The sequence below is a fragment of the Variovorax defluvii genome (assembly GCF_039541515.1).
Taxonomy (GTDB): domain Bacteria; phylum Pseudomonadota; class Gammaproteobacteria; order Burkholderiales; family Burkholderiaceae_C; genus Variovorax; species Variovorax defluvii.
In genome coordinates this window covers 1-55,221 of the sequence record NZ_BAABGJ010000013.1, presented here as the reverse complement: position 1 = coordinate 55,221, position 55,221 = coordinate 1, and the positions used below count along the sequence as shown (strand labels likewise).

Genomic DNA, 55,221 nt, shown 5'->3' with positions numbered 1-55,221 from the left:
CAGCGGTCGATCACCGGGCTTTGCGGCGCCTCCGGGCTGTAGGTGATCAGGCGTTGCCCGAGCGCCGTGCGCAGATCGAATTTCTTGCCGACCAGCTCATGGCCCTTGGGCACCGCACACAGCAGGGTCCAGCGGCCGATCTCGCGCACATCCAGCACCGGATGGTCCAGCGGCGCGCTGGAGACGGCGACATCGGCCTCTTCGGCGACCAGCGCCTGCACGATCTCGCGCGTGGGCAGCGCTTCGAAGAACACCTTCGAATGCTGGAAGCGCCTGAGCAGGTTCGCCGTGGCCCGTGGCACCAGCTGCAGGGCCGTGTTCGCGCTCGACAGCACCCGCAGCGTCCCGTGGTCGCCGAAGCGCAGGTGGGTCGCGACATTCCTGACGTGGACCACGCCACGGTAGACCTTGTCCACCTCTGCCTGCAGCGTGTGCGCCTCCGGCGTGGCGACCAGCCTGCCGTTGCGCCGCTCGAACAGGGGGACGCCCAGCTGGATCTCCAGGTGCCGGATCAGGCGACTCACGCCCGGCTGCGAGACATGGAGCAGCCGTGCGGCATGGGTGGTGGACCCCGTCGTCATGACGGCGCGAAACACCTCGATCTGACGCAGATTCATCCCAAGAGCCCCAGAACAACGGATGCCCGGGCAAACCCCAGGCGAGAACCCGATGTTATGGGTAGCCGCCACCTTGGTATTGGACCGCCCGCCTCGGTATTCCTAGCATCGCGGACATCACCAACGCCGAGGCGGCCATTCCCGCCTCGCTCACAACGAAAGAGACCTCCCATGCGTTCGACCCTCCGCCCCCTCTTCAAAGCGCTGCTCGCCGTCGGTGCCGGGCTGGCCATGAGTGCCGGCCAGGCCCAGACCTATCCCTCCAAGCCGGTGACCCTGGTGGTCGGCTTCGCGCCGGGTGGTTCGGCCGACATCCTGGCGCGCCTGGTGGCACAGAAGCTGGGCGACTCCCTGGGTCAACCTGTGGTGGTGGACAACAAGCCGGGCGCCGGTGCGACGATCGCCACCGCGGCGGTCGCATCTGCCAAGCCTGATGGCTACACGCTGCTGATGGTCACCAGTGGCCACGCCGGAAGCGCCGCCCTGTACCCCAAGCTGAGCTACGACACGATCCGGGGTTTCGAGCCGGTTGCCAAGGTCGGTGCTTCGCCCGTGCTGATCGTGGCGCCTGCCAGCGGCCCGTTCAAGCAGCTGAAGGACGTGATCGACACGGCGCGCAAGAACCCCGGCAAACTCAACTACGCCGCCGGCGGTGGCGGCGCCACCACCACCAGCCTGGCCGCCGAGTTCCTGAAGAACGAGGCGAAGATCGACATGGTGATGGTGCCGTACAAGGGCTCCGGGCCGGCGCTGACCGCGCTGTTGGCCGGCGAGGTGGACCTGGGCTTCGACATCCCCTCCAGCGCGTTGCCGCACGTCAGGTCCGGCAAGCTGGTGCCGCTGGCGGTGACGACGCGCTCACGCTCCAACGTGTTGCCGGACGTTCCCACGGTGGCGGAACAGGGCCTGAAGGGCTTCGAAGTCACGGGCTGGTTCGGCGTCCTCGCGCCCGCAGGCACGCCGCAGCCGATCGTCGCCCGGCTCAACAAGGACATCAACGCGCTGCTGACGGCGCCGGACACCCAGGCACGGCTGCAGGACCTGGGCGTGGAAGCGGCGCCCGGCACGCCGGCCGATTTCGGGAAGCTGATCGCCAGCGAGACCCAGCGCTATGGCGATGCCATCCGCAAGCTGGGCATCAGGGCAGAGTGATCCGGGAATGAGCACGAAAGAAAAGGCCACCGACATCGCCATCATCGGCGGTGGCCTGGGCGGCGTATCGGCCGCGCTGGCAGCCGCGCGCCTGGGCGCCAGCGTGGTGCTGGTCGAGGAGCTGGACTGGCTCGGCGGCCAGCTCACCTCCCAGGGTGTGCCGCCCGACGAGCATCCGTGGATCGAGCACCTGGCCGGGTCGCTGAGCTATGCGGCCTTTCGCGAGTCGATCCGGGCCTACTACCGCCGGCACCTGCCGCTCACCGACGAGGCGCGAATGCGCGTGCGGCTCAACCCCGGCCAGGGCAATGTCAGTTCGCTGTCCCACGAGCCGTGGGTGGCCGTCGAAGTCATCGATGAGATGCTGGCCCCTTTTGTCGCCTGCGGCCGCGTCATGGTGCTGCGCCGGCACCGGACGCTGCGCCTGGACCGCGTCGGCGACCACATCCGTGCCGCGCAGTTGCTCGACCTCGAAACCGGGGCGCGGATGACACTGAGCGCCAGGGTGTTCATCGACGCCACTGAAATCGGGGACCTGCTGGACATGGCGGACGTCGAGCATGTGCTGGGTGCGGAAGCCCAGGCTGAGACCGGCGAGTTGCATGCGCTACCGGAGGCCGATCCTCTGGATCAGCAGGCCATCACCTGGTGCCTGGCTGCCGACCATCTTCCCGGTGAAGACCACACCATCGACAAGCCCCGCGACTACGACCGGCTGCGCACGCTGCAGTTGCCCTGCTGGCCCGGTCCCCAACTGAGCTGGACGCTCAGCGACTTCGTGACCCACGAGCCCCGGGAGCGGCCCTTGTTCGTCGGTCCCACGGACACCGAATCGCTCTACGACCTGTGGCATGCGCGGCGCATCGCGTACCGGCAGAACTTCGCGCCGGGAAGCTACCCCAGCGACATCACGCTGGCCAACTGGCCGCAGATGGACTACTGGGAAAAGCCAGTGGTCGGCGTATCGCCCGAGGCGCAGGCACAGGCTCTTGCCGAGGCGCGCAACCTGAGCCTGGCCTTCTTCTACTGGATGCAGACGGAGGCGCCGCGTCACGATGGCGGCCAAGGCTATCCGGGCCTGCGGCTGCGCGGCGATGTGCTGGGCACCTCCGACGGCCTGGCCAAGCAGGCCTACTACCGCGAAGGCCGGCGGATGCGGGCCGAGTTCACGGTGCTGGAGCAGCACATCGGCGTGGCGGCGCGCCCGGGCGCGGGTGCAGCCGAGCGCTTCGAGGACAGCGTAGGGATCGGTGCCTACCGCATCGACCTGCATCCGAGCACGCGCGGACGCAATACGGTGGACATCGATGCCTACCCCTTCCAGATTCCGCTGGGGGCCCTGCTGCCGGTGCGCGTGGAGAACCTGCTGCCGGCCTGCAAGAACCTCGGCACCACGCGGATCACCAACGGCGCCTACCGCGAGCATGCGACCGAGTGGAGCATTGGCGAGGCCTCGGGCACCTTGGCCGCGTTCGCCCTGGCACGCAAGCTGCCGCTGCGTGCCGTGCGCTCGAACGCCGACTCCCTGAAGGACTTTCAACGCACGCTGGAGGGACAAGGTGTGCTGCTGTCCTGGCCCGGCTTCGGGGCGCTGACGCCCACGAAGCGGGTGGGGTACCAGTTCGCGCAGGGCAAGTAGCAGCCAGCGTCGCTCACGACCTGCCCGCCAGCGCCGCCAGCCGCCGCCCGGTTTCCTCCGACGCCAGCGACGCTTCGTAGGCCGCCCGGGGAAGCTCCTCGCTCTCCAGCGTCATGCCGGTGAGGAGATCTTCCGGGCAGTCGGGCTCCGGGCCGAGTGAAGCTGCAATGCGCTCAGGCGGATCAGGCCGGATGTGCCTGGGCCGGCTGCAACAAACCGCCCACCAGCGCGGACTGGCCGCCGTCGACCGGCAGCACCACGCCGGTGACGAAGCGGGCTTCGTCCGAATGGAGGTACAGGCTCGCCCATGCCGTGTCCCAGCCGGTCCCCATGCCGCCGGCCAACGGCACGAGCGCATCGCGCTGCGCGCGCAGCAGCGCGGGGTCGAGCGCGTGCACCCTGGACTTGTGGCCGATCGCCATCGGCGTATCCATGAGACCCGGGCTGACCGTGTTGACGCGCACGCCATGCCGCGCGTTGAGCAGCGCCAGTTCGCGCCCCAGGCCATTGAGCGCGGCCTTCGACAGCGCATACGCCAGCTGCCCCGTCGCGGCGACGGCCGCGACGGAAGAAATGTTCACGATGCTGCCCGCGCCCTGTTCCCGCATGGCCGGCAGGACCGCCTGGCAGGCGTTGACGCAGCCCGCGAGGTTCACCTTCATCACGCGCTCGAGCTCCTCGACCGTCGTCGATGAAGGCTCGGGCTCGCGGCTCAGAATGCCGACGTTGTTGTGCAGAAGATCGATGCGCCCCCAGCGCGTGAGGCATGCGTCGGCAAAGACCTCGCAGTCGCCGGGCCGCGTCCAGTCGCCGGCCAGGGCGTGCGCCTCGTGTCCCTCGGCACGCAGCAGTTCCGCGGTGGCCTGCGCCGCCGCCTCGCTGCGGTCCACCAGCAGCAGGCGAGCGCCCGCGCGCGCGAACAGCAGCGCCGCAGCGCGGCCGTTGCCGACCGTCGCTCCCGCCGATTCGCCGGCCGACTGGCCCGCGCCGACGACGATGCCCGCCTTGCCGGCCAGGCGCCCCCCGATGTGCTGGCCGGCACTCACAGCAACAGGTACTTTTCCACCAGCGCGGCGTCGCCGGCCAGGTCGGCCGCATCGCCGGACCAGACCACTTCCCCCGCGTCCATGACCAGGTACCGGGTGGCGACCTTGCGGGGCACGGCGAGGTTCTGCTCCACGAGCATCATCGCCACGCCCGAATCGCGGATGCGCTGCATGGCCTGGACGAAGACATCGACCATCACCGGGGCCAGGCCTTCCGTCGGCTCGTCGAGCAAGAGGACCTTCGGATTCGACAGCAGGCCGCGGGCAATGGTGAGCATCTGCTGCTCGCCGCCGGAGAGCGAGCCCGCCAGGGTGCCGTAGCGCTCGCCCAGGCGGGGAAACAGCCGGTCGATCACCGCCTCCTTCGTCCACTCGCCGCGCCCGTGCGCATAGGCGCCGAGCAGCAGGTTCTCGCGCACGGAGAGGGTCTTGAACACCTGGCGGTCGGCGGGGATGTAGGCCAGCCCGCGCCGGCTGAGCTCGAAGGATTCGGCATGCGTCGCGTCCTGTCCGCCCAGCAGGCGCCGCCCCGCCGTCATCGGTAGTTGCCCGGCGATGGCGCGCAGCAGGGTCGTCTTGCCGACGCCGTTGCGCCCCACGACGGCGAGCGCACCACCCGCCGCCAGCGCCAGCGACGCGCCCTGCACGATGTCGCCCGCGCCGTAGCCGGCGCGCAATCCCTCGATGCGCAGCACCTCGGCGCCCTCGGCGGCCGCTGCGGTGCCGCCAGGGTCGATGGCGCGGGTCGCGCTCGCTTCGAGTGTGTTCACGCATGTTCTCCCAGATAGGCGCGGCGCACGCCGGCGTCCGCGCGGACCTCTTCGGCCGTGCCGCGGGCGAGCACCTGGCCGCCCGCCAGCACCACGATGTCTTCGGCCAGCCGCATCAGGACGGACATGTTGTGCTCCACCATGACGACGGTGCGGCCACGTGCCAGTTCGCGGATGGCATCTTCGGTGGCGCCGATCGCCGAATGGCCGATGCCCGCGAAAGGCTCGTCGAGCAGCACGATCGGTGCGTCGCCGATGAAGGCGATGCCCAGGTCCAGCAGGCGTTGCCATCCGTGCGCGAGCGCCCCCACCCGCTCGTCGGCCATGTGCCGCATCCCCAGGCGGCCGAGCATCGCATCGGCGCCGGCGCACAGTCGGGCGTCGGCCATCGGATCGCGCCAGGCAGACTGCGTGGCGCTCTTCGCCTGCAGCGCCAGCACGAGCGATTCGCGCACGCCCAGTTCGTTGAACAGGCTGCTCGTCTGGAAGCTGCGCGCCAGGCCCTGGCGCGCGAACGCATGCCGGCTCGCGCGGTGCATCGGCCGCCCGTCGAGCTCGACCTCGCCGCTGGTGGGCTGCAGCGCACCGGACAGCACGTTGATCAGCGTCGTCTTGCCGGCGCCGTTGGGCCCGATCAAGCCGTAGAAGCGCGAGCGCTCGAAGCGCAGGCTCACGTCGGTCAGCGCGGCGAATGCGCCGAAGCGCATGCCGACATGACGGCATGCGAGCGCCGTCATGGCCGATTTCCCCCGGTCGCCGGAGAGGCCAGCGGCCCGTGCGCGCGGGGCTGGCGCCTGCGCGCCAGCCAGGCCGCGACCGCGGGAATCTGGCCGACCACGCCCTTCGGCATGAACAGCGTGACCGCGATGAACACCGCGCCGAGCAGGCCGTTCCAATGGATGGTCTGGTCGCTCAGGAAGTGCCGCAAGGTCTCGACCACCAGCGCACCGGCGACCGGCCCCAGCAGCGTGCCCGAGCCGCCGATCACCGCCACCATGAGGATGTCGCCGGACAGGCTCCACTGGAGCAGCTGCGGGCTGGCGTAGAACATCTTGGTGCCCAGGAGCGCACCGGCCAGCGCCGAGCCCGAGGCCGACAGCGCGAAGGCCACCACGCGCATCCGCCGCACGTGAAAGCCGAGCTGGGCCGCGCGCACCTCGTTGAGCCGGGCCGCGTTGAGCACGCGCCCGTAGGCCGAGCGCCGGAACACCGCCACCGCGAGCAGGACGGCGACGAAGATCACCGACGTCATCGCGTAGTACGCCAGGTCGGGCGCGAGCCCCGTCCAGGCCAGCGCCGGCTGCTTCAGGCCCGACAGCCCGTCCGCTCCGCCGGTCACCGGGCGCAGCCGCGTCGAGAACAGCACATACACCAGCTCGGCCATGCCCAGGGTGAACAGCCCGAAGTAGACCCCCGAGGACCGCATGCCGATCAAGCCCACCAGCAGTCCGTGCACCAGGCCGACCGCCATCGCACAGGCCAGCAGCAGCGCGAAGGGCCAGCCCGTGAGCTGGCCGACGATGGCCACCGTGTACGCGCCCACGCCGAAGAACGCGGCGTGCCCGAAGGACATCATGCCGGCCAGGCCGAAGCACAGGTCGAAGGCCAGCGCGAAGATCGCCCAGATCAGCACCGTGGTCAGGAAAAGCGTGAAGCCGCTGTGCCGAAGCAAGAATGGTGACAGGACCAGCAGGCCCACGAGCAGCAGGCCGGCACGCCCGGCGCGGTCGAGAAGCGCCCCGGCCGTCATGACAGCCTCGCCTGGTGCGCGAACAGGCCCTGCGGGCGCACGAGCAGCGTCGCCACCAGGATGCCGTAGATGCAGACCTGCACCCAGTCGCCGAAGTATTGCTCGCCGAAGGCACGGGTCATGCCGATCAGCAGCGACGCGGCGATGGCGCCGCGAATGCTGCCGAGCCCGCCGATGATGACCACCACGAAGCAGTCGAGGATGATGCGCATGCCCATGGACGGCTCGATCGGCAACAGCGGCGCGGAGATCACGCCCGCGAAAGCCGCCACGCCCGCCCCCACGGCCACCGCTGCGGTGCGCACGCGCTTCACGTTGATGCCCAGGCTGGCGAGCATCGCGTCGTTCTCCTGCGCCGCGCGAAGGATGGTGCCGGCCGCCGTGCGGTCCAGCGCCCAGAACAACGCGGCCGCGGCACAGACGCCGGCCCCGGTGCAGAACAGCCGGTAGTTCGAGAACGAGACGCCGGCGATGTCCGTCACCCCTCCCAGAACGGCGGGCTCGTCGAGCTTGAGGTAGGTCAGGCCCCAGCCGAAGCGCACCGCCTCTTCGATGACCAGCAGCACGCCCACCGTGAGCAGGAACTGGAGAAAGTGCGGCTGGCGGTAGATGCGCCGGAAGACCGCCCACTCGATCGCGGCGCCCAGCGCGGCCACGGCCAGGGGCGCCACCACCAGCGCCAGGAAGAAGCTGCCCGTCGCCTGCACGGTCTGGTAGCCGAGGTAGGCGCCCAGCATGTAGAGCGAACCGTGGGCCAGGTTGACGATGCCCAGCAGTCCGAAGATCAATGTCAGGCCGGCCGCGAGCAGGAACAGCAGGATGCCGATGCTCAGGCCCAGCAGGAGCGTGGCCATGGGTACGCCTCTACTTCACGCCGCCGCAGGGGCCGTAGAGCCGGGCCGCCGGGAACGTCTTGGCAAGTTTCATGAGCGGGTTCGAAGGGTTGGCCGGATTGGCCACCACCTCGGCCCACAGGCCATCGTGGATCGCCTGGTGGTCGCAGGCACGCATTTCCTCCGGGCCCTGCACCGACTCGGGACGCTTGCTCGTCTCGAAGGCTGCGATCCATCGTTCCCGATCCCAGCTCTTCGTGGCGTCGATGGTGTCGAGCAGCCAGGCGAATCCGTTGTAGGCGATGCCGGCGTAGACCGGTGGATCTTCCTTGAACTTGCGGTTGTAGGCGGCCACGAAGCGCCGGTTGCTCGCGTTGTCCACCTCCTTGCTGTAGCGCACGCCGGACTGAAGGCCGATGGCGGACGCGCCGAGCGCGGCGTTGGTCGTCTCGTCGTAGGCGGTGGGACCAAAGAGCTTGGACTTGTTGCGCAGGCCGACGGCCGTGGCCTGGCGCGTGAACGTGACGGAGTCGCCGCCGGTGAAGAAGCTGATCACGCCGTCGGGGGCGGATTTCATGATCTTGTCCACCGCCACCGAGAAATCGTTGGTGCCCAGCGGAAGGAACGATTCGCCGGCCACCGTCACGCCGGCGCGCTTGAGGTCGGCCTGGATGCCGGCCCAGGCGTCGCGTGCCGCACCGACGTCCGGGCCGATCGCATAAAGGGTCTTGAAGCCGGCCGCCTCGATATAGCCCATCGTCATGCGCATTTCCATGTTGTAGGGATTGGCCGTGCGGAACGTGTAGCGGCTGCGGTCGCTGCCGGTGATCCGATCGTCGGCCGAGCCGGTGACGATGTGCGGCACCTTGTTCTGCGCTGCCACGCTCATGAGCGCCAGCGAGACCGGGGAGCTGACGGAGCCGAAGATCACCTGCGCGCCGCCGGCGATGGCCTGCGTGGCCTTCTGCACGCCGACCTGCGGCTTGCTGTCGTCGTCGTTCCAGGTCAGCTCGAGCGGCTTGCCCAGCACCTTGCCGCCGCGCTCCTCCATGGCGATCTCCATGCCTCGGCGAATGCTCTGGCCATGGATGCCGTAGACGCCACTGAAGGGCACCACGACCGCGATCTTGAAGGTGTCCTGCGGCACGCCGTTGGTCGGCTGCGCGAACGCCAGCGCACCTCCCACGGCCCCCAGCACCAGGGCCGAAGCCCAGCGAATGGCTTGTCTCATGACTGTCTTGTCCTCGTGTGTGTGCGGCCCGAATCCCGGACCTGGCGCATGCCCCGCGCAACCGCGCAGAACGGCGCAATGGTGAACGCGCGTTCACGTTCAATCAACTAGGGTTTACATGGGTGACCCTGAATTGACATTGGTAGATCCTGGGTTTCTATTCGTGGGATGATTTGGCGGCAGGCGCAACCGCCTTGCACCACCACGCAACCAGAAGGAAAGCAGCCTATGCGCCACGAGGCGAACACGGCCGAACGATGGGGAAGCGCCCTGCTGCCCAGCCCCGACGAGCAGCGGCTGGCCAAGCGCCAGGCGCTCATGCGACAGGCCGCCATGGCGTTTCGCGAGCGCGGCTTCTACGCGACGTCGATGGAGCACATCGCCACCGCCCTGGGCGTCACCAAGGGCGCGCTCTACCGCTACATCAGCAACAAGCAGGAGATCCTGTTCGAGTGCTTCCTGTCGTCCAGCCGGATCGGCGACGCCGCGCTCGAGGTGGCGGCGAGCACGCAGGGTTCGGGCCTGCGCAAGCTGTCAGCCTTCATCGTCCACTTCGTCACCCACTACCTCGAACACAACACGGCAGGCGGTGCGATGGTGGACATCGACGCGCTGTTTCCCGAGCAGCGCCAGCAGATCATTGCCGGCCGCGACCGCGTCGACCGCGAGCTGCGCCGCTATGTGATGCAGGGCATCGAGGACGGCAGCATCGTCACCCGCGACCACAAGCTGGCCGAGCTGACGCTGATGGGCAGCATCAACTGGATCCCGAGCTGGTACACGCCCGGAGGCCGGTGGACGCCGCGCGACGTGGCGGAAGCGGTGGCGGAGATCTTCGTGCGGGGGTTGCAGGCGTCCTCGGCGCCGGCAGTCACTTCCCCGGCCACGCCATCGGCGGAGGCGGGGAAGAAAGCAAGGACACCGAAGCCCCCGAAGAGAGCGCCGAAGACGGCGCACTAGCTAGCGCCTGGCTCAGGCCGGCATCGCGGTGTCGCGCAGTTGCATGGCCTTCACTTCCATGAACTCCTCCAGCCCCTCGACGCCGAGCTCGCGGCCATTGCCGGACTGCTTGTAGCCCCCGAAGGGCGCGGACGGGTTGTAGCTCCCGCCGTTGATGTCGACCTGCCCGGCGCGCAGGCGGCGGCCGACCGCGCGCGCACGCGCCTCGTCGCCCCAGACGGCGGCCGCCAGGCCATAGATGGTGCCGTTGGCGATCTGCACGGCCTCGTCTTCGCTGTCGTAGGGAATGATGCAAAGCACCGGCCCGAAGATCTCCTCCTGGGCGATGGCCGACGCGGGGTCCACCGCCCCGAAGATGGTGGGCTGCACGAAGAAGCCGCGCTCGGCGGGCCGGCCCGCGCCGCCCGCCACCAGCCGCGCGCCCGATGCCTCGCCGCGGCGGATGTAGTCGGTCACCCGGTCGCGCTGCGTCGCGGTGGTGAGCGGGCCGAGGCGGCTCTTCTCGTCCATCGGATCGCCCGGGGTGAAGGCGCGCGCCACGCCGGCGGCCAGCTCGCAGGCTTCGTCGTGGCGCGATCGCGGCACCAGCATGCGGGTCAGCGCGGTGCAGGTCTGGCCCGCGTTGAGGAAGCACACATTGACGGTGGTCTTGACCGCAGCCGGCAGGTCGGCGTCGTCCAGGATGACGGACGCCGACTTGCCGCCCAGCTCGAGCGCCACGCGCTTGACGGTGCGGGCCGCGATCTCCGAGATGCGGCGCCCCGCCGCCGTGGACCCGGTGAACGACACCATGTCCACCTCGGCATGCGCGACCAGCGGCTCGCCCACCGCCGCGCCCGTGCCGGTGATCAGGTTGAACACCCCGGGCGGAAAGCCCGCGGCCTCGATTTCCTCGGCCAGCACGAAGGCGCTGAGCGGCGCGATCTCGGAAGGCTTGAGCACCACCGTGCAGCCCGCGGCCAGCGCCGGCGCGACCTTGCTCATGGCCTGGTGCAGCGGGTAGTTCCACGGCGTGATGCAGGCGACGACGCCGATGGCCTCGCGCACCACCAGCGAATGGCCGACGCGGCGCTCGAACGCGAAGTCCTGCAGCATCCGCACGGTCAGTTCCAGCGTGGTGAGCGGCAGTCCGAGCTGCAGCCGCTGGCTCATGCGCACCGGCATCCCGGTCTCGGACGTGATGAGCGCGGCGATTTCCGGCCCGCGCGCGGCCAGCCGTCGATGCAGTTCGGCCAGCAGCGCGCCGCGTTCCGCGGCGGGCATGCCGCTCCACAGCGGAAACGCTGCGCGCGCGGCCTGAACGGCGGCATCCGCCTCCTCCGCGCCGCAGGCGGGCACACGGCCGATGCGCGCCTCGGTGTAGGGATTGACGATGTCGATGGCACCGGCGCTGGCCGGCGCCTGCCAGCGGCCGTCGATGAAGATGAGGTGTTTGTCGTGCATGGAAGTGTCCTCGCGGTTGTCGTGGGTGTCGTGAAACTGGAATGGCGTCCTGCCGCGCACACCGGCGCTCACAGCGTGAACAGCTGCCGCAGGCGGGCGGCGTCGGCGCGCGCGTCATCGCCGGAGCAGGCGTGGACGACGCGGCCGAGGTTCATGACGCAGATGTCGTCGGCGATGGACAGCGCGAAGCGGAGGTCCTGCGCGGCGACCAGCATGGTCTGGCCCTCGCGCTTGAGCTGCGCCATCACGGACTCGAGCGTCTGCACCATGACCGGCGCCAGGCCCTCGGTCGGCTCGTCGATGAGCAGCACCGCTGGACCGCCGGCCAGCGTTCGCGCGACCGTGAGCATCTGCTGCTGGCCCCCGCTCAAGAGGCCGGCCGGGCGCTTGCGAAACTCGCGCAGCGCGGGAAAGATTCCGTAGAGGCGCTCACGCGTCCAAGGGCTGCCGGCACGCTCCCCGACTTCGATGTTGTCCTGGACGCTCAGGTCCACGAAGATGCGCCGCTCCTCCGGCACGTACCCCAGGCCCAGCCGCGCGACGTGCCAGGGGGGCAGGCCGTCGATGCGCCGCCCTTCGAAGGCGACCGTGCCGGAATGCGCGGGCAACAGGCCCATCAGCGTCTTGAGCAGCGTCGACTTGCCCGCGCCGTTGCGGCCGAGCAGGCTCAACACGCGTCCGGCGCGCAGCTCCAGGCTCACATCGAAGAGCACGTGCGCGACGCCATAGCGTGCATTCAGGTCATGGCAGCTCAGCATGCGCCTCCCCGCCCAGGTAGACCTCCTGCACGCGCGCATCCGAGCGGACCGCCCGGGGCGCACCCTCGGCCAGCTTGCGGCCCTGATGCAGCACCGTGACGCGCTGCGCGGTGCCGAAGACCATCTCGATATCGTGCTCGGTGAAGAGCACCGTCATGCCCAGCTCGCGGTTGAGCCTGAGGATGGTCTCGGTCACCATGGCGCGCTCCGACGGGCTCATGCCGGCGGTCGGTTCATCGAGCAGCAGCAAGGCCGGCTGCGAGGCCAGCGAGATGGCGAATTCCAGCCTCTTGCGGTCGCCCGCGGCCAGTTCACCCGCGACGCGGGCGCGATCCGGCAGCAGATTCGATGTCTCCAGCAGCCGCTCGGTTTCCTCGCGCAAGGTGGGCGCGGCCGGACGCAGCCAGTGGCCGCAATGGCCGGCATGCGCCATGAGCGCGATCTGCACGTTCTGGTAGACCGTGTAGCCCGGAAAGATGCTGGTGATCTGGAACGATCGGGCCACGCCGCGCCGCACGACCTCATGGGGCGCCAGGCCCACGAGCGAATCGCCGCGAAGGCGGATCTGCCCCTCGGACGGGCGCAGCTGTCCGGCGAGTACGTTGATGAAGGTGCTCTTGCCCGCACCGTTGGGGCCGATCAGCCCATGGATGGCGCCCTGGGTGACATCCAGGTCGACGCCGTCCAGGGCGCAGAAGCCGGCGAAGCGCTTGACGATGCCGCGCGCCGAAAGAAGGGTTTCGTTCATGGCCATTTCACTCGGGAGCCGGGCGTCGACTTCACGCCGCGCCGGACGCGCCACGTGGCCAGGGCACCCAGGATGCCGCCGGGCAGGAACAGCACGATGGCCAGCACCAGCGTGCCGAAAACCATGAGCGGGTACTCGAAATGGCTGGTGATGGCGAAGTTCGTGAACACGAACAGCGCCGCACCCGCCACCGGGCCGAAGAAGACGCCGGTGCCGCCGGCCAGCGCGATCAGCACCGGCTCGGCCGATTGGCTCCAGTGCAGCAGCGACGGAAAGGCCATCTGCTGCAGCGGCGCGCGCAGCGCGCCGGCGACGCCCGCAAAGGCGCCTGCGATGGCGAAGAGCCGCAACTCGAGCGCGCGCACGTTCAGCCCCAGGCAGGCCGCCCGCTGCCGGTTCTCGCGGATCGCCCCGAGCGCCATTCCGAAGGGCGACCGGGCGATGCGCCACATCAGGAAGAGGCACACGGCGACCACGCCGAGGCAGAAGTAGAAATAGGGCGTTGCGGGCAGCATCCAATCCGGCACGCGGACCGGCAGCCCGTCGTCGCCACCGGTGAAGCCGTACCAGCCGAGGACGAGCGTGTAGAGCAACTGCCCGAAAGCCAAGGTGAGCATGGCGAAGTACATGCCCACGGCGCGGACGCAGAACCAGCCGACCAGCCAGGCGCCCAGGCCGGCCACCACGGGCGCCGCCAGCATGCCGCACCAGATCGGCCAGCCCAGCCGCGTGGTCGCAATGGCCACCGCGTAGGCGCCCAGGCCATACCAGGTCGCATGCCCGAAGGACAGCAGCCCGCCCTGGCCGAGCAGCAGGTTGAAGCTCATGGCCAGCAACACCATCACCAGGAAATCGATGGTGAGGAACAGCCGGCTCTCCCCCAGCACCAGCGGGAGGCAGGCCGTTGCCGCCAGCATCGCCAGCGGCCAGGCGAGCGGCCGGGCGGCGTTCATGCCGACCTCCCGAGCAGGCCCTGCGGCCGCACGACCAGCACCACGCAGAGCGCGAGGAACACGAAGGCGATCGCCAGCTTGGGCGCGAACAGGATGCCGATGGACTTGGCGATGCCCGTGAACAGGGCGCCGAGCAGCGCACCGGCCACGCTGCCTACCCCGCCGATGATGACCACCGCGAACGACTCGATGACGATGGCGCTGTCCATGCCGGGGGAGATCGAGCCGATGGGCGCGGCCAGCACGCCGCCGAGGCCCGCGAGCCATGCGCCGAGGGCGAACACGCGCACGTTCAGCCGCGGAACATCCACCCCCAGCGCGCCCAGCATCTCGCCGTCGGCCACCGAGGCCCGCACCACCTTGCCGAAGCGCGTGCGCGCCAGCAGCAGGCCCAGGGCTGCTGCAGCGGCCAGGCCCACGCCGACGGGCAGCAGGTAGTACGCGGGGAATGGCGCGCCGAACACGTCGATGGCGCCGCCCAGGCCTTCCGGGCGAGGCACCGTGTGGTTGTCGCGGCCCCACACCAGCTTCACCGTGTCGGCGAGGATCAGCGTCACCGCATAGGTGAGGATGAGCTGGTACTGGTGCGGCCGGCCTGCAATGCGCCGCAGCAGGTAGCGCTGGATGGCCGCGCCCAGCAACGCCACCGCCAGCGGTGCCAGCAGCAGCGCGAGCCAGAAGCCGAAGGGCTGGCCGGAGAACAGCCGCGTCACGCTGAAGGCCAGGTAGGCCCCCAGCATGTAGAACGAACCGTGCGCGAAGTTGGCCACGCGCAGGGTGCCGAAGATGAGGGTGAGGCCCGAGGCGACGAGAAACAGCACCATGCCGCTTCCCGCTCCGCTCAAGGCCTGCACGGCGATGTCGTCGACCATGGCGCTTGCGGCGGTGCCGGCGTCACTTCGCCTCGCGCAACCGGGCGACCTCGTCCGCGCTCGGCCAGATCGCCTCGGCCGGGATGCGCTGCACCGCCTTCATCTGACGGAAGGGCGTCTCCTTGTCGGCCACGGTCGTGCCGATGAAAGACGGCACGTTGCCGAGGTGGTCGAGCGCGCGCAGGCTGATCGTTCCGCGCAGGCCTTCGTAGCGGACCTGCTCCAGCGCCTTGACGATGGCATCGGATTCGGTCGACCCGGCCGCCTGGATGCCCGCGGCGAGCAGTTGCATACCCTCGTAGCCCATGAACGCCCAGTCCGTGGGCCAATCGTTGAAGCGGGCACGGTAGTCGGCGGTGAACTTGCGCGCCTTGTCGCTCGTCAGCGCGAAGAACGGGGCGCGCATCTGGCCGATGACGCCCTCCGGCAGGTCGGCGCCCAGTGCCTTGATGTCGTCCAGGTAGGTCAGGCTGGCGAAGGTGCTCTTGTCGAACACGCCGTAGGGCTTGGCCTGTTTCACGAATCCGACCAGGTCCGCCCCCCAGAGATAGGAATACACCAGGTCGGGCTTGGCCGACATGAGTCGCGTGATGTAGCTGCTGTAGTCCTGCTCGCCGAGCTTGGGCCAGGCCTGCGCAACGATCTGGGCCTCGGGATGGACCTTGGCCAGGCGGTCACGGAAGAACTTGAGGTTCTGATGCGCGGCCTCGTAGTCGCCGCCGATGAAGGCGATGCGCTTGAAGCGCGGCCCGACCGCTTCGGCCATTGCGCGCGCTTCCATCAGTCCCGACGGCACGATGCTGAAGACATAGGAATGGAACTGCTCCGTCGTGATGCGCGGCGAGTTCGGGATGGTCATCATCACCACCTTGCGGTACTGGCGTGCCATGGCGGACACGGTGATGCCCACCGCGCTGCCGGCCGGGCCGATGAGGACGTCGACCTTCTCGCCCGTGATGAGGTCGCGCGTGTGCGACGTGCCGAGGTCGGGCTTGAGCTGGGAGTCGCGCGTGATCAGTTCGACCTTGCGGTTGAGCACGCCGCCCGACTTGTTCAGCTCGTCGATGGCCATCTGGACGCCGTTGATCTGCGAGCGGGCGAAGGCCGCCGCCACGCCGGTCGAATCGGTGGTGAGGCCGACCTTGATGGGCTGCTGCGCCGATGCGCGCATCGGGCTCGACCCGAGGGCGAGCGCGATCGCGGCGCCGGCGAATACCGCCAGCAAGCGGCAAGGGCGTCGAAGCAGACGTGCGTGTCCGAGATCTGGCTGGGTGCTCATGGTTGTCTCCAATCGTGGGTTGTGATGCGCCCCGCCTGCGAATCGGGCGCGCGGCTGCGATTCAGGCCGTCCCCGTCCCGGCCTGCGCCAAGTGCAGCGCCAGCTCCGCGAGGATCTCCTGCGTGTGCTCGCCCGGTCGAGGCGGGCGCTGCCCCACGGCACCCGGCGTCCGGCTCAGCCGCGGTGCCGGCGCCGGCTGCAGCATGCCGAACCGCTCCGTGAGGACTGCGCGTTGAGACACCTGGGGGTGCGCGGCGACCTCGCCGAGCGCCAGCACCGGCGACACGCAGGCGTCCAGGCCTTCGAAGTGCCGGACCCACTCGTCGCGGCTTCGCAGGGCGACGCGGTCTGCGATGGCCGCACGGAGGAGGGGCCAGCCGGCCTTGGCATCGCGCGGCGGCAGTTGCGCGGCATCGAGTTCCAGGCCGCGCAGGAAGGCGAGCCAGAAGCGGTCCTCGATCGCGCCGACGGCGAGGTAGTTGCCGCAACGTGCGCGGTAGCTGTCGTACCAGGGCGCGCCGCCGTCGATCAGGTTGTCGCCGCGCGCGTCGCTCCAGCGACCGTCGGCGCGCAGGCCCCAGAGAAAAGTCATCAGCGCGCTGGCACCGTCGATCATGGCGGCGTCCACCACCTGGCCCTGGCCGGTGCGCTGCGCATGCACCAGGGCCAAGGCGATACCCAGCGCCAGGCAGGCGCCGCCCCCGCCGAAATCGCCGATCAGGTTGAGCGGCGGGACGGGCGCCTCGCCCGGGCGGCCGATGGCGCCCAGCGCGCCGGTGATCGCCAGGTAGTTGATGTCATGCCCCGCCTGCTGAGCGAGCGGTCCCGACTGGCCCCACCCCGTCATGCGCCCGTACACCAGGCGCGGATTGCGCGCCAGGCATTCGGCCGGCCCGAGGCCGAGGCGCTCCATCACGCCGGGCCGGAATCCCTCGACCAGGACGTCCGCGCGGTCGATCAGCTGGCGCGCCGTGTCACTGTCCTGCTGCGCTTTCAGATCGAGCACGATCGAGCGCTTGCCGCGGTTCAGGATGTCCCGCTCCGGCGCGACCGGGATTCCCAGGCCGCCCGCGTCGGCCCGATCGATGCGAACGACCTCGGCGCCGAAGTCGGCCAGCACCATCGCGCAGTAGGGCGCAGGCCCGATGCCGGCCATCTCGACGACGCGCATGCCATGAAGCGGACCCATGACGACAAATCCTCTCGCGCCGCGCGTCAGTGCATCACCGTGCCGCCGTCGACCGACAGGGTCTGCCCCGTGACGAAGCAGCTGGCGTCCGAAACCAGGTAGAGGATGGTGCCCGCGAGGTCGGCCGGCACGAGGTTGCGCTGAATCGCCTGGCTGCCTTTGATCGCGTCGAGCGCCTTCTCCACTTTGCCCGCGAAGAAGGCCTGCGTCCCCTCCGTCATCACCGCGGCCGGGGCGACCGCATTGACCCGGATCAGGTCCTTGCCCAGTTCCCGTGCCATGCCGCGGGTCATGCCGATCACGGCCGCCTTGGACGTGGTGTAGTGCAGGCGGAAGGGCATGCCGTAGGTGGCCGCCAGCGAGGTGATGTTGACGATGCTGCCGCCGCCGGCCTCGCGCATCGCAGGCACCACCGCCTTGCTGGCGTTCCAGATGCCCTTGACGTTGACGGTCATCGCCGCGTCCCATTCCGACTCGGGAATCTGCTCGAACTTGCTGCTCTTGAGCTGGCCATAGAGCGCCGCGTTGTTGATCAGGCCGTCGATGCGGCCGAAGCGCTCGATGGCCTGCCCCGCCATCGCCTGCGTGGACGCGGCATCGGCGACGTCCACCTTCAGCGCCAGCACCTGGCCTCCGGCCGCCTCGACGCGCTGGACCGTCTCCGTGCAATCGCTCACGTCGCAGGCGACGATCGATGCGCCTTCGGTGGCGAGCGCCACCGCATATTCCTGGCCGATGCCGCGGGCGGCGCCCGTGACGACGATGGTCTTTCCTTGCAGCTTCATATTCGTTTCTCCAGTGGTTCAAAGGACTTCAGCCGTCCAGGCCCTTCATGCCTTCCGGGCTGTAGCGTTCGCCTTGGGCGATGCCCGGCGGCAGCGCGTCGTCGAGGGTGGCGAGGTCTCGGGCGTCCAGCGAGACCGATGCCGCGGCCAGGTTCTCGTCGAGCCAGCGGATGCGCTTGGTCCCTGGGATCGGGATCACGTCGTCGCCCTGGGCCAGCAGCCATGCCAGCGCGAGCTGGGCGGGCGTGCAGCCTTTGCGGCTGGCCATCTGCTCCAGCACCTCGACGATGCGCAGGTTCTGCTGCAGCGCTGCATCGTCGAAGCGCGGGTTGTGGCGCCGGAAGTCCTTGGCGTCGAGCGCGTCGGAAGACTTCAGCTTGCCGGTGAGAAAGCCCCGGCCGAGCGGGCTGTAGGCGCAGAAGGCGGCTCCCACGTCGCGGCATGCCTGGAGGACGCCGTGCTCGGGGTCGCGTGTCCACAGCGAATACTCGCTCTGCACCGCGGCGATCGGATGGACGGCGGCGGCACGGCGCAGCGTCGCGGCCGACACTTCCGAGAGCCCGATGGCCTTCACCTTCCCCGTACGCACGAGGTCCGCCATCGCACCCACGGAGTCTTCCACGGGCGTATCGGCGCTGACACGGTGCATGTAGTACAGGTCGATGCAGTCGATGCCCAGGCGGCGCAGCGACGCTTCGCACGCTTGCCGGACATAGGACGGCGTGTTGTCCACGCGCCGCTCGTAGGCGCCGGGCTTGCGCACCAGGCCGAACTTGGTGGCCACGACGACGTGCTCGCGGCGCCCCTGCAGGAACCGGCCCAGGAGCTCCTCGTTGTGGCCGAAGCCATAGGCGTCCGCCGTGTCGAACAGGGTGACGCCCTGGTCGAGCGCATGCGCCATCACTTCCAGCGACTGCGCGTCGTCGGTGGCGCCATAGAACTCGGACATGCCCATGCAGCCGAGCCCGAGACGGCCCACGCAAAGTCCGCTCGCGCCGACGGGGACGCGCTTCACGGCGCCTCCCCCGGGCGAAGGGCATCGTGGAGGCCGGCGGCCAGTTGCTCGCGCAGCGCGGTCTTGAGGACCTTGCCATAGTTGCTCTTGGGCAGGCCCTCCACGAAGAAGTACGCCTTGGGACGCTTGAACCGCGCGATGTTCGCGAGGCAGAGCGCGTCCAGCTCGTCCGCCTGCACGCGCTGGCCCGCATGCGCAACGACGAAGGCCACCACCTCCTCGCCCCAGTCGTGGTGCGGGCGGCCGACCACGGAACATTCCAGCACGCGCGGATCCATCATCAGGACCTCTTCGATTTCGCGGGGATAGATGTTGCTCCCGCCGCTGATGATCATGTCCTTGCTGCGATCCTTCAGCGTGATGAAGCCGTCTTCGTCGGCGAAGCCCACGTCGCCGGTGTGCAGCCATCCGCCGCGCAGCGCCCTGGCCGTCGCCTCGGGGTCCTTCCAGTAGCCGAGCATGGTGACTTCGCTTCGGAACAGCACCTCGCCGAGCTCGCCGACCGGAACGTCGACGTCGTGCTCGTCCACCACCCGCACCGAGACGCCGGTGCGCGCGATCCCCGTGCTTGCCAGGCGGCGTTCGTACTTCGGATTTCCGTAGTCGACATGCAGCGCCTTGGCCAGCCCCACGCCCGTCATCGGCGACTCGCCCTGCCCGAAGATCTGGTACAGACGAGGGCCGAAGCGCTCGATGGCGCGCTTCAGGTCCTCCACGTACATCGGCGCGCCGCCGTAGTAGATCGTGTCGATGGCCGAGACGCGCGCGGTGGCCGCACGCGGGTGGTTGGTCATCCGCGTGAGCATGGTGGGCGCTGCGAAGAAGGTGGCCTTGTCGTACACCTCCAGCAGATCGAAGATCTCGTCGACGTCGAAGCCACGGCTCGCAGGAATCACCTGGTGCGAGCCCTTCATGAGATGCGGCAGCCCATACAGGCCGCCGCCGTGGGACAGCGGCGCCGCGTGGAAATAGCAGTGCGTCTCGTCCACCGCGGCGATGTCGGCGTAGTACCGCAGCGCCATCGCCAGCAGGTTGCGGTGGGACAGCGTGGCGCCCTTGGGCCGGCCCGTGGTACCGCTGGTGTAGAACAGCCAGGCCGGGTCGTTCTCCAGCGTGGCCGCCATCGGCAGCGGGGGGCCTTCGACCAGGATCTCGTACGCGGGCTCGTCCACGCAGACCACGCGGGCCAGCGCTGGCAGCTCGGCCTGCAGCTGCGCCACGCCCTCCCTCAGGTCTTCCGACACGAAGCATAGGCGCGACGCCGTGTGGCCCAGGATGTAGGCCATCTCGCGCGGGTGCAGCTTGGCGTTCATCGGCACCGCCACCAGCCCTGCATGCCAGCAGGCGAGCAGGATCTCGAAGTACTGGGGTGAGTTGCGCATGGCCAGTGCAACGCGTTCCCCCGGCTCGAGGCCCAGGCTGCCGACGAAGGCGCCCGCCAGCGCGGCGACGCGGCGGCTGAGGCCGGCGTAGTCGCAGAAGAGCGTCCGGTCCACCGAGACCGCCGGACGGTCGCCATGAACGGCCGCGACCGCCGGGAGGAAGGCGGCGACGTTGAGCTGGATCGGCACGGTCATGGCGCCTATCGGCCGAGGATGGTGACCACCGCCAGCGCTTCCTCGCAACGGTAGAAGCCGCCGCCGTTCTCGGCGATCGCCAGCCGGGCGCCGTCGACCTGCCGCTTGCCCGCTTCGCCGCGCAGCTGCGTGACCAGCTCATGGATCTGCGCGAGCCCGGTCGCGCCGATGGGATGGCCCTTCGATTCCAGGCCGCCCGAGGGATTGATCGGAATCCTGCCGCCCAGGCTGGTGATGCCTTTCTCGGCGATCCAGCCGCCCTGCCCATACTCCGCGAAGCCCAGGTTCTCGGATTGCTGCACTTCGGCGAAGGCACTGGCATCGTGCACCTCGGCCACGTCGATGTCCTGCGGCGCCACACCCGCCTTCTCGTAGGCGCGCAGGGCGGCGAGGCGGCCGATCTGCTGCTGGATGTCGCGCGGCGCACGGTTGGTGCCGCCGGCCAGCACGCAGGCCTTGACCTCGATCGCGCGCCTGCGGTCGAAGCCGTAGCGCTTCATGCCTTCTTCGTTGCACAGCACCGCGGCGGCGGCGCCGTCGCTGATCGGGGCGCACATGGGCAGCGTGAGCGGCCACGAGATCATGCGCGCCGCCAGCACGTCGTCCACGGTGGCGTCGGTCTGGTACTGCGACAGCGGATTCATGGTCGAGTGGTGATGGTTCTTGGCCGCCACCGCCGCGAGCTGGCGCTCCGTCGTGCCGTAGGTCTTCATGTGGAACTTGGCGAGGTAGGAATAGACGTCCATGAAGAGGCTGCGCTGCGCAGCCGGCGTCTCGCGCCCGGGCGGCGCGTTCATGCCCTCCCCCAGCTCGGAGAGGATGTCGGCGGTCTGCTGCGCGGTGGTCACGTCCCACGCGCCGTCGAATACCGCGAAGCCGCGTGCCTTGTCCGCGTGGTACATCTTCTCCGCGCCGACCGCGAGCACGCAGTCGGACGCGCCCGCCGCCAGATGGGTGCATGCCAGCTGAAAGGCGGTGCTCGCGCTGGCGCAGGCGTTCTCGACGTTCGTGATCGGCGTCTCTTCGAAGCCCATGTCGCGCAGCGCGACCTGTCCCTTCACCATGTGTTGCCCTTCGATGGCGCCCTGGGTCGCGTTCGCGAAGAACGCGGCGCCGATCATGGCTTGCGTGGCGCCTGCATCCGTGAGGGCCGCTTCCACGGCTTCACGCGTCAACTGCTTGACGGACTGATCGAGAAACTTGCCGAAGCGGGTCATGCCCACCCCGACGACGTAAATTGCACTCATGCGGGCTCCGTGTCTGGTTGGAGGAATGGAACGGCTGCAACGAGGATCATTGAACCGATGGTCATGATCGTAAACGCGTGGTCACTTTAAAGTCCTAGGGTTTACACCGAGGCGCGTCGCGCGTGGCGTGGGGGCATGGGCGAGCGCCCGCGCCCGCCCTGGTGACCGCACGGAAGCCGGAGAGACTTTGTGGTATCTTCATCGCGCTTCCCGCATCACCCCCCCAACGACTCACGACAGGAACCGCTGCGAATGGCAGACCGATGGGCCAGCACCAATTTGCCCAGCCGCTCCGAGCAGCGCGAAGTCAAGCGCGCTGCGCTCATCAGCCAGGCGGCCAAGGCCTTCAAGGCCCGCGGCTTTCAGGCGACGACGATGGACGACATTGCCTCGTCCCTCGGCGTCACCAAGGGCGCGCTCTACCGATACGTCAGCAACAAGCAGGACATCCTGTTCGAGTGCTTCATGTCGTCGAACCGGATCGGGAACGCGGCGATCGCCCGGGCCAACGCTTTCGCCGGCAGCGGGCTGGAGAAGCTGCAGACCTTCATCCTCGACTTCATCGAGAACTACCTGGCCCACAACACCGCGGGCGGTGCGATGGTCGACATCGACGCGCTGTTTCCCGAACAGCGGGAGCAGGTGATCGCGGAGCGTGACCGCATCGACGCCGCGCTGCGCAAGCTCATTGCCGGCGGGATTGCGGACGGCAGCATCGCACCGGGCAATGCCAAGCTCGCGGAGCTCACCGTCATGGGCTCCATCAACTGGATTCCGAGCTGGTACCGACCCGATGGCAGCTGGACACCGCAGCTGATCGCGCAAACCATGTCGTCGATCTTCTCCGACGGACTGCGCGCGCGCCCGGCGTCCAACCCGGCTCCGCGGAAGAAGCCGGCGCGCGGCAGGTAGGCGTGCTCGCGCCGCGCGTGCGGCCGCCTCTGTCTTCTCTCTGTTTCCTCTTTCATTCAGGCCGACTGCGACGCCGCGCAATGCAGCGCGGTGCCGCGGCACGAGGCCGTCTCGGGTTTCCACCAGTTCAAAAGTGACTCAACGGTTACTACAGTGACCTACAAGTTATTTTCAACCGGGGCAGCGCATGGAGACCATGACACGCACGACGCGGCCGTTCGTCGAGATCGACCGCGTGTCGATGAGATTTGGCGGCATCGCGGCCTTGTGCGATGTCTCCTTTGCCGTGCCCGAGCGGGCGATCGTCGGACTGATCGGCCCTAACGGCGCCGGCAAGACGACCCTCTTCAACTGCATCAGCCGGCTCTATCAGCCCCAATCGGGCGACATCCGTGTGCAGGGCAAGTCGATCCTGCACGCGCCGGTGCACGAGATGCCCGCGTTCGGCATCGGGCGCACGTTCCAGAACCTGGCGCTTTATCCGGCACTCAGCGTGGAAGCCAACGTGATGGTCGGCGCGCACCCCCTGGTGAACTGCAGTGCGCTGGCGGAGGCCCTGGGAATGCCGTGGGCGCGGCGCGCGGAAGCCTCGGCGCGGGCGCGCGTGCGCGAGGTGCTGGAAGCGCTTGGACTGGAGCGCCAGGCGTCGCGCCTGGTCGCGCAGCTCACCTACGCCGACCGCAAGCGCGTGGAGATCGCCCGCGCGCTGGTGTGCCGTCCGCGGCTCCTGCTGCTCGACGAACCGGCCGGCGGCCTCCATCACGAGGAGGTGGCTGTTCTCGCTGCGCTGATCCGCTCGCTGCGCGATGCGCACGGCCTGTCGGTGCTGCTGGTCGAGCACCACCTGAACCTCGTCATGACCGTTTCCGACCACGTCGTGGCGCTGGACTTCGGCCACAAGATCGCCGACGGCCCGCCCGCGCAGGTCCGGAACGAACCCGCCGTGCAAAAGGCCTACCTCGGGGAGATGGACGATGCAGCACTTGCTTGACCTGCGCGGACTCCAGGCCGGTTACGGCGCGGCGCACGTCCTGCACGACATCGACCTGTTCGTCGAACCCGGCCGGATCACGGTGCTCCTCGGCGCCAATGGCGCCGGCAAGTCCACCTTGCTGCGCGCGGTCTCCCGCATGGTGTGGACGAAGGGCACCATCCTGCTCGATGGCGAAGACATCGCGCCGCGCACGACCGAGCAGGTGGCGCGGCGTGGGGTGGCGCACGTACCCGACGGCCGCGGCACCTTCTCCACCCTGTCCGTGGCGGAGAACCTGGCCTTGGGCGCGCTCGCGCTGCGCGACCCGGCGGACGCGGCGGCGCAGTTGTCGATGGCCCTGGACTATTTCCCCAAGCTGCGACAGCGCATGCGGCAGCAGGCAGGCACGCTCTCCGGCGGGGAGCAGCAGATGCTGGCGATCGCACGCGCGCTGATGGGGCGCCCCCGGCTGTTGCTGCTGGACGAGCCCTCGGTGGGGCTTGCGCCGATCATCGTGCAGGAGATCTTCGAGATCATGCGCGCCATCAACGCGGCGCAAGGCACCGCCATGCTGCTGGTGGAGCAGAACGCCGCACGCGCCCTGAAGCTCGCGCACCACGCCTTCGTCCTGGAGGCGGGGCGGGTCGTGGTGCAGGGCCGGGCGGCCGAGGTCGCCCGCAATCCGGACATCCGCCGCGCCTACCTGGGCTGAAAGCCGCTTCCCATGAACCCCTTGATCGAACAGACCCTCATCGCCCTCTCCAAGGGGGGCATCTACGCGAACCTGGCGCTGGCGCTGGTCATGACCTACAAGAGCTCGGGACAGGTCAACTTCGCGCAGGGCGAGATGGCGACCGTCGCGACCTTCATCGCCTGGTCGCTCGCGCAGGCCGGTCTGCCGCTCTGGCTTGCGATCGCCCTGGCGGTGGTCTGCGCCGGCGCGATGGGCCTGGTGCTGGAGCGCGTGGTCATCCGCCCGTTTCGCCGGCAGCCGGTCGCCATCATGGTGACGGTGTCCGTCGGGCTCTTCATTGCGCTCAACTCTCTGTCGGGCTGGCTGTGGAGCTATGAGGCACGCCCCTTCGCGTCGCCCTTTCCGGACCGTGCCGTGGAGCTCGGCGGCGTGATGGTGCGCTGGCATGCGCTGGGCGCGATGGCCGTCTCCACCTTCATGCTGTTGGCGATGTTCGCGTTCTTCCGCTGGACGAAGCTGGGCCTGGCGATGCGCGGCGCGGCGGCGAACGATGCATCGGCCCGGCTGCTGGGAATCCACGTCGATCGCATGATCGGGCTCGGATGGGCAACCGCCGCGATGGTGGGTGCGGTGGCCGGCATCATGATGGCGCCCTTCACCTTCCTGGACCCGCACATGATGTCGGGTCCCCTCATCTTCTTCTTCGCCGCCGCGCTCCTGGGCGGCATCTCGAGCCCGCTGGGTGCGGTGGCCGGCGGCTATGCCGTCGGGCTGCTGGAACTCGCTGTCGTGCAGTTCGTCCCGAAGGGCAACGAGCTGCGCACCACGCTCGCCATGGCGCTCATCGTCGCGGTCCTCCTTCTGCGCCCGCAAGGGCTCTTCGGCGCCCGGGTGGTGCATCGCGTATGAACAAGCTGTCCACCCGCTCCGTCTCCCTGATCCCGCGCGCGCCGACGGGCTGGGCCTTGCTGGCCGCGTGCCTGGCCCTGTGCGCCATGCCGTTGCTGCTCAAGGGCTATGAACTGTTTCTGGTCAGCTCCATCCTCATCTCGACGCTCGTGCTGGCAGGCCTGAACCTGCAGGTCGGGCACGCGGGTTTGCTGTCGCTCGGGCATGGCGCCTTCGTGGCCCTGGGCGCTTACGCGGCGGCGATGCTGGTGAAAGGGGGTTCCGTGCCCGTCGTGCTGGTGCCGCTCCTCGCCGGCCTGGTCTGCGCGGGCTTCGCGCGCCTCTTCGGCGTGGCCGCACTGCGGCTGGAGGGGATGCAGTTCGCGTTGGCCCTGTTCGGGCTCGCAGTCGTGGCCCCGCAGTTGCTGCGCTATGACGCCCTGCAACGCTGGACAGGCGGCTCGCAGGGCATCGCCTTCACCCGCCCGGCGCCTCCGCCTGCGCTGGGCTTGTCCGCCGATGCGTGGATGTATGCGCTGGCCGCGGCCCACCTCGCGGTGGTGCTGCCCCTGGTGTGGCGCCTGGCGCGCGGGCGCACCGGACGCGCCTGGCAGGCGCTGCACGACAACCCGGTCGCCGCCAGCGCCATGGGCGTGCAGGTGGCCGCGTACCGGCGCCGCGCCTTCGTGCTCGGGGCGATGCTGGGCGGCATGGGCGGCGCACTCCAGGCCTTGCTGGTGCAGTACGTCGCGCCGGACAGCTTCTCGTTCATGTTGTCCATCACCTTGTTCGTCGGCCTGGTGGTCGGCGGCATCGGCGCCCCCGCCGGCCCCCTTCTCGGCGCCTGCTTCGTGGTCCTGGTGCCGAACTTCGCAGAACAGGTATCGCAGGCCGCCACCAGCGCCATCTACGGCGCGGTGGTGATCACCCTCGTCGTCATCGACAAGCGCGGTCTGGCCGGGCTCCTGCCCCGCCTGCTTCGCCCGGCGCGAACGGTGATCGCCCTGCGCCGGCCCGCCCGTGGACGCGGCGGTTCCCATTCCTTGCCCATTCCTTCCACTCCAGGAGACGCCTCATGAGATTTGGCACCCCCCTGCTTCGCGCAGGACTGACGATGGCGGGGCTCACGCTCTGCGCGCCCGCACTGATGGCAGCCGGCCAGTACGACGGCGGGGCCAGCGACACGGAGATCGTCATCGGCAACATCGTCCCGTACTCGGGACCTCTCTCGGGGGCCGGTGCGATCGGCACCTGCCACCAGGCCTACTTCGAACGGGTCAACAAAGCGGGCGGAATCAATGGACGCAAGGTGCGGGTGGTGTCCCTGGACGACGGATTCAATCCGGCGCGCACGCTGGAACAAGCCCGGCGTCTCGTCGAACGCGAGAACGCCTTGCTGATCTATGGCACCTTCGGCACTGCAACCAACACCGCCATCCACCACTACCTCAACCAGAAGCAGGTGCCGCAGCTCTTCATCGTGAGCGGCGCGAGCAAGTGGAACGATCCGAAGCAGTTCCCCTGGACCATCGGCTTCCTGCCCAGCTACGCAGTGGAGGCCACCGGCTACGCGCGGCACGTGCTGGACCATGTGAAAGACGCGAAGGTGGCCGTCCTCTACGAGAACGACGACTACGGCAAGGAATATCGCAATGCCTTCCGCGCGGCGCTGGGCCCGCAGGCGGATCGGCTGATCGTGGCCGAGCAGTCCTACGAGGTGACGGACCCGACGATCGACGCCCAGGTGTCGCGCCTGAAGGCCTCGGGCGCCAACGTGCTGCTCAACGTGACGGCAGCCAAGTTCGCCGCCCAGGCCGTCAAGCTGGTCAACGATTCGGGCTGGAAGCCGACCCACTTCCTCGTCAATCCCGCCAGCAACCTCCAGACGGTCATCCGGCCGGCCGGCATGGAGGCGTCGCAGGGCATCATCTCCGCGCAGTTCATGAAAGATCCCACCAGCCCTGCTTTCCAGAACGATCCGGACGTCAAGGCATGGCGCGAATGGAAGGCCGCGTACAACCCACGGGCGGCCGAAGGCGATTGGTGGAATTGGCACTGCTACGCCACTTCCTACACACTGGAGCAGGTGCTCAAGCGTGCCGGCGACGATCTGCGGCGCGCCAATGTGATGAAGGTGGCGACCGGGCTGAAGGACCTCAAGGTGCCCATGCTGCTCGACGGCATTACCGTGAACACGTCTTCCGGCGACTACGCCGCCATCAAGCAGATGCAGTTGATGCGGCTGGCCGGCGAGGGTTTCGAGCTCTACAACCCGAACAAGTGAGGAGATGGCCATGCTTTTCATCGACTACTTCGACAAGGGTGCCGCGGCCTTTCCGGACCGGCACTTCGTGCACGACGGCGAAAACGGGTGGACCTACCGCGACATGAAGGCGCTCACCCATCGCATCGCCAACGGACTGGTCGCGAGCGGCCTCGGGCCCGACGCGGCCGTGGCCACCTATGCACCGAACCATCCCATGGGCCTCGCCTGCCAGTACGGCATCCTGCGCGCCGGGATGGTCTGGCTACCGGTCAACGCGCGCAACAGCGTGCACGAGAACATCGAGGTGCTGCGGCTGCTCGAAGCCAGGTTTCTCTTTTTCCACAGTTCGATCGCGGCGGACGTGCCGGGCATTCTGGAAGCCGTGCCTTCCATCCGGGGCTGCGTCTGCATCGATGCCCCGGCGGCCGGCGCCGCGAGCCTGAACGACTGGGTCGAAGACCACGGCACGGACCGGCCCTACTTCGCCAAGACGCCGCAGGACGTCGCCTCCATGCCGACGACCAGCGGCACGACCGGCCGCCCCAAAGGCGTGATGCTGACCCACGAGAACTGGGAGGCGATGGTCGCGGCCTACCAGATCGTCATGCGCCTGGAGGAGCCGCCGGTGCACATCGTGGCAGCGCCGCTCACGCACGCGGCGGGCTACCTCTCGGCCACCATGCTTTCCGTGGGCGGCACCAACGTGATCCTGCCAAGGCCCGATCCGCTGCTGATCATGGAAGCCATCGATCGGCACAGAGGCACGGCGCTCTTCCTGCCTCCGACGGTCATCTACAGCATGCTGGCGCATCCGCGGCTGAGGGACTTCGACTATTCGTCCCTCCGGTTCTTTCTCTACGGGGGCGCCCCGATGTCCGTGCAGAAGCTGCGGGAGGCCATCGACGTTTTCGGCCCCGTGATGGCACAGACCTATGGGCAGACGGAGGCGCCGATGACGGCCACGCTCTTCACGCCGCGGGACCACGTCCAGGCACTGGCCGATCCCGCGCTGGCCAAGCGCCTGTGGAGCGCCGGCCGCGAGGGGCCGCTCGTGCGCACCGAGATCATGGACGACGACGGCAACCTCCTGCCCGCGGGCGAGCGTGGCGAGGTCGTCTGCCGCGGGAGCGTGGTGATGAAGGGCTACTACCGCAACGAGCAGGCCACCGCCGACGTCAGCACCGCCGGCTGGCACCGGACGGGCGACATCGGCGTGAAGGACGAGGACGGCTTCGTCTACATCGTCGATCGCAAGAAGGACATGATCATTACGGGCGGTTTCAACGTCTATCCGACCGAAGTGGAGCAAGTGCTGTGGACCCACGCCGCCGTGCAGGACTGCGCGGTGGTCGGCGCCCCCGACGAGAAGTGGGGGGAGGCCGTCACGGCGGTGATCGAGGTCAAGCCGGGGATGCAGGCCGACGAGGCGGAGCTCATCGCGCTGTGCAAGGAGCGGCTGGGCAGCGTCAAGGCGCCCAAGCGGATCGAGGTCTGGCCGGCGCTGCCGCGCAGCGCCGTCGGCAAGGTGCTCAAGCGCGAGATCCGCCGCAAGTTCTGGGAAGGCAGGGAACGTGTCATCTGAAGCCATCGGACGAGCAGGAGCGGCCGTGTCGCGTTGGGAACCGGCCGGCGCTCCCAGCGCGGCGCTGGCGGGCGAGCGGCGAGGCGCCGCGGCCTGGCTGCGCCTGAACCGCCCCGAAACCCTCAATTGCCTCAGCCCGCAGATGCTCGCCGAATTCGATATCGCGCTGTGGGCGATCGAGCAGGACCGCACGCTGCGCTGCGTCGTGCTGACGGCGGCCGGCCGGGCGTTTTCGGTGGGGGGTGACCTGAAGGCGCTGCAGGAATTCGCCGGCGCACCCGATCCCGCCGCGGCCGCCAGCGCCTACAGCGACTCCATCTCGCGGCTGCTGGCGCGGCTGGAGGCGCTCCCGATCCCGGTGATCGCGGCGATCGACGGAATGGCGCTGGCCGGCGGGCTGGAGATCGCGCTGTGCTGCGACCTGGTCGTGGCCTCGGAACGCGCCGTGTTCGGCGATGCGCACGCCAACTATGGCTTGCTGCCGGGCGCGGGCGGCTCGGTGCGGCTGCCCCGCAAGATCGGCCCGAACCGAGCCAAGTACCTGATGTACACCGGCGCCACGGTGCCCGCGTCGTTGATGAGGGACTGGGGACTCGTGCACAGCGTCGTGGCTCCCGAGCGCCTGGAGCACGAAGTCCAGGCACTGACGGACAGTCTGTCCGGCAAGAGTCCCCTGGGCCTGGCGCGCATGAAGCACCTGGTCGACAACGGCCTCGATCTTCCCTTGGACCAGGCACTGCGAGCCGAACAGGCCGTCGTCCTCGCGCACAACAGCTCGCATGACAGGAACGAGGGGCTGGCCGCATTCGCCGCGCGGCGCGAACCGGTGTTCAACGGCTCATGAGCGGCCCGCAGGCAGAGTGGGTCGAGATCGTCGAATCCGTCGAGGTCGCGGCCAGCCCGCGCGCGGTCTGGCACGTGGTGGGCGACTTCGGCGGCCTGGGGCAATGGATGCCCGGCGTCACCGGACTGCAGACCTCGGGCCGCGGTCCCGGCGCGACGCGCAGGATTCACATGGGCAGCGCCTGCATGCTGGAAACGCTGGTCGAGCTGGACGAGCGGCACATGCAGCTCGGCTACCGGCTGGACCAGGGACCGTTACCGGCACGTTCCTACACATCGACCCTCCGGGTGTCGCCGGCCGAGGCGGGAGCGCGGGTCGACTGGACGGCCCGGTGCACGCCGGACGACACGACGAACGCAGCACGACTGGAGCGGACATTGCGACAGGCCTATCGCGCAGGCCTGAACGGCCTCGCGAGTGTGTTCGCATCCGCCGCGATCGCTTCGGCAGGTTCGCGGCGCGGCGGGGCCTGACCGGCGGCCGGGCGGCAGCGGCTCGCAAGCAACCTCCGTGACCACAGTTCGCGATTCCACCCGCCTCCGAAGTCACGCGGCGCGGTCTTACATGGCCATCACACAGGCGTTTCCAGAATACTTTTGAAACAACTCTGGAGAGACCCGATGAAAACCATTGCACTCTGTGCCATTGCCGTCTGCGCAACCGTGTCGCTTGCCGCGTGCGACGTCAAGAAAACGGCCGACGGGAACATCACCGTGCCGAAGTACGAAAAGACCCAGGCAGGCGACGTGACGCTTCCCAAGTACGACGTGACGCCGCCCGATGTCAAGGTGTCCAAAGAAGAGAAGACCGTGACCGTCCCGACGGTGAAGACAGAGGAAAAGGTGATCGAAGTGCCGAAGGTCTCGGTGACCCCCGCCAAGGAGAAGTAGTCTCGTACGCAGGTCCCGGATCGCACCGGAGGATCCCCCATGACGCCTTCGCGGCAACGGCCCGCGTCAACTCGACGGGAGAGACGACGCGGTGCGCGATCGCTTCACGCGCCGCGGTCCAGAAGCACAGTGGCTCGGCCACCCAGCCACCTTTGTCGGGCGCCGGCAGGTTCAGCCGGCATGCGGTGAAGGGGTGCGCCGCGGTCGGCCGTCCGCCGTGCGTCGTGCAGCGATGGGCGCCGCGCGCCGGACCTTCGCACCCGAACCCTTGAGACTGCCTCCGGACGCCGGCGAATGCGGATAGCATCGCGGCAGGTTTGCCGAAGGGAGCGCAGAAGTCCACGCAGTGCCGGGCGCATGACAACGACCGCCGCCCAAGAGCCCCCCGTCACGGCCTGCCAGACAAAGGCGATACAACCCGTCCATGAGCCCAGTCCACCCCGCCGATTCATCTTCGAACGAAGCCCACCTGTCGGACCTTCATCGCTTCCAGCTGCTGGTCTCGGCGATCCACGACTACGCCATCTACATGCTGGACCCGGAGGGCCGCGTCGTCAGCTGGAATGCAGGGGCGCAGAGGTTCAAGGGCTACACCGAAGCCGAGATCCGCGGCCAGCACTTCTCCCGCTTCTACACGCCGGAGGACCAGGCCGCCGGCATACCGCAGCTGGCCCTGCAATCCGCCGCGGCCAACGGAAGGTTCGAAGCCCACGGCTGGCGCGTGCGCAAGGACGGCACCCGCTTCTGGGCCAACGTGGTCATCGACCCCATCCACGCCGAAGATGGCCGGCTGATCGGCTTCGCCAAGATCACGCGGGACATCAGCGAGCAGAAGGCCGCGGCCGATGCGCTTCGCCGCAGCGAGCAGGAGTTCCGCCTGCTCGTGCAGGGCGTGACCGACTATGCGATCTACATGCTCGACCCGGCAGGGCGCGTCACCAACTGGAACGCCGGGGCGCAGCGCATCACGGGCTACGCGAAGGACGAGATCCTCGGCGAACACTTCTCGCGCTTCTACACGCCCGAAGACCGCGCGAGCGGCCTGCCGGACATCGCCTTGAAGGCCGCCACCACGCAAGGCCGCTACGAGCACGAGGGCTGGCGCTTGCGCAAGGACGGTTCGAAGTTCCTTGCGCAGGCCTTGATCGAGCCCCTGCGCGACGCCGAAGGCCAGTTCGTCGGCTACGCCAAGATCACCCGCGACATCACGGAAAAGCAGGAAGCCGCCGCCGCGCTCAAGCGCACCGAGCAGGCGCTGGTGCAGGCGCAGAAGATGGAGGCCATCGGCAAACTGACCGGCGGCGTGGCGCACGACTTCAACAACCTGCTGCAGGTGATCGCCGGCAATCTGCAGCTGCTCGCCCGCGACATCGCCGGCAACGAGCGCGCCGAGCGTCGGCTCCAAGGGGCCCTGTCCGGTGTCAAGCGCGGGGCCAAGCTCGCGAGCCAGCTTCTGGCCTTCGGCCGCCGCCAGCCGCTGGAGCCGAAGGTCGTCAACCTCGGGCGCCTTCTCGGCGCGACCTCCGATCTGTTCAGGCGCACGCTGGGCGACGCGGTCGAGGTCGAGACGGTCATCGCCGGCGGGCTATGGAACACCTTCGTCGACGTGGCCCAGGTCGAGAACGCCTTGCTCAACCTGCTGATCAACGCCCGCGATGCGATGAACGGCATCGGCAAGTTGACCCTCGAGGTCGGCAATGCGTCCCTGGACGAGGCCTACGCCCGGGCGCATGCCGACGTCGTGGCAGGGCAGTACGTCCTGATCGCCGTCTCGGACACCGGCAGCGGCATGACGCCGGATGTCATGGCGCAGGCCTTCGACCCCTTCTTCTCGACCAAGCCGGAGGGCAAGGGCACGGGGCTGGGCCTGTCGATGGTCTATGGCTTCGTCAAGCAATCCAACGGGCACGTCAAGATCTACAGCGAGCCGGGCCTCGGCACGACCGTGAAGCTGTACCTGCCTCGCTCGCACGAAGCCGAAGACCTGCCCGCAGCCACGGAAACGCGGCATGCGAGCGGCGGCCAGGAGACGATTCTGGTCGCGGAAGACGACGAAGAAGTCTGCGCCACCGTGGTGGACACGCTCAGCGAGCTGGGCTACCGGGTGCTCAAGGCGCACGATGGCGAGAGCGCGCTCGCGATCATCCAGAGCGGCATCCCGATCGACCTGCTGTTCACCGACGTGGTGATGCCCGGCACCCTGCGCAGCCCGGACCTGGCGCGCAAGGCCCGCGAGCGGATTCCGGGCATCGCCGTGCTGTTCACCTCGGGCTACACGCAGAACGCCATCGTCCATGGCGGCCGGCTGGACCCGGGCGTCGATCTGCTCACCAAGCCCTATTCGCGCGAGGATCTGGCGTGGAAGGTGCGCCAGGTGCTGGCGAATCAGGCCAGCCGGGTCTCTACGGCGGCAAACGCTCGTACATCGCCCACTTGACCGTGAGAATATCCGCGGCAATCTTCGCCGCGTTGGCCCCGGCATAGTTCTCCGCCGGATCGAACTCGAAACCCTCGCGATACCGCACCAGCTCCGCATAGTCCTTGTCGAACACGACGGGCCCCATCAGCTCGGAAGGATCGACGCCCGCCGGAACGGCCAGGAACTTGTCGGCGTTGGTGGCGCTTTGGTAGAGGTCGACGGTCATGTGGGTCATCGGCATTCCTCGACGCGGGATGGAGTTCCTGCGATACCCCAATCTCCGGCGGGTTCGAGTGCAGCGCAATCGGCGCTCGCCTACAGGCGCAGTCAGCGCGCCGTGCCTGCTCGTCGACGGATTGTTGGGAATCCAGCAACAGCCTTTTCTCCCCCGCGGTCTTTTTCTGTCGGGCGCCGCTGCCTACAGTTCGTCCATCGACTCACTGTTCCACGAAGCCGCCGCCAGGCCGATTCGCTTCCGAACCGGAAAGGACGCTCTCATGTCTCGCTCCCTCCTCTGGAAACTCCTCGCGCCGGCCTTCGTGCTCGGCCTGTCCATGGTCGCGCCCGCCGCCTCTTCCGCGCCGCGCGCGCCGGAACCGAAGGCGGAACTCGGCTTCATTCCGCTGGACGCCGACATCACGCTACGAAGAATGGTCGTGCGCAGCGCGAAGCCGAAAGGCACCGTGATCCTGCTGCATGGCTTTCCGGAGACGCTGTATGCGTACAAGGGGATCTCGCTCGAACTCGCCAAGGACTACGATGTTCACGCCTTCGACTGGCCGGGCTACGGGCAGTCCTCCAGGCCGGCGCCGGACCGCTTCTCCTATGCGCCGAACGCGTACGCGCGCGTGCTGCAGCAGTACATCGACAAGGCCGGCATCGACACTTCCCGCCTGACCATCTATGCCACCGACATCGGTGCGCTGCCGGCCATGCTGCTCGCGCTGGACCAGCCGGGCATCGCCAGGTCCCTCATCGTCGGCGACTTCGCGCCCTTCGACCGGCCGCCGTACATGCACGAGAACCTGCAGGCCCTGAAGTCGAAGGCCTCCGCCGCCGCGGTGAACGCGGCGATGAACAAGAACCGCGACGAGATCCTGGAGAACGCGTACCGGCGGGGCTTCGCCAAGGAGGAGCAGTTCGACCTCTCGCCGGAGCTCAAGCGCGACATGCGCGAGGGCTGGGACCACGGCGGAATGAGTTCGGCCGATGCCTTCCATCACTACTACGCGCACTTCACGCAGGACCAGGTCTACTTCGAAGCCCACCTGGCGCGATGGAGGACACCGGTGAAAGTCGTCTGGGGCGAGAAGGACTTCTACATCAAGACCGACATGGGCGCCGAGCTCGCCGACAAGCTCGGCGTGAAGATGATCACCCTGCCGGGGCTGGGCCACTACCCGCACCTGCAGGACCCGCAGAAGACCGTCGCCGAGATCCGTGCCAGTCTGGCGGGCGGTTGAAGAGGCTCTTCGCGTCCCGCACGATGGTGTCTCACGCTCCCAGATGGCGCGGGTGTGAACACTACACGGCGATCTCGACCCACACCGGCGCATGATCGCTGGCCCCCGGCCGTCCGCGCACCTCGCGGTCCACGCCGGCCGCGGTGAGCATCGGGGCGAGTTCGCGGTTGAGCAGCAGGTGATCGATGCGCAGCCCCGCATTGCGCGGCCAGCGGTTGCGCCAGTAGTCCCAGTAGGTGTAGATCGCCTCGTTCGGATGCAGCGCGCGGATGGCATCGGTCCAGCCCTGGTCGAGCAGGCGCGCGAAGGCGGCGCGGCTCTCGGGCTGCAGCAGCGCGTCCTTGCGCCACGAGGCCGGGTTGTAGATGTCGGCATCGGTGGGCACGACGTTGAAGTCGCCCGCCAGCACCGCGGGCAGGCCGAAGTCGACGAGCCGCTGCGCATGGGCGCACAGCCGGTCGAACCATTCGAGCTTGTAGTCGAACTTGGGGCCCGGCCAGGGATTGCCATTGGGCAGGTACAGGCAGCCGATGACGATGCCGTCGACCACGGCCTCGAGGTAGCGGCTCTGGTCGTCCTGCAGGTTGCCTTCCAGCCCCCGGCCGGTCTCGATCGGCATCGCGCCGCGCGCCAGGATCGCGACGCCGTTCCACGAGCGCTGCCCGTGGAACACGGCGCCATAGCCCGCATCGCGCAGCGCCGCCGCCGGGAAGTTGTTGTCGGGCGACTTGAGCTCCTGCAGGCAGGCCACGTCGGGCTTCGACGCCTCGAGCCATTCGAGCAGCCGCGGCAGGCGGCCGTTGATACCGTTGACGTTGAAGCTCGCGATCTTCATGGCTTCCTGGATGGGACGAGGAATGAGAGATGAAGGATGTCGCCATCATGGCGGCTGTTCCTGCACAGGGCGCGCAGGCCTGATGATTCATTCGGGCGATGAAAAACGCAAAGGCGCCGTCCGCACCCGTGTGGCCGATGCTGGCGAAGATCGCGGAGCGCGTGCCGGAAGGGCCGGACTTTCTGTACGAGCCGAAGTGGGACGGCTTCCGTGCCATCGTCTTTCGCACCGGCGGCCACGTGCTGATCCAGAGCCGCGAGGGCAAGCCGCTCGACCGCTACTTTCCGGACCTGCACGAAGTGCTGGCCCACGGCCTGCCCGAAGGCTGCGTGCTCGACGGCGAGATCGTGATCGCCACGCCGGGTGGACTGGACTTCGACGCGCTGCAGCAGCGCGTGCATCCGGCCGCATCGCGGGTGGCGCGCCTGGCTTCGGAGACGCCCGCGTCCTTCGTGGCCTTCGACCTGCTGGCGCTGAACGGCCGCGACGTGATGGCGCGCCCGCAGGCCGAGCGCCGCCTGCTGCTCGAGGCCCTGCTGACGGACACGGCGCCGCCGATCCATCTCACGCCCATGACCCCGGAGCGCGGCCTGGCGCTGCAATGGCTCGAACATTTCGAAGGGGCGGGGCTGGATGGTGTCATCGCCAAGTGGGCGGACGCGCCCTATCTGCCCGGCAAGCGCGCGATGCTGAAGGTGAAGCACCAGCGCACCGCGGACTGCGTGGTGGCAGGCTTGCGCTGGCACAAGAGCGGCCAAGGGGTGGTCGGCTCCCTGCTTCTGGGCCTCTACGACGACCGAGGGGCGCTGCAGCACGTGGGCGTGACCTCCTCCTTCGACATGTCGACGCGACGTCGCCTGGCGGACGAACTCGCGCCGCTGCGCCAGGGTGGGATGCAGGGGCACCCGTGGGCCGGCTGGGCCGGCGCGCCGGCCGCAGGGGCATCGCCGCAACGGATGCCCGGCGCGCGTAGCCGATGGAGCGGCGGCAAGGATCTGTCCTGGGAAGCGCTGCGCATCGAGCGCGTCTGCGAGGTGCGCTACGACCATCTGCAGGGCGACCGCTTCCGCCATGCGGCGGTATTCCTGCGATGGCGCCACGACAAGTCGCCGGCCGCCTGCCGCTACGACCAGCTCGAAGTCACGCCGCCTTACGAACTGGCGCGCGTGTTTTCGGGCTGATGCGTCGCACATAGTCGGGCAGGAAGCAGCGCCGGCTGCCGTCGGCGAATTCGATGGTGACGGACATCGGATCGGCGCTGACCACCTGACCCTCGCCGTAGCGCTTGACCTTGACGGTCTGCTGCGGGCTGAAGGCCGGCTCCGGCATGCGCGGCGGTGCGGGCTTGCGCAAGGGAATGTCCTGCTCGACCACGATCGGGCGCGCCATGGCCGCTTCGTGCTGCGCGATGCGGCGGCAGTTGTCGCAGTGGCCGCAGCGTTGCGACGGGGCGTCCTCTTCGAGGTACGCCAGCAGCACCTGCCAGCGGCACTGGCCGCTCTGCGCATAGAAGACCATGCGCTCGAGGGTCGCGCGGTCCTGTTCGCGCTTCTCGCGGTAGGTGGCCAGCAGGCCGTCCAGCGCCTCCTTGCCGAGTTCGCCGCGCAGCAGGCGGATGCGGCGTTCGCGGTCCACGGCGACGATGCGCCGGCTGCGCAGCAGCGCGAGGGCCACCTGCAGCTTGTTGGCGTGGATGTCCGCCTTTTCACGCAGGGCCGGCAAGGTCCAGCCCGGGGCTTCCGGTGCCTTGTCGCGCAAGGTGCGATAGAGCGCCTCCAGGTCCTCGGTGTCGGGGTAGCGGCCGGCGAGGAAGAACTGTTGCACCGCCTTGTCGCGCTGCAGGTAGAGCAGGGTGCAGGCCGCGACCTCGCCGTCGCGCCCGGCGCGTCCGGATTCCTGGTAGTAGGCGTCCAGGCTGCTGGGCATCTGGTAGTGCAGCACGAAGCGGATGTCGGGCTTGTCGATACCCAGGCCGAAGGCGTTGGTGGCCACCATCACGCGCAGGTCGCCGCGCATGTAGGCATCTTGCGCCTCCCGCCGATCGGCGGCAGGCAGCCGGCCGTGGTACAGCCCTGCCGGTTCGCCCCGCTCGCGCAGCGCGTGGTGAAGGGCCTCGGCCGCCTTGATGGTGGCCGCATACACGATCCCGCTGCCCCGCAGCCCGGCGACCAGTTCGAGCGCGCGGCGCTGCCGGTCCTCTTCGCGCCCGAACTGTTCCACGGCGTAGCGCAGGTTCGGGCGGTAGGTGCCCGTGTCGACCCATCCGTCGCTCGGAATGCGCAGTTGTGCCAGGATGTCCGAGGCCACGTCGCGCGGCGCGGTGGCGGTGAGCGCCAGCACGGTCGGCACGGCCAGCTTCTTTGCGGCCTGCGCAATCTCCAGGAAGGCCGGGCGGAAATCGTGCCCCCATTGCGAGATGCAATGGGCCTCGTCGACCACCAGCAGCGAGGTCGGGTGCGCACCCAGCAGCGCGATGAATCCGGCGTCGGCCAGGCGCTCGGGCGTGACCAGCACGATGCGCGCGGAGCCGTCGGCGATCGCCTGCTCGGCCGCGTCGCGCTCGTCGGCCGGGACCTGGCTGTTCAGCTGCACGGCATTCACGCCCAGTTCGCGCAGCTTGCCGCACTGGTCCTTCATCAACGCGATCAGGGGCGACACGACCAGCGTGCGCCCTTGCAGCAGCAGGGCCGGCAATTGGTAGCAGAGCGACTTGCCGGCACCGGTGGGCATGACGGCGAGCGTGGACCGCCCGGCGAGCACGCGGTCGATCACTTCCTGCTGGCCGGGCCGCAGCCGGTCCAGGCCGAAGCGCTGGCGCAGCGTCTGCTGCACGGTGCGGGACGAAGGCGGCCTCCGGCGTCCTGCTTGCTGCGCAGCGGTCATGCCAGCGGCAACCAGCCGGAGGGGCTCTCTTCGTTCTCCTGCGCCTTGCGCCGCGGGCCCTGTTCGGGCGTGCGGCAGAGCCGGCGCAGCTCGGCCACGCCCTGCAGCAAGGCGTGCTCGTAGCTGTCGGTCCCGCGGGGTGACGAGGAGAGGAAGCGGTACTCGTCGTTCGCGGCGCGCGCTTCGAGCAGCACCCAGCAGAACATTCCAGGGTCCGGTTCGTCCACGGTGACTGCGATCGATCGAAGAAAGCTGCTCATCGAGGCCTTTGCTGCCGGCCCAGGCCGGAGAACATCCGGCCCAGCAGGCCGGCGGATGGCGCGGCCGCGCTGCGGCCCTTGGCGCTGTCGCCGGCCGCCATGCCGATCGCGAGCGCGGCCTCGCGCGAGGCCAGCTGGCCCAGGTTCTCGAACACGTAGCGCGGCGGCTCGGTGCGAAAGCCCAGGTGGCGCTCGGCGACCTGGATGGCGCGCATGGCCTGCAGCGAGTCGCCGCCGAGATCGAAGAAGTTGTCGCTGGCGCGGATGTCCCCGGGCTGGATCCGGAGCACGTCGGCCCAGATCTGCGCCAGGCGATGCTGGGCTGGCGTCAGGGCGGCATGGGCGGTGGCCGCGGCAGGGCGGCCGGCCCGCGCATCGGCCTGCTCCGGCGCGGCCGCCGCAGCCGCCTCGCTGCGCGCCCAGCGCCTCAGGTACGCCGCATCCGGCGAGTCGCCGTCCGCGGCCGGGCCCACCAGGGCTTCCAGCGTGTCCCGCGGATTCGCGGCGACGCGCTGCAGCAACTCGACGTAGCGGCCGCGCAGGGCCGCGGCGGTCTCGCGCCGGTAGATGTCGGCGTTGTAGGTGAGCGCACCTTCGAGGCCGTCGTGCCGCTCGGTCAGCCACAGGCCGAGGTCCTCGGTGGCGCCGCGCTGCGACACGCGCAGCTCGCGGTGCCGCAGCGGCCCGATCGCCAGCGGCCGCTCGCGCGCATCCTGGAAGGAGAAGGAGGCCTGGTACAGGCCGATGCCCTTGGTGCTCCCGGAAAACGCCAGCTCGCCCGCGAGGCGCTCGAAGGGAAACTGCGCGCGGTCGATCGCGCTGACGAGCTGCTCCTTCACGTACTGAAGGAAGGCGGGCAGGGTCTGCCCGCGATCGATCTCCAGCGGCAGCGGCAACAGGTTGCTGAAGGAGCCCATCACGCCGTCGAGCTCCGGGAAGGCACGCCCGCGCACCGGCGTCGCGACGACGAGTGCGCGCGCATCGCCCAGGCTGTCCAGCATGAGCACGTAGATGCCCAGCGTCAGCATGTTGAGGGTGAGGGCCTGGCCGCGCGCGACGGCGTGCAGCTGCTCGGTCAACGCGCGGTCGATGGTCAGCCACTGCGTGCCGCCCTGGCCCGTCATGCCGGCGCGGCGCGGCATGTCGGTGCGCAGGGCCTTGGGCGGCGGAGTGTCGGCGAAGCGCTGCTTCCAGAACCGGGCCTGCTCCTCGCAGGGCGGCGATTGCATCCACGCCTGGTACCACTCGGCGTGGTCGCCGTGCGTGGCCGGCAGTTCGGGCAGCGTGTGGGCGACGCCGTCGATGCGGGCCTGGTAGATGGTCGACAGCTCCTTCAGCAGGAGGTCGAGCGAGGCTCCGTCCCAGATGAGGCGGTGCGGCACGAAGACGAACACGTGATCCTCTTCGTCCATGCGGATCAGCGTGGCGTTGAACAGCGGCGCGCGGTGGATGTCGACCGGTGCGTCCGCCAGCTCCTGAAGCCTGTCGATCAGCTCCGGCTCGCGCTGGTCGGCCGGCAGGTCGCGCAGGTCGACCTGCGCCAGCGTGACCGGCACCTCGGCGGCGATCGAGGCGACGAAGGCGCCGCTCGCCGCATCCTTGTCGAAGGCGGTGCGCAGCGCGGGCTGGCGGCGCACCACCTCGCGCAGTGCCTCCTGGAAGGCGCCCGCATCGATCGGCCCCGAAAGCCGGTGCGCGGAGGGCGTGTTGTAGACCGGCCGGCCCGGATGCATTTCCTCGAGGAAGAGGATGCGCTCCTGCATCGGCGTGAGCGGGGCGCTGCTGCGTCCCGTGCGCCGGGGCAGGGGGGCGGGCGCGTCAGCGGTTTCGCCCGCCTGCAGCTCGGCCAGCGCCACCGCCAGCCGCTCCGCCGTCGGTGCCGCGAAGAGCGTGCGCAGGGGCACGGTCACGCCGAACATGCGGCCCAGCGCGATGGCCAGCCGCGAGGCCAGCAGCGAATGGCCGCCGAGCGCGAAGAAGTCGTCGCGCACGCCGATGCCCGGCAGGCTCAGAACCTGCTCCATGGCCTGCAGCACGGCGCGTTCGCGCGGGTCGCGCGCCGCGAGGAGGGGAATGGGTTGCGCGGTCCTGGCCGCACCGGGTGCGGGCAGCGCCTTGCGGTGGATCTTGCCGTTCGGCAGCCGCGGCAGTTCGTCCAGCACCACCAGGTGCTGCGGTTGCATGTAGGGCGGCAGGCGCGAGGCCAGGGCCTGCTGCACCGCGGAGGTGTCGATCCGCGCGCCGGGCGAGGCGACCAGGTAGGCCACGAGGCGCATGTCGCCGGGCTGGTCCTCGCGCGCCACCACCACGCTGGCGGCCACGCCCGGCACCTGGTTGCAATGGGCCTCGACCTCCTCCGGCTCGATGCGGTGGCCCCGCACCTTGACCTGCAGGTCGAGCCGGCCCTGATGCTCCAGCAGTCCGTCGTTGCACCAGCGGCCGCGGTCGCCGCTGCGGTAGAGGCGCTCGCCCGGGGCGCCGAAGGGGTCGGGGACGAAGGCGCGCTCGGTCAGCTCCGGACGCTCGAAGTAGCCCAGCGCCACGCCCGCGCCGCCGATGCAGATCTCGCCGGGCACGCCGACGGGGCAGCGCCGGCCGTGGCGGTCGAGGATCCACACGCTGGTGTTGGCGATGGGGCGGCCGATGGCGACGCCCCGGCGCGTGAGCGCGGCCGCGTCGACGCGCCACAGGGTCGAGTAGACCGTGGTCTCGGTCGGGCCGTACATGTTCCACACCTCGCCGCAGCGCGACGCCAGCGCCAGGGCCAGTTCGCGCGGCAGGGTCTCGCCGCCGCTGATGGCCTTGAGCCGGGGGTGGCCGGGCCATTGCGCATCCAGCAGCAGCCGCCAGGCACTGGGCGTGGCCTGCAGCACGGTGATCTGCTCGCTCTCGATCAGCCGGCGATAGGCCTGGCCGTCGCGCGCCGTTTCGCGCGGGACCAGCACGATCTCGGCGCCGGCTTCCAGCGGCAGGATCAGCTCCATCACCGCGATGTCGAAGCCCAGTGTGCTCGCCGCCGCGACCCGGTCGCCGGGGCCGATGCGAAGCGCGTGGCGCATGCTCTGCAGCAGGTTGGCCACCGCACCATGCGGGATGCCGACACCCTTGGGCCGGCCGGTGGAGCCGGAGGTGTAGATGAGGAAAGCCATGTCGCCGGGCTGCGCGTCCCGGCCGCCCGCGGGCAGCGGCTCGGCGGGCTGCAGGTGCCAGGCCTCGTCCCTGTCCAGGCGCAGCACCTGCCTGTCGTGGTCGCTGCACCAGTGCACGGGCGCATGCGCGACCCCGGTCGCGGTGATCAGCAGCCCGAGCCGCGCATCGGCGGCCTGGTCGTCGAGGCGCGCCTTGGGAAAGTCCGGGTCCAGCGGCACATAGGCTGCGCCGCACTTGAGCACGGCCAGCACCGCGACCAGCATGTCGGCGTCGCGCGGCAGGCACAGGCCCACGCGCTGGCCGCGTCCCATGCCGCGGGCACGCAGGGCATGGGCCAGGCGGTTGGCGCGCTGGTCGAGCTCGCGGTAGGTCCAGTGCTGCGCGCCGTGCCTCAGCGCCATGCGGTCGGGCTGCGCCGCCGCCATGGCCTCGAAGCCTGCGTGGGCCAGGCCGCTGCGCGCCAATGGCGTGGGTCGTGGCTGCAGGGCGCGCAGGCGGGCTTCTTCCGCCTCGGTCAGCAGATCGATCTGGCCCAGCGCCGCGCCGGGTTCGTGCACGGCCGCCTTCAGCAGGCATTCGTACAGGCCCATCCAGCGCCGGATGCTTTCCTCGTCGAAGAGACCGACGTTGTATTGCATCTCCCACCGCATGCCGCCACCGGCCACGGGCGTCATGTTGAGGAAGAGCTCGAAGTTCTCGCAGGTGCGCGGAAGACTGCGCACCGAAGCCTGCAGGCCGGGGAAGCTGTCCGCGCCCTGTTCGGTGTCGCCATCGACGTTGAAGAGCACGCTCATCAGCGGCAGCCGGCCCGGATCGCGCGGCGCCAGCATCTTGCGCAGCAGCGTGCCGTAGCCGAGGCTCTGGTGCTCGAAGGCGTCGAGCAGCAGGCCGCGGCTTTGTTCGATCAGTGCCTGCATGGGCGTCTCGGCGTTCAGCGCCACGCGCAGCGGCAGCAGGTTCACGCAATGCCCCACGAGCCGCGGCATGTCGGCGGCGAGCTGGCCGGCGGCGGCGATGCCGATCACGATGTCTTCCTGCTCGGTGAGCCGGTGCAGCAGGCCGGCGAAGGCGGCGAACAGGCCCGCGTACAGGCTGCTGTTCGAGCCCGCGGCCCGCTGGCGCAGGCGCTCGATCAGCTCGGCATCGAGCAGGCCGTCGGCCCGTTTCGAGCGGAAGCTTCGCAAGGGCGGACGCGGCCGATCCAGCGGCAGTTCGAGCGGCGGCGCGGGGCTGGCGAAGCGCGCCAGCCAATAGTCCGCGTGGGCCTGCATGCCCGGGCCGGCCATTTCCTCGGCCTCCCACTGCGCGTAGTCCGCATAGCGCGGCGCCGGCGCAAGTGGCCGCGGCTGGCCGAGACCGCGCTCGCGCGCGTAGAGCTGCCCCAGCTCGGAGACGATCACACCCCAGGACCAGCCGTCGCAGACGGCATGGTGGGCGCTGAGGATGAGCGTGTGATCCTCCGGCCCCGAAACAACGAGCGTGGCGCGGAAGAGCGGCCCCTTCTCGAGCACGAAGCGCTCGTTCACGGCGGCGTCGAAGGCCAGCGCCAGCCGCTTGTCGCGTGCCGTGGCATCGAAGCCGGACAGGTCGACGTACCGCAGGGCGAAGGGACCGGGCGCCGCGACGAAGAGCTGCGTGCCGTCCGGCGAGAAGCTGGCACGCAGCGATTCATGCCGCGCCACCACGCGCTCGACGGCCCGCGCCAGAGCGCCGGTGTCGAGCGGGCCCTTCAGGTGCAGCGCATTGGCTTCGTTGTAGGCGAGCGTGGCGTCCTCGCCGAGCCGATCGCCCAGCCACAGCTCGCGTTGGCCTTCGGTGGTGGCGACGACCGCCGCCAGGTCGCCGGACGCGAAAGGATCGAAATGATCCGGATTCTCTGGAAATTCAGCATGCCTGAGTGCATCTCTCACGGGTACCCTCGCCGTGCGTGTGTTGTCGACTTGGTCTGTCGCGCGGACACGATCGTCCAGGGTACAGCCTTGCTTCCCACGCCCCGCCCGTGTGTCGGACAGCGCCGCACCGGGGTGTGGGGCGAGGGGCGGAGCGGCGGGCTCGTCCTGCGCAGGCCGTCCCCGCCATCGCGGCATGTGGTGCGCGGCAGGATCGACAGGATCGACGGGATCGCCGGGGCGCCCGGCGCAGCTCAGCGAAGGGGAAAGCGCCTGAGCATCATCCGCCCCAGGCTGGTGATCTCGGTCACCATCGCGGGCAATTGCTCGTAGCCGTCCATCGTGCGGCTGGGCGGGGGGATGGTCGCCTTCACCAGACCGGCGGCCACCAGGACGCGGACGCCGTCGACATGGCCGCCGCCGGCGATCATGGCGGGCAGCGGGCGGGCGGCGATTTCACGGAGCACAAGCATGGACACGCAGCGACTGTAATGCGGCCCCGGCGACTTTCTCCGGACGGCCGAACGCGGTATGCGTGACTTCCTTGGGCTTTGGTCCACATTGTTGATGTGCTTCCTCAACTGCCGCGCAGGCGGAAGGCCGTCACCGGCCGCGCGAAGCCCTTGAGCACCAGGTCGCCGGCCGGCTCGCCCTGCGCGATGTCCTCGATCAGGCCCCACACGCGCTGGGACACCAGGATCTCCCCGCCGGCCGCTTCGCCGCAGAGCCGGGCCGCGAGGTTGGTGACGGTGCCGATCGCGGCGTAGTCGATGCGGCCCGGAAAGCCGATGCCGCCGAGCGTGGCGAAGCCCTGCGCGATGCCGATGCCCAGTTGCAGTGCATGGCCGCGCCGCCGCCAGTGCTCCGCCAGCTGCGCCACGTCGCGCTGCATCGCCAGGGCCATGCGCGTGGCGCGCGGCGCCGGGTCGGGCACAGGCGTGGGGTCGTTGAAGAACACCATGATGCCGTCGCCGCTGAAGCGTTCGAGCGTGCCCTCGAACTCCAGGATGCGCCGGCCCATCGCAGCGTGGTAGTCGGCCAGCACGGCCATCACTTCTTCCGGGTCGGCGGTCTCGGTGAAGGCGGTGAAGCCGCGCAGGTCGAGGAAGACGACGGTGATCTCGCAGCGGTGGCTCTTGAGCGGATCGACGGCGCCGCCGTTGACGATCGCCTCGGCGAGCTGCGGCGAGAAGAAGCGCCGCAGCCGGTTCATGCGCTCCAGCTCGCGCACGCCTTCGTCCACGCGCTGCGCGAGCGTCCAGTTCCACTCGGCCAGCTCGCTGCGCTGGCGCTGCACCTCGTCGTAGAGCTGCTTGATGCGCAGCAGCGACTTCACCCGCGCCAGCAGTTCGGCCTGTGCCACCGGTTTGCTCAGGAAGTCGTCGGCGCCGGCCTCCAGGCCCTTGGCGCGCTCCTTGGCGGGGTCCAGCGCTGTGACCAGCACCACCGGCAGCATCGCGTGCGTGGGATCGGCGCGGATCGCGGCGCAGACCTCGTAGCCGCTCATGCCCGGCATCATCACGTCGAGCAGGACCAGGTCGGGCGCTTCCTCGCTCAGCTTGCGCAATGCCTCTTCGCCGGACGATGCGGCCACGGTGCGGTAGCCGCGCGCGGACAGGAGGTCGGCGAGCAGCTTGATGTTGAGCGGCGTGTCGTCGACGATGAGGATGGTGGCGGGGGCGGTCATGGAATGTTCGGCGGTGTGGCGGGACTGCCGGGCGTGCCGGTGCGGCCGCGTCCTTCGCCGAGGAAGCGGCGCACGGTCTCGCGGAAGGGCTTGAGCTGGATCGGCTTGGAGATGAGCGCGTCGAAGCCCGAGTCCGTGACCTTCTGCCGCTCGTCGGGCATGACGGAGGCCGACACGGCCAGCACCGGCATCGCGTCCAGCGCCGGGTGGGCGCGGATCTCGCGCAGCACCGCGATGCCGTCGATGTCCGGCAGCTGGATGTCCAGCAGCACCAGGTCGGGCTGCGCCTCGATCGCCAGGCGCAGGCCTTCGGCGCCGGTCACGGCTTCGAGCGTGGCATGGCCGTCGTGGCGCAGGATGTCGCGCACCAGCTTCATGTTCTTCTCGTGGTCCTCGACGATCAGGATGGTGGCCATGCCGGTGCTCCTCGGGTCATCTCATGCGATCGCCCGCTCGGCCTGCAACCTGCCCGGCGTGCCGGCATTTCCGATGCTCCGCGGTCCTTGTGCCGAGCATACAGGGCCGGTCTGCGCCAGGGTACCCGTCAGCGCCGCGGCGTCGCGCCGCTTCATTCGATCACCTCGTCGGCGCTCACCAACACACTGCGGGGAATCGAGATGCCCAGCGCCTTCGCTGCTTTCAAATTGACCACCAGTTCCAGCTTGGTGCCCTGCTCGAAAGGGATTTCGCCCGGCGGCGTTCCCTTGAGGATCTTGTCGACGAACACCGCGGCGCGGCGGTACATCGCCGGAAAGTCGCCCTGGTAGGACAGCAGGCCGCCCGCGTCGAGGAAGATGCCGCCGCCCCAGACCGAGGGCAACCGGTGCTGCGTGCACAGCTCGCCGAGCTTCGCGCGATGGACCCATGTCATCGAGTCGGCCAGGACGACGACGGCCTCTGCCCGCTCGCGCGCCAGCGCCGCGAAGGCGGGCTCGAAGTCGTCCGGGCCCCGGATGGGATGGAATTGGACGTTGATGCCGAGACCCTGTTTCCAGCGTGCCACGGACGGCACCATGCTCTCGCGTTTCACGGAGTCCGGGTTGTAGAGCAGCGCCATGCGTTGTGCCGTCGGCACGACTTCCTTGAGCAGTTGCAGGCGCTTCTGTAGGAGGCCGGTGAAAGCGGCCGCGATGCCGGTGATGTTGCCGCCGGGTCGCGCATGGCTCTGGGCCAGCCCCATCCCCACCGGATCGTCGACGGCGACTGCGACGATCGGCAGGGTCTTCACCGCGTCCCTCGCGGCCATCGCGGGGGCCGCTTCCGAGGTCATTAGAACGTCGGGCCCGAGCTTCAGCAGCTCGTCGAGCAGGCCCGGCAGCCGCTCGTAGCGGGCATCGGCCCAGCGGACGTCGATGACCAGGTTGCGCTCCTCGACGTAGCCCAGGTCGCGCAGGCCCTGGCGCAGCGGCTCGATGATGGTGCGAAGGCTGATCGGGTCGCCGGTCCCCGGGCCCAGGAAGCCCAGGCGGGACATCGGCGCGGCGGCCCTCGGCTGTGCGCCCGGTCCCATGGCCAGGGCGGCGAGGGCCGTCGCCATGGCGGCGCGGCGCGACAGGCGGGCCCTGCCCGATGTCATTCAATCACCTCGTCGGCGCTCACCAACACACTGCGGGGGATCGAGATGCCCAGCGCCTTCGCTGCCTTCAAATTGACCACCAGTTCCAGCTTGGTGCCCTGCTCGAAAGGGATTTCGCCCGGCGGCGTTCCCTTGAGGATCTTGTCGACGAACACCGCGGCGCGGTAGAAGAGCGCGGGCCAGTCGCCCTGGTACGACAACAGGCCCCCGGCATCGAGGTAACCTGCGCCGCCCCAGACCGAGGGCAGGCCGTGCCGCATGCACAGCGCGCCGAGCCCGGCGCGCTCGATCCAGATCATGGGGTCGGCCACGATGGCGACCGCGTCCGCGCCCGAACGGGACATGGATGCGAAGGCCGGCTCGAAATCGTCCGGGCCGCGCACTTCCTCCAGCTGCAGGGCGACGGCAAGGGCGGGCTCCCACTGAGCCACGCCCCGTTCGAATTCCGCGCGTGCCACGGTGTTCGGGTTGAACACGATGGCGAAGCGGCGCGCCCCGGGCAGGACGTCCTTGAGCAGCTGAAGCCGCTTCTGCATGAGGCCGGTGAAGGCGGCCGAGATGCCGGTGATGTTGCCGCCAGGGCGCGTCAGGTTCGAGGCCAGGCCTGATCGCACCGGATCGTCGATTCCCACGGCAACGATCGGCAAGGTCTTCACCGTCTCCTTCGCGAGCAGCGCGGGCCGCGGGCTGGTGGTCAGCAGCAGGTGCGGATCGGCGCGCAGCAGCTCGTCCAGCAAGGCCGGCAGGCGATCGAACTTGCCCTCCGCCCAGCGCGATTCGATCGACAGATTGCGCCCCTCGACATGGCCCAGCTCGCGCAATCCCTTGCGCAGGGGCTCCAGCTGGGTGCGCAGGTTGATCGGGTCGGGGCTCGAGGCGCTGAGGATGCCCAGCCGCGCCGGTCCCGCCACCGCCCCGCGAGGCTGCGCCCCGAGCCCTTCGGCCAGCACCGCGAAGGCCGTCGCCATGGCGGCGCGCCGCGACAGCGCGATCCCCGCTCCATTCGATGTCATGCCGTCATCCCTTCGGATGTGGAGCCCGGCCGCCATGTTCCTCCTCTTGCGCTTGGCGATCAATCCCGTTCTTGTATCGGCCCGTCCAGCGTCCGCCGGGGCAGGGTGAAGGTGAAGGTCGAGCCCTCGCCAGGGGCGCTCTCCACCCACAGCGTGCCCCCATGCAGTTCGACGAAGCGCTTGGCCAGCGGCAGGCCGAGCCCGGTTCCTTCGGCCTTGCGCAGGTAGTCGCCGGCGGCCTGCCGGAATTCCTCGAAGACCAGCGCCTGCTGGTCGGGCGGGATGCCCACGCCGGTGTCGATCACGGCGATCTCGACGGCTTCGTCGCCCAGGGCATGCGCGCGCAAGGTGATGCGCCCGCCGGCCGGCGTGAACTTGACCGCGTTCGACAGCAGGTTGACCACCACCTGCTTGAGCTTGCGCGCATCGGCCACCCATTCGCCGAGCCGCAGGTCGATGTCCTGCGCCAGCGTCAGCCCGTGCCGCAGGGCGCGCTCGCGCACCAGCGTGGTCGAGTTGTCCAGCAGCATCGGCAGGTCGAAGCTCGACAGGTCCAGCTCCATCCGGCCGGCCTCGATCTTCGACAGGTCGAGGATGTCGTTGATCAGGCTCAGCAGGTGGTGGCCCGAGGCGTGGATGTCCTTCAGGTACTCGAGCTGCTTGTCGTTGACCTTGCCGAACATCTGCTCGGCCAGCACTTCGCTGAAGCCGATGATCGCGTTCAGCGGCGTGCGCAGCTCGTGCGACATGTTGGCCAGGAACTCCGACTTGTGCTGGTTGGCCAGGGCGAGCTGCCGGCTCTTTTCCTCGATCTCGGCGAACAGGCGCGCGTTCTGGATCGCGATCACGGCCTGGTCTGCGAAGGTCTTGAGCAGCGCCAGTTCCTTGTCGGTGAAGGCGTTCGGCGGGTCGCGCAGCACCAGCACCGCGCCCACGCCGCGCTGGTCCCACAGCATCGGCGCGATGGCGATCGAGAAGTTGCCCGCGGCCTCGGCCACGTGCCGCAGCGGCACCGGCGCATCGGCGGCACCCAGCGCGTCGGCGTAGTGCACGACGCGGCGCTCGCAAATGGCCTGCCCGGTCGCGCTGCCCGCCAGCGGGCGCGGAAAGGCCCCCACCATGGCCTTCAGCAGCGATTCGCGGGCGCCGCGGAAGCCTCCGTTGTGCAGCGTCCCGCCCTCGTCCAGCAGGGCGATGCCCATGCCGGTGGCCGCAAAGAAGCGCTGGCAGCCGTCGAGGATCGCGTCGAAGGCCGGCTTCTCGTCGGCCACCGAGCTGCTGATGACGCGCAGCACCTCGGCGGTGGCGGTTTGCTGCGCCAGCGCTTCCTTGGTCTCGTTCATCAGGCGCAGGTTCTCGATCGCGATCGCCGCCTGCCCGGCGAAAGTCTCCAGCAGGTCGATCTGGCGCTGCGGCGTCGGGCCGGGCTCGCCCCAGGCCACCACAATCACGCCGATCGGCGCGCCGTCCTTGAGCAGCGGCGCGCCCAGCATGCGGCGCCAGCCGCCCGCCCGGGCCGTGTCCGGGTCGTAGCCGGGGTCGGCCGACGCGTCGTCGATCGTGACCACCGCGCGCGCGGCGATGACGCGGCCGCTGAGCATGCGCGAGTCCGGCGGGCCGGGGTAGTAGCGGCCTGCGTCCTCGATCGCCAGCGGCGACCAGTTGCGCTGCGCCACCCGGTGCAGCAGGCGGCCGTCGTAGCGCAGCACCGAGGCGGTCTTGCTGCCCAGCAGCCGCATCGCGCTGTCCAGGATGGCCTCGAACACCGGCTGGACGTCGTTCGGCGATTCGCTGATCACGCGCAGCACCCCGCTGATGGCCGTCTGGAAGGCCAGCGCCTCGCTCAGCTCGGCGGTGCGCAGCTCGACCTTGCGTTCGAGCTGGGCGTAGGACTCGCGCAGTTGCGCCGCCATGGCGTTGAACTGGTCGGCCAGCCCCTCCAGCTCGTCGCCGGTATGGACCTCGATGCGCCGGTCCAGCTCGCCGGCGCCGATGCGCGCCGCGCCTGCCTGCAGCGCTCGCAGCGGGCGCACCAGTGCGCGTGCCAGGAAGAAGGTGGCCGCCATCGAGACCAGCAGCGCCAGCACCAGCACCAGCCCCATGCGCTGGAGCATCGCGTACAGCGGGGCGAAGGCTTCCGCGCGCGGCGATTCGACGAACACCGTCCAGCCCAGCGTGGGGATCGGCGTGTGCGTGGCCAGCACCCGCTGCCCGGACAGGTCGCGCGCGGCTTGCTGGGCGGCGTCGGAATTGGGGCGCAGCCGCGCCGCCACCTGCGGCAGGGCGCCCATGTCCGTTTTCTTCAGCACCAGGCTGATGTCGGGATGGGCGATCAGCGTGCCGTTGGCATCGACCACGTAGGCCAGTCCCTTGGCGCCGACCTGGATGCGCGAGACCACTTCCCACACGAACTTCAGGTTGACGTCGGCCGTGGTGACGCCGCCGCCCTGGCCGGCCGGGCGCGCCAGTGTCATGTAGGGCTCGGTGTCCAGGCGGAAGTAGACCGGCCCGAACCACATCCTGCCCCCGGTCGCGCTGCGGAAGCCCGGGTCGGCCGAGCGATCGATGCCGCTGCCGACCTCGTTCATCGCCAGGCGGGAAACCCGCAGCTGCTCGCGCCCCGCGCCGTCGATCCAGGCCACGTCGGTGATCGGCGGAACCTGGCGCAGCAGCTTCAGGTACTCGATGTAGCGTGCCTCGCGCGGCTCGGTGCCCGGCGCTTCGGGGCGCGGCAGCGCGGTCCAGCCTAGCTGGTGCTCGATGTTGAGCACGTACTGCTCGATCCGCGTCGCCGCGGCCTGGGCCTTCTCGGCCTGCAGTGCGATCACGTGCTCCTGGTTCTCGCGGTACGAGAAGTAGATGACCACCGCGCCGCTGGCGACGAGCATCCCGCCGACCAGCGCGATGATCAGCAGCGCGTACTTGGGGAAGAGGTGCCAGCGGCGTGCCATGCGATGGCGGCATTGTGGGCTGTGGGCGTGCGGCCGCACAGGGGGGGCGCCTCGGGGAATCGCGCGTTGTGCGGCCAGGCGGGCGGTGTTACGGTCGGCTTCTTCGCGGGTGGGCCGCAACAACGCCAGCCAGGAGGTGATCCATGGGAGATCCTCGAGATCCACTGCAGCCGGGTGAGCGTGCGCCGGACTTCGCACTGCCCGCGGTCAACCGCGAGGGGTCGGTCGGCCTGGCCGATCTGTCCGGCCGCCCCTTCCTGATCGGCCTCTTCCGCGGCCTGCACTGCCCCTTCTGCCGGCGCCAGGTCATGCGGCTTGCCGAGATGCAGCCCGCGCTGCACGCCAAGGGCGTGGAGACCGTGGCGGTGATCAACACGCCGCTGGCCCGCGCGCGCCTGTACTTCGGCTACCGGCCGCTGCCACTCGTCCTGCTGGCCGACCCGGAATGCCGCACGCACCATGCCTTCGGCGTGCCGCGCGCCGCCTTCCTGCCCGAGGGCAGCGCGGAGCCGCCCGCGTGGCCGGGGCGCACGAGCGCGGCGCAGTTCGAGGCGGCGCGCATCAATCCCGAGGGCTTGCTGCCGCAGCCCATGCAGCCCATGGCGGCCAACCCGGTGCTCAATGCGAGGGACGGCTTCGCGCTGGAGGAGGACGACGAGGCCATCTTTGCCGCCCACGGGACGCAACTGGTGGGCCACTACCTGGTCGACGCGGCCGGCGTCATTGCATGGACGCACATCGAGGCGCGCGAGGGGCCGCACAGGCTCTGCTACTTTCCCGATGCCGTGGAGATCAGCGCGGCGGCCGATGGCCTGCGGGGCTGATGATCGCCACGAACAGGCCGGCGGCATCGGGCTGCGGCTGCAGCAGTGCTGAATCGGGACCGCGCGGCATAGCGCCACAATGGTGCTTCACCCGTCTTCAATGCAATCACCCCGAGTCATGCAACTGCTCTGGCGCCTGCTGGCGATCGTGTTCCTCGCACTCGCGCTGCTCGGCGTCGTGCTGCCCTTGCTGCCGACGGTTCCTTTCGTGTTGTTGGCAGCGTGGTGCGCCAGCCGCGGCTGGCCTGCGCTCGATGCCTGGCTGCTCGGGCATCCGGTCTACGGCCCGTCGATCCGCGACTGGCGGCGAGGCGGGGTGGTGTCGCGCCGTGCCAAGTGGATGGCCAGCTTCAGCATGGCCATCGGGGCGGTGGTGATGCAGTTCGCCTCGCTGCCGCCGGCCGCCCGCATCGCGGGCCCGCTGGTCATGCTGGCCACGGCGATCTGGCTGTGGTGCAGGCCGGAGCAATAGGCGAGCGAACAGGCGGAACTCGCGGCACCGGCGGCTTCACCGCCGGGGGTCAGCTGCACGGCCCCTCGGCCTTCGCCAGCGCGCGCTTCCAGCTTCTAGCTTCTGGCCAACGCTTCGAAGGCCTGCAGCAACCGGGCACCGGCCTCGGCCAGCGGCCCGTCGTTGTGCACCTCGATGGCATCCGGCGGCGCGCGGAAGCTCGACGCGCGCCGCAGCCGCGCCTCCACCATCTCGGGCGTTTCGCGGCCGCGCGCCAGCAGGCGCTGGCGCAGCACCTCGATGCTGGCCGTCACGTGCACCACGGTGACCCGCGGGAAGCGCGCGAGCGCCTGCGGAAGGTAGGCGCGCGAGCCATTGACCAGCACCCACGCGCCGCGATGCAGCGGCTCGACCTCGTCGTGCCGCACGCCATAGCGCAGCCCGTTGGCCTGCCAGTCCAGCGCGAAGGCCTGGGCCTCCTGCAGCAGCGCGAAGGCCTGCTCGCTGACGCTGTGGTGCTGTTCGTCGCCATGCCGCGCAGGCCGCGTGATGGTGCGCCGCGCCAGGTGCAGGGGCAGGTGCGGCGGCAGGTGCTCGCGCAGCCAGGCGATGAGGCTGTCCTTGCCGGCGCCCGAGGGACCCATGACGTAGACGAGTCGCCCGGTCATGTGCCCAACTCCATCTGATCCACGAGCCGGAAGTCCGCGCCGGGGCGCGGCTCGGCGAACAGCGAGACCCTGTCGAAGCGACAGGGCGGCAGGGGATCGAATCGGTGGTGTGCCGCGGCCTGCAGGGCCTCGATCTCGGCCGGCTCGGCGTGCTTCACCGAGCCGCTGAGCGTGAGGTGGAAGCGGAAGCGCTGCAGTACGAAGGGATAGCCCCAGCGCAGCATCAGCGCATCCTCCTCGGGCGAGAGGCCGGCGGCGCGGCGGCGCGCGAGCTCGTCGGGCGTGAGCGGCGCGGCCAGCGGATGCAGGCGCATCACGCTCGCACCGGCCAGGGTGTCGATGGCGTGGACATCGCCGTCGGGCACCAGCGCGAGAAAGTCGTCGAGCTGCGCGACCTTCAGCCTCGGCATGGTGAAGGGCTGGAAGGCGCGGCACAGCGCGTGCAGTTCCTCGCGCAGCCGCGCCTCGTCGACGCCCGGCGCGAGGGTGAAGGGCGCCTTCAGCGTCGCGTGCCAGCCGTAGCGGCGCGGCGCCTTCGTCAGCGCATGGAGCCGCGTGGCGGAAAGGCCTGGCACCGGCACCTGCGGCAAAGGCTCGCCGCGTGCGGCGCAGCGGCCCAGCCAGCGGCTGCCGGCCAGCCACCAGGGGCTGTTCTCGCGTGGCGCGAAATAGATCGCGTAGCGGTGCATCGGCGCGTCATTCATCGTGGGTCACCGTGAGTGTCACCCGGTCGCCTGCGAACCAGGTGCGTGCGAACTCGATGGGCACCCCGTCGGGGTCCACGTTCACGCTCTCGACGAAGAGCGCCGGCCGCGTGGCCGGCTGGCGCAGTTGCGCCGCCACCTCGGGCGCGGGCATCTGGGCCGTGATGCGGCTCTCCTCGCGGGTGCAGTCGGCCACGCCGTGGGCTGCGAAGGCGGCGGTGATGGAGCCGGTCTCGCGCACCACGGCCTCCAGCTGCGCGAAACGCGGCAGCGGGAAGAAGCGCTCGCCGACGAGCAAGGGCTGCTGCTGCGCCTCGCGCAGCACCTGCAGGCGAAGCAGCGCACTGCGTGCCGGCCGCTGCAGCGCGCGCGCCTGCGCCGCCGTCGCGCGCACCGTGCCCGAACTCAGCACGCGCAGCGCACCGCGCATGCCGGCCAGCGCCATGCTCTGGTGGTGCCGCGTGCGCTTGGCCGGCATCAGGTCGATCGCGAACTCTTCCACGTAGGTGCCGCTGCCCTGCGCCACCCGCAGCAGGCCCTGGCTGCTGAGGCTGGCGAGCGAGCGGCGGATGGTGTGGCGGTTCACGCCGAACTGCTCGGCCAGCGTGTGCTCGGAGGGCAGCCGCTCGCCGGGCGGATACACACCGCGCGCGATCGCGTCGGCCAGCTCGGCGGCGATGCGGGTCCAGAAGGAGTCGCGCGGTGGGCGCGTGGCGGCGCCGAGGGCCGGAGACGATGTCGTGTTTGTCATGAAAGGGACATGGGTCGTGCCCAAGCTGGCACTCGTTGATCGATTTGTCTATACAACTTTTCCAGGTTAGCTCGCCCATGCTTCATGGCTTTGACAAGCACCCCGCGGACCGGTTGCTGGACCGGGCGCAGTGGATGGCCTTGCCGGCGCGTGCGCCGCTTCCGATGCTGGAGTCTGCACTGGGCAAGGATGCCGAGCGTACGCCGCATTGGCTGCGCGCACCCGAGACTGGTTTGACGATGGTCCAGGGCCGCGCCGGCGGCACCGGCGAGCGCTTCAACCTCGGCGTGGTCACCGTCACGCGCTGCGCGCTGCGCCTGGGCGGCGCGCCGCGCGGGGAGGCGGCCATCGGTGTGGCCTACGTGCTGGGTCGGTCGAGCCTCCCGCGCTCGACCGATTCGCGCAGGGCACCGACGCCGCGCCGGAGCGGTCGGCCACCTGCGTGGTGGACATGCCCTCGCTCGCCGACGGCGAGGACGAGGAAGGCTGGACCCTGCGCGGCCCCGGCATCCGCACGCAGACGCGCTACGTGATGTCGCCCTCGCCCATCCCGGAGTTCGACAATCCCAAGATGCCTTGGATGTCTTGCTCTCTGCTCCTCTGGGAGGGGATTGGGGTTTTGGGCCTTTGTTTTGGCCTTGCTTGTTGGGGGGCGCAGGAGCCTTGAATTTGGCTCTTGGGCCCTTGTTTTGGCCTTGCTTGTTGTGTGGCGCAGGAGCCGGGAATTCGCCCCGGCGGGCGAGTTACTTTCTTTGTCTCGCCAAAGAAAGTAACCAAAGAAAGG

At 69.5% G+C, this 55,221-nt stretch carries 52 protein-coding genes (1 of these 52 only partly in view); 20 read left to right on the top strand and 32 right to left on the bottom strand.

Annotated features, from left to right (window positions below; all coding sequences use genetic code 11):
* Positions 1-617, bottom strand: the 5' portion of a protein-coding gene (locus ABEA07_RS08690) for a LysR family transcriptional regulator (RefSeq protein ID WP_345537221.1). The gene continues 277 nt to the left of window position 1, outside the view; the window shows 617 of its 894 coding nt (coding positions 1-617); the start codon lies at positions 615-617; the stop codon falls past the left edge of the window.
* Between the two features lie 171 nt (positions 618-788).
* On the opposite strand from ABEA07_RS08690, the gene ABEA07_RS08685 reads away from it, so the two are divergent.
* Together ABEA07_RS08685 and ABEA07_RS08680 are read left to right on the top strand one after the other, a co-directional pair.
* Entirely contained in the window at positions 789-1,769 is a 981-nt protein-coding gene (locus tag ABEA07_RS08685) for a Bug family tripartite tricarboxylate transporter substrate binding protein (protein WP_345537219.1), read from the top strand.
* A gap of 7 nt (positions 1,770-1,776) precedes the next feature.
* Entirely contained in the window at positions 1,777-3,408 is a 1,632-nt protein-coding gene (locus tag ABEA07_RS08680) for an FAD-dependent oxidoreductase (protein ID WP_345537218.1), read from the top strand.
* A 182-nt stretch (positions 3,409-3,590) separates the two neighbouring features.
* On the opposite strand, the gene ABEA07_RS08675 is transcribed toward ABEA07_RS08680, so the two are convergent.
* Genes ABEA07_RS08675 through ABEA07_RS08650 form a run of 6 tightly spaced genes read right to left on the bottom strand, consistent with a single transcriptional unit; the run spans position 3,591 to position 9,038 of the window.
* On the bottom strand, positions 3,591-4,454 hold the full coding sequence (locus ABEA07_RS08675) for an SDR family NAD(P)-dependent oxidoreductase (RefSeq protein ID WP_345537217.1): 864 nt from the start codon (positions 4,452-4,454) through the stop codon (positions 3,591-3,593).
* Positions 4,451-5,224: a branched-chain amino acid ABC transporter ATP-binding protein gene (locus tag ABEA07_RS08670; protein ID WP_345537216.1), complete on the bottom strand. Its 774-nt coding sequence runs from the start codon at positions 5,222-5,224 to the stop codon at positions 4,451-4,453. The genes ABEA07_RS08675 and ABEA07_RS08670 overlap by 4 nt, the downstream gene beginning before the upstream one ends.
* Complete coding sequence (locus tag ABEA07_RS08665) at positions 5,221-5,961, bottom strand: ABC transporter ATP-binding protein (RefSeq protein WP_345537215.1); 741 nt, start codon at positions 5,959-5,961, stop codon at positions 5,221-5,223. The genes ABEA07_RS08670 and ABEA07_RS08665 overlap by 4 nt, the downstream gene beginning before the upstream one ends.
* Positions 5,958-6,974, bottom strand: coding sequence for a branched-chain amino acid ABC transporter permease (locus ABEA07_RS08660; RefSeq protein WP_345537214.1), 1,017 nt, complete (start codon positions 6,972-6,974; stop codon positions 5,958-5,960). The genes ABEA07_RS08665 and ABEA07_RS08660 overlap by 4 nt, the downstream gene beginning before the upstream one ends.
* On the bottom strand, positions 6,971-7,828 hold the full coding sequence (locus ABEA07_RS08655; RefSeq protein ID WP_345537213.1) for a branched-chain amino acid ABC transporter permease: 858 nt from the start codon (positions 7,826-7,828) through the stop codon (positions 6,971-6,973). Before ABEA07_RS08655 ends, ABEA07_RS08660 begins: the two co-directional genes overlap by 4 nt.
* Before the next feature lie 10 nt (positions 7,829-7,838).
* Complete coding sequence (locus tag ABEA07_RS08650; protein ID WP_345537211.1) at positions 7,839-9,038, bottom strand: ABC transporter substrate-binding protein; 1,200 nt, start codon at positions 9,036-9,038, stop codon at positions 7,839-7,841.
* A gap of 228 nt (positions 9,039-9,266) precedes the next feature.
* On the opposite strand from ABEA07_RS08650, the gene ABEA07_RS08645 reads away from it, so the two are divergent.
* Positions 9,267-9,998, top strand: a complete 732-nt coding sequence (locus ABEA07_RS08645) for a TetR-type transcription factor C-terminal domain-containing protein (protein WP_345537210.1) — start codon at positions 9,267-9,269, stop codon at positions 9,996-9,998.
* Between the two features lie 12 nt (positions 9,999-10,010).
* On the opposite strand, the gene ABEA07_RS08640 is transcribed toward ABEA07_RS08645, so the two are convergent.
* The 11 genes from ABEA07_RS08640 to ABEA07_RS08590 all read right to left on the bottom strand — a co-directional run bounded on the left by ABEA07_RS08640 (position 10,011) and on the right by ABEA07_RS08590 (position 21,864).
* Positions 10,011-11,441 carry an aldehyde dehydrogenase family protein gene (locus ABEA07_RS08640; RefSeq protein ID WP_345537209.1) on the bottom strand — a complete coding sequence of 477 codons (1,431 nt, stop codon included), beginning with the start codon at positions 11,439-11,441 and terminating at the stop codon, positions 10,011-10,013.
* Positions 11,442-11,509: 68 nt separating this feature from the next.
* Positions 11,510-12,199, bottom strand: coding sequence for an ABC transporter ATP-binding protein (locus ABEA07_RS08635; RefSeq protein WP_345537207.1), 690 nt, complete (start codon positions 12,197-12,199; stop codon positions 11,510-11,512).
* Entirely contained in the window at positions 12,183-12,947 is a 765-nt protein-coding gene (locus tag ABEA07_RS08630) for an ABC transporter ATP-binding protein (protein ID WP_345537206.1), read from the bottom strand. The genes ABEA07_RS08635 and ABEA07_RS08630 overlap by 17 nt, the downstream gene beginning before the upstream one ends.
* Positions 12,944-13,900 (bottom strand): branched-chain amino acid ABC transporter permease, encoded by a 957-nt coding sequence (locus ABEA07_RS08625; RefSeq protein ID WP_345537205.1) that lies wholly within the window; start codon positions 13,898-13,900, stop codon positions 12,944-12,946. Before ABEA07_RS08625 ends, ABEA07_RS08630 begins: the two co-directional genes overlap by 4 nt.
* On the bottom strand, positions 13,897-14,772 hold the full coding sequence (locus ABEA07_RS08620; RefSeq protein WP_345537203.1) for a branched-chain amino acid ABC transporter permease: 876 nt from the start codon (positions 14,770-14,772) through the stop codon (positions 13,897-13,899). Before ABEA07_RS08620 ends, ABEA07_RS08625 begins: the two co-directional genes overlap by 4 nt.
* A gap of 22 nt (positions 14,773-14,794) precedes the next feature.
* The gene (locus ABEA07_RS08615; protein ID WP_345537202.1) at positions 14,795-16,051 is read right to left on the bottom strand and encodes an ABC transporter substrate-binding protein; all 1,257 of its coding nucleotides are present in this window, start codon (positions 16,049-16,051) and stop codon (positions 14,795-14,797) included.
* A 61-nt stretch (positions 16,052-16,112) separates the two neighbouring features.
* A complete protein-coding gene (locus ABEA07_RS08610; RefSeq protein WP_345537200.1) occupies positions 16,113-17,240 on the bottom strand; it encodes a CaiB/BaiF CoA transferase family protein in 1,128 nt (375 codons plus the stop codon).
* 26 nt (positions 17,241-17,266) lie between these two features.
* On the bottom strand, positions 17,267-18,025 hold the full coding sequence (locus tag ABEA07_RS08605; protein WP_345537199.1) for an SDR family NAD(P)-dependent oxidoreductase: 759 nt from the start codon (positions 18,023-18,025) through the stop codon (positions 17,267-17,269).
* 28 nt (positions 18,026-18,053) lie between these two features.
* Positions 18,054-19,040 carry an aldo/keto reductase gene (locus ABEA07_RS08600; RefSeq protein ID WP_345537198.1) on the bottom strand — a complete coding sequence of 329 codons (987 nt, stop codon included), beginning with the start codon at positions 19,038-19,040 and terminating at the stop codon, positions 18,054-18,056.
* Positions 19,037-20,617 carry an AMP-binding protein gene (locus tag ABEA07_RS08595; protein WP_345537197.1) on the bottom strand — a complete coding sequence of 527 codons (1,581 nt, stop codon included), beginning with the start codon at positions 20,615-20,617 and terminating at the stop codon, positions 19,037-19,039. Before ABEA07_RS08595 ends, ABEA07_RS08600 begins: the two co-directional genes overlap by 4 nt.
* A gap of 5 nt (positions 20,618-20,622) precedes the next feature.
* Complete coding sequence (locus tag ABEA07_RS08590; RefSeq protein WP_345537195.1) at positions 20,623-21,864, bottom strand: thiolase family protein; 1,242 nt, start codon at positions 21,862-21,864, stop codon at positions 20,623-20,625.
* Between the two features lie 252 nt (positions 21,865-22,116).
* On the opposite strand from ABEA07_RS08590, the gene ABEA07_RS08585 reads away from it, so the two are divergent.
* From ABEA07_RS08585 to ABEA07_RS08535, 11 genes are all read left to right on the top strand, one after another.
* Positions 22,117-22,776 (top strand): TetR/AcrR family transcriptional regulator, encoded by a 660-nt coding sequence (locus tag ABEA07_RS08585; RefSeq protein ID WP_345537194.1) that lies wholly within the window; start codon positions 22,117-22,119, stop codon positions 22,774-22,776.
* 196 nt (positions 22,777-22,972) lie between these two features.
* A complete protein-coding gene (locus ABEA07_RS08580; protein ID WP_345537193.1) occupies positions 22,973-23,767 on the top strand; it encodes an ABC transporter ATP-binding protein in 795 nt (264 codons plus the stop codon).
* Complete coding sequence (locus ABEA07_RS08575) at positions 23,751-24,461, top strand: ABC transporter ATP-binding protein (protein ID WP_345537191.1); 711 nt, start codon at positions 23,751-23,753, stop codon at positions 24,459-24,461. Before ABEA07_RS08580 ends, ABEA07_RS08575 begins: the two co-directional genes overlap by 17 nt.
* Positions 24,462-24,473: 12 nt before the next feature.
* Entirely contained in the window at positions 24,474-25,352 is an 879-nt protein-coding gene (locus tag ABEA07_RS08570) for a branched-chain amino acid ABC transporter permease (protein ID WP_345537189.1), read from the top strand.
* Positions 25,349-26,410, top strand: coding sequence for a branched-chain amino acid ABC transporter permease (locus tag ABEA07_RS08565; protein ID WP_345537188.1), 1,062 nt, complete (start codon positions 25,349-25,351; stop codon positions 26,408-26,410). Before ABEA07_RS08570 ends, ABEA07_RS08565 begins: the two co-directional genes overlap by 4 nt.
* On the top strand, positions 26,407-27,615 hold the full coding sequence (locus tag ABEA07_RS08560; protein WP_345537186.1) for an ABC transporter substrate-binding protein: 1,209 nt from the start codon (positions 26,407-26,409) through the stop codon (positions 27,613-27,615). The genes ABEA07_RS08565 and ABEA07_RS08560 overlap by 4 nt, the downstream gene beginning before the upstream one ends.
* Before the next feature lie 10 nt (positions 27,616-27,625).
* Positions 27,626-29,179: a class I adenylate-forming enzyme family protein gene (locus ABEA07_RS08555; protein ID WP_345537185.1), complete on the top strand. Its 1,554-nt coding sequence runs from the start codon at positions 27,626-27,628 to the stop codon at positions 29,177-29,179.
* 25 nt (positions 29,180-29,204) lie between these two features.
* A complete protein-coding gene (locus ABEA07_RS08550) occupies positions 29,205-30,023 on the top strand; it encodes an enoyl-CoA hydratase/isomerase family protein (RefSeq protein WP_345537183.1) in 819 nt (272 codons plus the stop codon).
* Positions 30,020-30,496, top strand: coding sequence for an SRPBCC family protein (locus tag ABEA07_RS08545; protein ID WP_345537182.1), 477 nt, complete (start codon positions 30,020-30,022; stop codon positions 30,494-30,496). The genes ABEA07_RS08550 and ABEA07_RS08545 overlap by 4 nt, the downstream gene beginning before the upstream one ends.
* Before the next feature lie 147 nt (positions 30,497-30,643).
* The gene (locus ABEA07_RS08540; RefSeq protein ID WP_345537181.1) at positions 30,644-30,913 is read left to right on the top strand and encodes a hypothetical protein; all 270 of its coding nucleotides are present in this window, start codon (positions 30,644-30,646) and stop codon (positions 30,911-30,913) included.
* A gap of 424 nt (positions 30,914-31,337) precedes the next feature.
* Positions 31,338-33,350 carry a hybrid sensor histidine kinase/response regulator gene (locus ABEA07_RS08535; protein ID WP_345537180.1) on the top strand — a complete coding sequence of 671 codons (2,013 nt, stop codon included), beginning with the start codon at positions 31,338-31,340 and terminating at the stop codon, positions 33,348-33,350.
* Here ABEA07_RS08535 and ABEA07_RS08530 read toward each other — a convergent pair.
* Complete coding sequence (locus tag ABEA07_RS08530; protein ID WP_345537178.1) at positions 33,316-33,567, bottom strand: hypothetical protein; 252 nt, start codon at positions 33,565-33,567, stop codon at positions 33,316-33,318. The genes ABEA07_RS08535 and ABEA07_RS08530 overlap by 35 nt on opposite strands.
* A 262-nt stretch (positions 33,568-33,829) precedes the next feature.
* Here ABEA07_RS08530 and ABEA07_RS08525 point away from each other — a divergent pair, with 262 nt between their 5' ends.
* Positions 33,830-34,795 carry an alpha/beta fold hydrolase gene (locus ABEA07_RS08525; protein WP_345537176.1) on the top strand — a complete coding sequence of 322 codons (966 nt, stop codon included), beginning with the start codon at positions 33,830-33,832 and terminating at the stop codon, positions 34,793-34,795.
* 61 nt (positions 34,796-34,856) lie between these two features.
* Here ABEA07_RS08525 and ABEA07_RS08520 read toward each other — a convergent pair whose 3' ends face one another.
* Positions 34,857-35,630 carry an exodeoxyribonuclease III gene (locus ABEA07_RS08520; RefSeq protein ID WP_345537175.1) on the bottom strand — a complete coding sequence of 258 codons (774 nt, stop codon included), beginning with the start codon at positions 35,628-35,630 and terminating at the stop codon, positions 34,857-34,859.
* 98 nt (positions 35,631-35,728) lie between these two features.
* On the opposite strand from ABEA07_RS08520, the gene ABEA07_RS08515 reads away from it, so the two are divergent.
* Positions 35,729-36,811, top strand: coding sequence for an ATP-dependent DNA ligase (locus ABEA07_RS08515; protein WP_345537173.1), 1,083 nt, complete (start codon positions 35,729-35,731; stop codon positions 36,809-36,811).
* Here ABEA07_RS08515 and ABEA07_RS08510 read toward each other — a convergent pair.
* The 9 genes from ABEA07_RS08510 to ABEA07_RS08470 all read right to left on the bottom strand — a co-directional run bounded on the left by ABEA07_RS08510 (position 36,771) and on the right by ABEA07_RS08470 (position 51,039).
* Positions 36,771-38,513 carry a RecQ family ATP-dependent DNA helicase gene (locus tag ABEA07_RS08510; RefSeq protein ID WP_345537171.1) on the bottom strand — a complete coding sequence of 581 codons (1,743 nt, stop codon included), beginning with the start codon at positions 38,511-38,513 and terminating at the stop codon, positions 36,771-36,773. The two genes, ABEA07_RS08515 and ABEA07_RS08510, sit on opposite strands and share 41 nt — an antisense overlap.
* The gene (locus ABEA07_RS08505) at positions 38,510-38,773 is read right to left on the bottom strand and encodes a hypothetical protein (RefSeq protein ID WP_345537169.1); all 264 of its coding nucleotides are present in this window, start codon (positions 38,771-38,773) and stop codon (positions 38,510-38,512) included. The genes ABEA07_RS08510 and ABEA07_RS08505 overlap by 4 nt, the downstream gene beginning before the upstream one ends.
* Positions 38,770-43,833: an amino acid adenylation domain-containing protein gene (locus ABEA07_RS08500; protein WP_345537168.1), complete on the bottom strand. Its 5,064-nt coding sequence runs from the start codon at positions 43,831-43,833 to the stop codon at positions 38,770-38,772. The genes ABEA07_RS08505 and ABEA07_RS08500 overlap by 4 nt, the downstream gene beginning before the upstream one ends.
* A 233-nt stretch (positions 43,834-44,066) precedes the next feature.
* Positions 44,067-44,285 (bottom strand): hypothetical protein, encoded by a 219-nt coding sequence (locus tag ABEA07_RS08495; RefSeq protein ID WP_345537166.1) that lies wholly within the window; start codon positions 44,283-44,285, stop codon positions 44,067-44,069.
* 104 nt (positions 44,286-44,389) lie between these two features.
* Positions 44,390-45,499 carry an adenylate/guanylate cyclase domain-containing protein gene (locus tag ABEA07_RS08490; RefSeq protein WP_345537165.1) on the bottom strand — a complete coding sequence of 370 codons (1,110 nt, stop codon included), beginning with the start codon at positions 45,497-45,499 and terminating at the stop codon, positions 44,390-44,392.
* Positions 45,496-45,915: a response regulator gene (locus ABEA07_RS08485; protein WP_345537164.1), complete on the bottom strand. Its 420-nt coding sequence runs from the start codon at positions 45,913-45,915 to the stop codon at positions 45,496-45,498. The genes ABEA07_RS08490 and ABEA07_RS08485 overlap by 4 nt, the downstream gene beginning before the upstream one ends.
* Before the next feature lie 152 nt (positions 45,916-46,067).
* A complete protein-coding gene (locus tag ABEA07_RS08480; protein WP_345537163.1) occupies positions 46,068-47,075 on the bottom strand; it encodes an ABC transporter substrate-binding protein in 1,008 nt (335 codons plus the stop codon).
* Positions 47,072-48,088: an ABC transporter substrate-binding protein gene (locus ABEA07_RS08475; RefSeq protein ID WP_345537162.1), complete on the bottom strand. Its 1,017-nt coding sequence runs from the start codon at positions 48,086-48,088 to the stop codon at positions 47,072-47,074. The genes ABEA07_RS08480 and ABEA07_RS08475 overlap by 4 nt, the downstream gene beginning before the upstream one ends.
* A 59-nt stretch (positions 48,089-48,147) precedes the next feature.
* Positions 48,148-51,039 (bottom strand): GAF domain-containing protein, encoded by a 2,892-nt coding sequence (locus tag ABEA07_RS08470; RefSeq protein WP_345537161.1) that lies wholly within the window; start codon positions 51,037-51,039, stop codon positions 48,148-48,150.
* A gap of 143 nt (positions 51,040-51,182) precedes the next feature.
* Here ABEA07_RS08470 and ABEA07_RS08465 point away from each other — a divergent pair, with 143 nt between their 5' ends.
* Together ABEA07_RS08465 and ABEA07_RS08460 are read left to right on the top strand one after the other, a co-directional pair.
* Complete coding sequence (locus tag ABEA07_RS08465) at positions 51,183-51,863, top strand: redoxin domain-containing protein (RefSeq protein WP_345537160.1); 681 nt, start codon at positions 51,183-51,185, stop codon at positions 51,861-51,863.
* A gap of 118 nt (positions 51,864-51,981) precedes the next feature.
* Positions 51,982-52,335: a YbaN family protein gene (locus ABEA07_RS08460; protein WP_345537159.1), complete on the top strand. Its 354-nt coding sequence runs from the start codon at positions 51,982-51,984 to the stop codon at positions 52,333-52,335.
* A gap of 95 nt (positions 52,336-52,430) precedes the next feature.
* On the opposite strand, the gene phnN is transcribed toward ABEA07_RS08460, so the two are convergent.
* The 3 genes from phnN to phnF are packed head-to-tail and all read right to left on the bottom strand — an operon-like array spanning position 52,431 to position 54,437.
* Positions 52,431-52,982: a phosphonate metabolism protein/1,5-bisphosphokinase (PRPP-forming) PhnN gene (gene phnN / locus ABEA07_RS08455; RefSeq protein WP_345537157.1), complete on the bottom strand. Its 552-nt coding sequence runs from the start codon at positions 52,980-52,982 to the stop codon at positions 52,431-52,433.
* On the bottom strand, positions 52,979-53,686 hold the full coding sequence (locus tag ABEA07_RS08450) for a DUF1045 domain-containing protein (RefSeq protein ID WP_345537156.1): 708 nt from the start codon (positions 53,684-53,686) through the stop codon (positions 52,979-52,981). Before ABEA07_RS08450 ends, phnN begins: the two co-directional genes overlap by 4 nt.
* A complete protein-coding gene (gene phnF / locus ABEA07_RS08445) occupies positions 53,679-54,437 on the bottom strand; it encodes a phosphonate metabolism transcriptional regulator PhnF (RefSeq protein ID WP_345537155.1) in 759 nt (252 codons plus the stop codon). The genes ABEA07_RS08450 and phnF overlap by 8 nt, the downstream gene beginning before the upstream one ends.
* A 77-nt stretch (positions 54,438-54,514) precedes the next feature.
* Between phnF and ABEA07_RS08440 the strand changes: the two genes are divergently transcribed.
* Both ABEA07_RS08440 and ABEA07_RS08435 read left to right on the top strand, forming a co-directional pair.
* Positions 54,515-54,970 carry a phosphonate C-P lyase system protein PhnG gene (locus ABEA07_RS08440; protein WP_345537154.1) on the top strand — a complete coding sequence of 152 codons (456 nt, stop codon included), beginning with the start codon at positions 54,515-54,517 and terminating at the stop codon, positions 54,968-54,970.
* Complete coding sequence (locus ABEA07_RS08435; protein ID WP_425584090.1) at positions 54,880-55,104, top strand: alpha-D-ribose 1-methylphosphonate 5-phosphate C-P-lyase PhnJ; 225 nt, start codon at positions 54,880-54,882, stop codon at positions 55,102-55,104. Before ABEA07_RS08440 ends, ABEA07_RS08435 begins: the two co-directional genes overlap by 91 nt.
* Positions 55,105-55,221 lie beyond the last annotated feature (117 nt).

Excerpts from the sequence above, each read along its gene's own strand:
- ABEA07_RS08685 (WP_345537219.1), top strand. The coding sequence starts at position 789 with ATGCGTTCGACCCTCCGCCCCCTCTTCAAAGCGCTGCTCGCCGTCGGT.
- ABEA07_RS08680 (WP_345537218.1), top strand. The coding sequence starts at position 1,777 with ATGAGCACGAAAGAAAAGGCCACCGACATCGCCATCATCGGCGGTGGC.
- ABEA07_RS08665 (WP_345537215.1), bottom strand. The coding sequence starts at position 5,961 with ATGACGGCGCTCGCATGCCGTCATGTCGGCATGCGCTTCGGCGCATTC.
- ABEA07_RS08660 (WP_345537214.1), bottom strand. The coding sequence starts at position 6,974 with ATGACGGCCGGGGCGCTTCTCGACCGCGCCGGGCGTGCCGGCCTGCTG.
- ABEA07_RS08655 (WP_345537213.1), bottom strand. The coding sequence starts at position 7,828 with ATGGCCACGCTCCTGCTGGGCCTGAGCATCGGCATCCTGCTGTTCCTG.
- ABEA07_RS08650 (WP_345537211.1), bottom strand. The coding sequence starts at position 9,038 with ATGAGACAAGCCATTCGCTGGGCTTCGGCCCTGGTGCTGGGGGCCGTG.
- ABEA07_RS08645 (WP_345537210.1), top strand. The coding sequence starts at position 9,267 with ATGCGCCACGAGGCGAACACGGCCGAACGATGGGGAAGCGCCCTGCTG.
- ABEA07_RS08640 (WP_345537209.1), bottom strand. The coding sequence starts at position 11,441 with ATGCACGACAAACACCTCATCTTCATCGACGGCCGCTGGCAGGCGCCG.
- ABEA07_RS08635 (WP_345537207.1), bottom strand. The coding sequence starts at position 12,199 with ATGCTGAGCTGCCATGACCTGAATGCACGCTATGGCGTCGCGCACGTG.
- ABEA07_RS08630 (WP_345537206.1), bottom strand. The coding sequence starts at position 12,947 with ATGAACGAAACCCTTCTTTCGGCGCGCGGCATCGTCAAGCGCTTCGCC.
- ABEA07_RS08625 (WP_345537205.1), bottom strand. The coding sequence starts at position 13,900 with ATGAACGCCGCCCGGCCGCTCGCCTGGCCGCTGGCGATGCTGGCGGCA.
- ABEA07_RS08620 (WP_345537203.1), bottom strand. The coding sequence starts at position 14,772 with ATGGTCGACGACATCGCCGTGCAGGCCTTGAGCGGAGCGGGAAGCGGC.
- ABEA07_RS08615 (WP_345537202.1), bottom strand. The coding sequence starts at position 16,051 with ATGAGCACCCAGCCAGATCTCGGACACGCACGTCTGCTTCGACGCCCT.
- ABEA07_RS08610 (WP_345537200.1), bottom strand. The coding sequence starts at position 17,240 with ATGGGTCCGCTTCATGGCATGCGCGTCGTCGAGATGGCCGGCATCGGG.
- ABEA07_RS08605 (WP_345537199.1), bottom strand. The coding sequence starts at position 18,025 with ATGAAGCTGCAAGGAAAGACCATCGTCGTCACGGGCGCCGCCCGCGGC.
- ABEA07_RS08595 (WP_345537197.1), bottom strand. The coding sequence starts at position 20,617 with ATGACCGTGCCGATCCAGCTCAACGTCGCCGCCTTCCTCCCGGCGGTC.
- ABEA07_RS08590 (WP_345537195.1), bottom strand. The coding sequence starts at position 21,864 with ATGAGTGCAATTTACGTCGTCGGGGTGGGCATGACCCGCTTCGGCAAG.
- ABEA07_RS08585 (WP_345537194.1), top strand. The coding sequence starts at position 22,117 with ATGGCAGACCGATGGGCCAGCACCAATTTGCCCAGCCGCTCCGAGCAG.
- ABEA07_RS08580 (WP_345537193.1), top strand. The coding sequence starts at position 22,973 with ATGACACGCACGACGCGGCCGTTCGTCGAGATCGACCGCGTGTCGATG.
- ABEA07_RS08575 (WP_345537191.1), top strand. The coding sequence starts at position 23,751 with ATGCAGCACTTGCTTGACCTGCGCGGACTCCAGGCCGGTTACGGCGCG.
- ABEA07_RS08570 (WP_345537189.1), top strand. The coding sequence starts at position 24,474 with ATGAACCCCTTGATCGAACAGACCCTCATCGCCCTCTCCAAGGGGGGC.
- ABEA07_RS08565 (WP_345537188.1), top strand. The coding sequence starts at position 25,349 with ATGAACAAGCTGTCCACCCGCTCCGTCTCCCTGATCCCGCGCGCGCCG.
- ABEA07_RS08560 (WP_345537186.1), top strand. The coding sequence starts at position 26,407 with ATGAGATTTGGCACCCCCCTGCTTCGCGCAGGACTGACGATGGCGGGG.
- ABEA07_RS08555 (WP_345537185.1), top strand. The coding sequence starts at position 27,626 with ATGCTTTTCATCGACTACTTCGACAAGGGTGCCGCGGCCTTTCCGGAC.
- ABEA07_RS08545 (WP_345537182.1), top strand. The coding sequence starts at position 30,020 with ATGAGCGGCCCGCAGGCAGAGTGGGTCGAGATCGTCGAATCCGTCGAG.
- ABEA07_RS08540 (WP_345537181.1), top strand. The coding sequence starts at position 30,644 with ATGAAAACCATTGCACTCTGTGCCATTGCCGTCTGCGCAACCGTGTCG.
- ABEA07_RS08535 (WP_345537180.1), top strand. The coding sequence starts at position 31,338 with ATGAGCCCAGTCCACCCCGCCGATTCATCTTCGAACGAAGCCCACCTG.
- ABEA07_RS08530 (WP_345537178.1), bottom strand. The coding sequence starts at position 33,567 with ATGACCCACATGACCGTCGACCTCTACCAAAGCGCCACCAACGCCGAC.
- ABEA07_RS08525 (WP_345537176.1), top strand. The coding sequence starts at position 33,830 with ATGTCTCGCTCCCTCCTCTGGAAACTCCTCGCGCCGGCCTTCGTGCTC.
- ABEA07_RS08520 (WP_345537175.1), bottom strand. The coding sequence starts at position 35,630 with ATGAAGATCGCGAGCTTCAACGTCAACGGTATCAACGGCCGCCTGCCG.
- ABEA07_RS08515 (WP_345537173.1), top strand. The coding sequence starts at position 35,729 with ATGAAAAACGCAAAGGCGCCGTCCGCACCCGTGTGGCCGATGCTGGCG.
- ABEA07_RS08510 (WP_345537171.1), bottom strand. The coding sequence starts at position 38,513 with ATGACCGCTGCGCAGCAAGCAGGACGCCGGAGGCCGCCTTCGTCCCGC.
- ABEA07_RS08505 (WP_345537169.1), bottom strand. The coding sequence starts at position 38,773 with ATGAGCAGCTTTCTTCGATCGATCGCAGTCACCGTGGACGAACCGGAC.
- ABEA07_RS08495 (WP_345537166.1), bottom strand. The coding sequence starts at position 44,285 with ATGCTTGTGCTCCGTGAAATCGCCGCCCGCCCGCTGCCCGCCATGATC.
- ABEA07_RS08490 (WP_345537165.1), bottom strand. The coding sequence starts at position 45,499 with ATGACCGCCCCCGCCACCATCCTCATCGTCGACGACACGCCGCTCAAC.
- ABEA07_RS08485 (WP_345537164.1), bottom strand. The coding sequence starts at position 45,915 with ATGGCCACCATCCTGATCGTCGAGGACCACGAGAAGAACATGAAGCTG.
- ABEA07_RS08480 (WP_345537163.1), bottom strand. The coding sequence starts at position 47,075 with ATGACATCGGGCAGGGCCCGCCTGTCGCGCCGCGCCGCCATGGCGACG.
- ABEA07_RS08475 (WP_345537162.1), bottom strand. The coding sequence starts at position 48,088 with ATGACATCGAATGGAGCGGGGATCGCGCTGTCGCGGCGCGCCGCCATG.
- ABEA07_RS08470 (WP_345537161.1), bottom strand. The coding sequence starts at position 51,039 with ATGGCACGCCGCTGGCACCTCTTCCCCAAGTACGCGCTGCTGATCATC.
- ABEA07_RS08465 (WP_345537160.1), top strand. The coding sequence starts at position 51,183 with ATGGGAGATCCTCGAGATCCACTGCAGCCGGGTGAGCGTGCGCCGGAC.
- ABEA07_RS08460 (WP_345537159.1), top strand. The coding sequence starts at position 51,982 with ATGCAACTGCTCTGGCGCCTGCTGGCGATCGTGTTCCTCGCACTCGCG.
- phnN (WP_345537157.1), bottom strand. The coding sequence starts at position 52,982 with ATGACCGGGCGACTCGTCTACGTCATGGGTCCCTCGGGCGCCGGCAAG.
- ABEA07_RS08450 (WP_345537156.1), bottom strand. The coding sequence starts at position 53,686 with ATGAATGACGCGCCGATGCACCGCTACGCGATCTATTTCGCGCCACGC.
- phnF (WP_345537155.1), bottom strand. The coding sequence starts at position 54,437 with ATGACAAACACGACATCGTCTCCGGCCCTCGGCGCCGCCACGCGCCCA.
- ABEA07_RS08440 (WP_345537154.1), top strand. The coding sequence starts at position 54,515 with ATGCTTCATGGCTTTGACAAGCACCCCGCGGACCGGTTGCTGGACCGG.